This is a genomic window from Streptomyces azureus (assembly GCF_001270025.1).
Lineage (GTDB): Bacteria > Actinomycetota > Actinomycetes > Streptomycetales > Streptomycetaceae > Streptomyces > Streptomyces azureus.
The window spans coordinates 3,372-58,895 of sequence record NZ_DF968322.1; the positions used below are offsets into that span (position 1 = coordinate 3,372).

Below are 55,524 nucleotides of genomic sequence, written 5' to 3' on the forward strand. Positions count from 1 at the left end.
GAGAGCATCGGCGGTGCCGTCCGTGAAGGTTGTCCGGCCCGCGCACCGGCCACCGCGATCCATGGTGAGGTCGATGGTCATCGCCTCGGAACCGGTCTGCTCCATCCGCACGCGTACCGATGATGCGGTTCGGACGCTGGCCACGGCTTTCGAGGAGATCTCGTCCGGTCGCGTGCCCCGCTGCGGCTCCGTGCCCGCCTGCGACCTGATCTTCCTCCGCAAGGGAATCGAGGCAGGTCTGCAGCGCGTCCAGGCAACCCGCCCGCGGCTGAGCCGCGTCCTACAGGACCGGAAGGTGTGGCCCGAAAGGGACGCCCCACCCGCCGTGGCCGATGACACCGGCAGCACTGGGGTCTTATGCGTACCGCCGAGAAGATGGGTTCGATCAGTGGCAGAACAGAGCAGGCCGGTCACAGCGCCGAACGGACAGCCTGACGAGTCACCGGGCGAGGGCGCGATGATCGGGCCCTTCTGGATCGACCGGGACGAGTGCTGGCTCGGTGCCCCGGCCGGTACGGAGGGAACCGGCGTACGCCTGACCGACGAAGGGCTGACGCCCGTCGGCACACCGGCGGCCGGCGAGCTGAGCTGGACCGCGACCGAACAGGTGACCGTGCCCGACGCCCCTGCCCGCTCGGGCCTCCAGCGCGGCCTGCGCATCGCGTTCGACGTGACGACGAGCATGGCGGGGTTCGGCGGCCCGGACAGCGGGCACGGGATGACGGTGTGCGTCACCCACACTGACGGACACAGCGAGTACCCCGTTCTCTCGGCCGCCGCCCCTGCCTGCACCGAGCGGGAGGTCGAGCTCTCCCAGCAGCTTCTGGCCCGGTTCGTCACGGGCGGGCTGCGCCCGTCGGTGCTCACGGAGTGGTGGCGGTCCGCCGGTCCCCGCTCGACCCCGAAGCCGCAGGAGCGGGAGGCCGTCCTGGAGCGGCTGCTGACGCAGCCGGCGCGACGGTGAGTCCGCTGCTGCCCCGGCGCGCCGTACCGGAATGCGTGCTGCGTCCCGGGCGTGAACCCCGTACATCGCACGGCCACGCCGCGGACCGCTTCGTCGAGATCGGCTCACTCACGAAGGTGCTCACCGGAACGGCGCTGATGCGTATGGCTGCCGCCGGACTGCTCGACGTGGACGACCCGGTGGAGCGGTGGCTGCCGGCAGTGCCCGCGTCCGGCATCACCCTGCGGCACCTGATGGAACACACCTCCGGCCTGCCCCGCCTGCCCCCCGGTGTGAGGGGCCTCAGCCGCGACCCGTACGCCGCGTTCAGCCCGCAGGCGCTCAGCGAGACACTCACCCGGCTCGACCGGCTCGCGACGAGCCCCGCCGGTCAGCGGCAGGAGTACTCGAACTTCGGGTACGCCGTCCTGGGAGCGGCCCTCGTCGCCGCCGCGCGGCGGCCGTACCCGGAACTGCTGCGGCAGCAGGTCCTGGACCCGCTGGGTGTCGCCGACGAGGTGGCCGTCGCCCCGCCGGCCGACCGCGCTCTGCTGGCGAAGGGCCGGTTCGGCGGGCACCGAGCCACCTGGACCATGAGCGGGGCGATCCTGCCGGCCGGTGGCCTGTGGGCCACGCCCCGCGCCCTGGCTGCCGTGGTGAGCGGCCTGCTGGTGGAGCGGAAGCTCGGTGATCCCTCCCCCGCGTGGCAGGCTGCGGGCCGGCTGCTGTGGCACAACGGCGCCACGCGGGACGCTTCCGTTTTCACCGGAGCGTTCCCCGACACCGGGGACTGGGTGCTGGTACACCGCCTCGGCGGCTCACCGGACGACACCGACCGGCTCGGCGTCGAGCTCCTCGCAGAGGCACGGCCGGAGGAGCGGACAACGGAGCGGAGCACACCATAGGTGTACTGCCCTGAGAGATCGGGGACGCGGCCGGCGGGACATCGGTGGGGGCTCCGGAGAGCACACAGGTGCTCTCCGGAGCCCCTACCCCATCAGATCCAGCCGCGCTCGCGTGCGATCAGGGCCGCTTGTGCCCGATTGCCCGCGCCGAGAGCCGCCGGCAGATCCGCGATGCGCCGACGGTACGTCCGTACCGAAACGCCCGTGGTTCGTGCTCCGGCCTCATCCTTGCTCACCCGGCACATCAGGGTGAGGATCTGCCGCTCGTCGTCCGTGGGAGCCGAGACCGCGACCGTGTGGTCGACATCGGCCGGCTTCCGGGCCTCGTCCCAAACCCTGTCGAACAGGGCGCGCACTCTTGACCAGCTCGCCTTCCTGGACCACCAGCACGTCATGTGAGGCGTCCGTGGCGTCCTCGGCCACCACCGCGATGCGCCCGTCGTACACGAGCATGTGCTCGTCGAGCCGGTCTACCACCCCGGCTTCCGCTCCGTACCGCGCAAGGCTCCTGATCCGGGACAACGCCGGTCCCTGATTCAAGGACTCGCTCGCCACCACCGTGCGCACGCGCACCCCGCGCACCCCGCGCGCAGGGCGCGCAGGAGCGCCGAGTGCCCATGCTCGGCGGACGGCTGGACGGAAAGGATCTCCCTGCGGGCGAGCAGGGTCAGACGGTCGATCCGCTCGCGCACGGCCGTGGCGTCCCGCCGCCGCTCGATGCTGGCCGTCGACAAGGCACCGGGTCGCTGCGCCGCACGCAACTCCCCTACCAGCCGGTGGGACTGGGGGGCGCCCCGTAGTTCCCGGTGCAGCCGCTGGAGGCGCAGATCGGTGAGCCGGTCGATGGCGACCTCCGGCGGGATCGCGAAGACCTCGTTCCCCTCGGCGACCTCCAGCAGGCCCAACTGGCACAGTCGCTCCACCGCGCTGTCCACTGCCGGGCGGGACATGCCCCATCGAAGATGTGTGAGCCCGAGCCCACGGGGTGGTCAACCCGCGCAAGAGGTGTCGGTGCTACAGCGCGCCAGCCGAAGAATCTACGGCGGCATGCCGCGACGCCCACGCAGTGGGAGGAAGGAACGCCTCTGCGGGGCCGGATGGCCGGCGAGGGCCCGGAAGGGGCGGGATCGCGGCGCGTTCCCGCACGGTGGCTCTGCGTCATGCTCGGGTCCGTCGGCCTCGTGGGTGTCGCGGGACGTATGTCAGGATTGAGCCTTGGAACGGGTGCACCCAAGGGGGAGTTGGATGTACGGCAGCAGGGGGGGAAGGGCGTCCGCCGCGAGGCGGATGTCCGCAGTGGTGCTGGGAACGGCACTGCTGATCACGGGGTGTTCGTCCGACGGGGGGGATGGATCGAACGCGGGCGGCGACGGGAGTGCCGACGCGGGCGCAGGGATCACACAGCAGCCCAAGGAGACCGCCCCGTTCTGGGTCAATCCGGACGGCACCGCGGCACAGCAGGTCGTTGCCCTGGAGAAAGCCGGCAAGAAGCAGGACGCCGAGCAGATCCGCAAGATCGCCGAGCAGCCGGTCGCCGAGTGGATCGGCCCGGACGACCCGCAGGGGCAGACCCGGGGCTTCACCCAGGCCGCCGACAAGGCCGGCCGTACGGCACTGCTCGTCCTCTACAACATCCCGCACCGCGACTGCGGCCAGTACTCGCAGGGCGGCGCCGCCGACGGCAACGCCTACCGCGAGTGGCTCGACGGCGTGGCGGCGGGCATCGGTGACCGCTCCGCCACGGTCATCCTCGAACCGGACGCGTTGCTGCACCTGGTGGACGGCTGCACCCCGGAGCAGTTCCACGAGGAGCGCTACGACCTCCTCAAGGGTGCCGTCACCAAGCTGAAGTCCCTGAAGAACACGCAGGTGTACCTGGACGCGGGCAACGCCGGCTGGCAGAACCCCGACCAGATCTTCGAGCCGCTGAAGTGGGCCGGTATCGAGCAGGCCGACGGCTTCTCGGTCAACGTCTCCAACTTCTACTCCACCGAAGACTCCATCGCCTACGGCAAGCAGCTCTCCGCCAAGGTCGGGGGCAAGCACTTCGTCATCGACACCAGCCGCAACGGCAAGGGCCCCTACACCCAGGGCAACCCCGACGAACGCTGGTGCAACCCGCCGGGCCGCGCCCTGGGCGAGACGCCGACGACGAAGACGGCGGACCCGTTGGTCGACGCGTACCTGTGGGTGAAGCGGCCGGGTGAGTCGGACGGCGAGTGCAAGGGCGGGCCGAAGGCGGGCCAGTGGTGGGCGGACTACGCGCTGAAGCTGGCGAAGGCCAGTTCCTAGAAGCCCGGCCGGGCCTCCGGGAGCGGGCGGGACGCGGGTCGGCGTGTTTCTCGTCAGGCCCGGGCACGCGAAGGGGCGCCCTCCGTACCGGAGAGCGCCCCGATCAGCCGATCGCTACGGCACCTTGACCCACTGAGCCTTGCTCGGCGTGCCCCGGTCGTCCGTCACGAAGAGCATGTACCAGCCCGCCTGGACCAGGTTCCGGTTCTTCGGCACGGTCACCGTCAGCTTGTCGCCGGACGCCTTGAAGTCCAGCGCGATCGACCGCTGGTCGACGTCCGTGACGTGCGTGGCGGCGCTCGGGCGGATCAGCCGGACCTTCTGGATCTTCACCGCGTCCGACGAGGTGAACGTCCCCGTCCCGCCGCGCTCGATGGTCTGCGGCCCGCCGGACAGCGAGGGCTGGTCGCCGCTGCCGTAGAGGTACGGCGGCGTGTAGATCTCGATGCGCTGCTCGAACTTGCCCGGCTTGGTGTTGGCCTTGTCGCCGTACAGCGAGTCCGAGCCGAAGAACATCACGCGGCCGTCGGGCAGCAGGATCGACCCGGAGTGGTAGTTGCGGCCCACCAGCGGGTCGGCGACCCGCCTGAGCTCGTTCTTCTCCGTGTCGTAGAGCCGCGCCTCGAAGATGTTGGAGTCGCTGCGGCCCCGGTAGTCCTCCGAACCGCCGGAGATCAGCACGCTGTCGTCGGGCAGGATCGAGGCGTTCGGGTAGCGCGTGCCCTTGTCCAGGGAGGGGCCGTCCTCGAATCTCGGGTTCGCGTCCTTCAGGTCGACGATCCGGGTCTTCTCGCTGGACTCCTGGGACTCGCCGACGCCACCGCCGCCGATCACCATGTACTTCTCGTCCTGCGCCGGCGGCAGCAGCACCGTGCCGGACGTCTCCATCAGCTTGGGGTCGCTCAGCCCGGGGATCTTCGAGAACTTGTTGGTGTCCACGTCCCACACGCCCGGCTCACGGCCCACGTCGTCCGGCCCGTAGCCCGCGTTGGAACCCGAGTAGAAGACCTTGCCGTTCTGCATGAGGAACAGCGCCGGGTAGGTCGGGAACTGCCGGACCTTGTCGGTGTAGGTCCACTTCCTGGTCTTCGGGTCGAAGACCTCGTTCTTGCCCGGGACCAGCTGACCGATGTCGTCCAGGCCGGAGACGCTGAGGATCTTCCCGTCGCTCAGGGTGGTGAGCGTCGGGTACCAGCGGGCCTCCTTCATCGGGTCGACCTTGATGTACTTCTCGGCTACGGGATCGAACTCGAAGGCGTCCCGGATCCCCTGGAAGTCCTTCTTGTCGAGGGCGAGCTTCTGCGCGATCCCGTACGTGTTACGCGCGTCATCGCCCTTCAGGCCGTGCACGCGGTAGTTGTCCTGCGTGCCCGTCTCGTACTTCTGGCCCCGCTTCTGCGCCTCGACGTAGATGCGGCCGAGCCCGGGGTCGTTGCGCAGGAACCTGCCCGTCGCCTTGTCGAAGACCTTCTTCGCGCGCGGCACGAGCACCGGGTCCTTCGAGACGAAGGTCTTGCCGTTCTGCTTGCCCGTGAACTTGGTGCCCGCGGGCAGCGTGATCGGCTTGTCCGGGTTCTCGTTGTGGACGATCATCAGGCCGCCGGCCTTGGTGACGTCACCCTTGAGCTTCTCGTACCGTTTGGTGCCGCCGGCGATCAGCAGGTTGCCGTTGGCGAGCTGGGTGTGGCCGGTGCAGAACAGGTCGCTGGGCGTCGGGACCTTCTTGATGGTGCCCTTGACCGGGTCCCAGATCCGGGTGTCGAACTTCTTCGCGTCGAAGTTGTCCTGGTTGTTGCCCGACCCCGCGACGAGCAGCACCTTGCCGGTGCGCAGCAGCGCCGCGTGGATCGTGTTCTGCCGGTACTCCTCGGGAAACTCGATGATCTCCCACTTGCCGTTCGCGGCCTTGTACTCCGGCTTGTTGATTGTGTACTGGTGGTATTTCTCGGTCCCGAAGCGGTAGAGCCACGGCCCGTTCATCCCGGCCAGCGCGAGTACCACCGCCGTGCCGATCGCGAGTCGACGGGCCCGGCGGCGGCCTGCACGGTCGTTCATTCCTTACGTCCCCCAAGTCCACCAAGGGCGATCTGCATGGTCTGGTCGGTCCCCCCGACCTCCCCGTTTCCGCCAGGGGCGGCGGCCCAATTGGGCTTGTGCTGCGGGGCGTGGGCCGCGGGCTGCTGCGGGATGGGCAGCGGCTGCGTCCGGTTCGGCCCCGCAGGGTCCTGCGGCTGCTCCACGGCGGGGGCGGCGGGCTTCTTCGCGTCCTGCCGCAGCTGCCAGCGCCAGGCGAAGACCGGCGAGGCGGTGATCAGCAGCGCGAACGTCGCCCAGATGATCATCGCGGGGTGCGAGTGGCCGAAGACGAAGCCGGCCGTGATCGACGCGCCGAAAATGGCGACGAAGTACCAGTGGTAGCGGAACGTGCCGAACCAGCGGTCCGGGCTCGCCGAGTCGCCCTTGGGCGTGACCACGAACTTGCTCTTGCGCCGCAGCACGGAGTCGATCAGCGCCTTCGCGTACAGCGGCGCCGACAGCGCGGACATCACCATGCCGGCCACACCGCCGGAGCCCTCCGGCTCGTGCGGCGAGACGTTGTGCCGGCGGTTCCAGACGTACAGGCCGATCTGGAGCGCGGAGGCGTTGCCGTAGAGCATCAGCCAGACCGCCGGGTCGATGTTCACACCCGAGGCGCCCAGGCCCAGGAACAGGCAGCAGCTCAGCGCCGCCAGGATCCAGTTCAGGGCCGACATCGGGTAGAAGATGATCATCATCGTGTAGTTGAAGAGCTTGCTCGGCGGCAGCGAGTACCAGCCCTTCCAGTACTGCTTGAGGATCGTCTCGTACGTCCCTCGCGACCAGCGCATCTGCTGGGTGAAGAAGTCCGTCCAGGCGCTGGGGCCCTCACCGACCGCGAGCACGTCCGGCGTGTAGACCGAGCGCCACTTGTTGCCCGTCGCCGGGTTCTTGTGGCGGTGCATCTCGAAGCCGGTCGCCATGTCCTCGGTGATCGAGTCGTACAGCCCGCCGATCTGCTTCAGCGCCTTGATGCGCACGGCGTTGGACGTGCCGACGAACATGGGGGAGCCGTAGCGGTTGCCCGCGCGCTGGATCAGCGCGTGGAAGAGGAACTGCTGCGACTCGGCGGCCTTGGTGATCGGGTTGTCGTAGTTGCCGTACACCTGCGGGCCGATGACGAAGCCGACGTCCGGGTCGCGGAAGAAACCGAGCATCCGCTCCAGGTAGTTGGGCAGTGGCACGTGGTCGGTGTCGACCGAGGCGAAGAAGTCGTAGTCGTCGCCGTGCGCCTCCAGCCAGGCGTTGTAGTTGCCGTGCTTGGTCTTGGCGCGGTGCGGGCCCTTGGCCTGGTTCCACTTGGCGACTCCCTTGCGGGAGAAGTGGTGCACGCCGAGGCGCTCGCAGACCGCCTTCACCTCGGGGTCGTCGCCCTCGTCGAGCAGCCAGACGTGCATGAGGCCCCGGTGGCGGATCTTCACCGCGGCCTCCAGGGTCTTCGTCACCATCTCCAGCGGCTCCTTGCCGGGCACGAAGGAGGTGAGGAAGGCCACTCTGGTGCCGGTCTCGGGCACCACCGGGATCGGGTCGCGGGCGACCAGCGTGGCGTGCGCGTTCGACACCACGTTCATGCAGCGGAAGAACTCGATCAGGCCGATCGAGACCAGCATCACCACGTCGAGCGCGGGCAGCCAGTCGAAGGCCGGGTAGTCGCGCTCGGTCCAGTGCTCGGGCTGGAGCAGCCACACCAGCAGCACCACGGACAGCACCGGGGCCGCGGCCAGCATCAGCGCGACTCTTATGCGGTGCGGTTCCTGCGAGATCAGCGACCGGTACTGCACCTTGTAGGGCTTGGTCGGATCGGGCTGGGTGAGGGGACCGGCGAGCCGGCTGTAGTGCTCGTAGTCGTATCTCGGCAGCGTCTTCTTGATCCGCCGGAACGTCCCCGTGGTGCTCATCCGATGCGTCGGCACCCTGAGCTGGGTGGTCTGAGACGGGTCGTGGTCCTGCTGCCGGGCGCCCGTCGGCCTCGACGTCATGAGTCATCCCCCCACACGCGGACACCGCGTGTTTCGTAGCTTCCTACCGTCTGCTACAGGTCCCCCTCGACCTTCACAGACGTATCAGTGGTGGGTCGCTGCCGCCACGTCATCCACACCTTATAGACACGGCAACGCGACCTTCCGGTTGCATGATGCCCCCCACGGCATCGCTTCATGAGCGGGGCCCCTACCCCCGCCCGGCCCGCAACCGGTTCTTTTGCCCCCCAACTGCCGCGTATGCGCGGCATCTTGAAAAACCAGAAAACCAGGGTTCTACGGTGTTCATCATGATCGCAAGATGCGAAACGCGGTGTTTACCGGTCATACGCGTTCATTGTGGCGGGTGTGGGGACCCTGTGGAGCCGTTGTGGACAGGCGGGCGCGAATGTTCCCGAAGTGCTCTCTTATGGCCTCCTCCGCCCGCATCGAGTCGCCGGACCGGACCGCGTCGAGGATCTCCCGGTGCTGCCGGCAGGTCACCTTCGGGTCCTGCGGCACGCCCCCGAGGTCCGTGCGGACCCGGTGGAAAGCGTCCCAGAACGCCTCCAGGACCTCGCTCAGCAGCACGTTGTCCAGCCCCCGGTAGAGGGTGGCGTGGAAGGACCGGTCGGTCTCGGCGAGACCGGCTCCGCGCGCGGCCTGCTCTTCCATACGGTCGACGAGCCCGTCCAGTTCAACGAGGTCCGCTTCCGGTATCCGCCCCGCGAGCCGGGAGACCAGCCCGGTCTCCACCGCCTCCCGCAGTTCCAGCAGCTGGAGCAGGGAGTCCTCGCCCCGGTAGTGCCCGGCGACCGTGCGGAAGGCGAGGCCCTCGATCATCGGGGCCAGGGACATCGGGCCGACGTAGGTGCCGAAGCCGTGCCGGATCTCCACGATGCCCATCGCCTGGAGCGCCTTCAGTGCCTCCCGCACAGAGTTCCGGCTCGCGCCGAGGTACTCCATCAGCTCGGGCTCGGTCGGCAGCGGGGCCCCGGAGGCCAGCCGGCGGTCGATGATGAGCTTCTTGATCCGCTCTTGGAGGTCACGCGCTGCCATGGCGAGAGGGTATCCGGCCATTCGCGCGGGGGGCCGGGTTCCGGCCAGACCGCACCAGGGCTGTACGCAGGCATACGGAAGGCCCCCCGCTTCCGCGAGGGGCCTCCGGTCGGTGCGCCGCCAGGGACTCGAACCCCGGACCCGCTGATTAAGAGTCAGCTGCTCTAACCAACTGAGCTAGCGGCGCGCGCTGACGGCGTAACTCTACAGGACGTCCGGAGGTGCTCCCGACCACCCGCCCGGGCCGGGGCGGCCCCCGCAAGGGCACCGCGTACATCATTCGGACCGTCAGCATGCGCGTCCGGAAGACAGTTGAGAAACTGACGACGCGCGCCCCGGACGGTTACAGGCGCGGCCTTTTCCGCCGGAAGTGTGAGGGGAATCGCATGGAGTCTCCGGTATTCGAGGAATTCGCCCCCGCGAGCGACTGCGACTGCCCCGGATGCGTCCACTGGCGCCGCGTCCTGCCCCATTCCTGGGCGGGCCGCACCACCGCCCACCCGGCCGCACACCGTGCCCTCGCCCTGGCCGCCGTGGCCTCGGCGGCGCTCGGCGCGGGCCACGCCGTGCCGGCCGCGGCCGCCCCGCACGCACCCCACCGACCTGTCGTTTCCGCAGGTGAAGAGCCCGACACCCCTCAGGGCGGCAAGGCCCCGCTGCACGGCCCCGACGGCCGTCCCGCCAAGCCCTCGGCCACCCTCAAACCCACTGCCATCACCCGTACGGAGATCATCAACCGGGCCAAGACGTGGGTCGCCGCGAAGGTGCCGTACAGCATGGACGACTACTGGTCCGACGGCTACCGGCAGGACTGCTCGGGCTACGTCTCCATGGCCTGGAAACTGCCCGGAAACGAATGGACGGGCAGTCTCGCCCCATACGGTGAGCGGATTTCCAAGGAGGAACTCCAGCCGGGCGACATTCTCCTGTTCCATAATCCGGCCGACCCCGAGAGCGGCTCGCACGTGGTCATTTTCGGCGGCTGGACGGACCACACGCACACCTACTACACGGCCTACGAGCAGACCCGCCCGCACACCCGCCGGCAGTCCACCCCGTACGCCTACTGGAGCGACTCCGACCGGTACGTCCCCTACCGGTACAAGGGCGTCACGCCGGAGGACCCGGGGACCGAACCGGGAACCGTGCCGGGCAAGGAACCAGCCGCCGGGAAACCGGGCACACCGGCCGCCACGCCCTACCCGGGAGCGGCATATTTCGGCCCCGGCGCGCACAACAAGTACGTCACGCTGCTCGGCCGCATGCTCGTCGCGCGCGGGGCCGGCGGTTCCTACGCCTCGGCTCCGGGACCGCGCTGGACGGACGCGGACCGGCGGGCGACCCGGGCCTTCCAGCTGGCCCAGGGCTGGACGGGCGCCGACGCGGACGGTCTGCCCGGCCCGCGCACCTGGGAACTGCTGGTCACGGGGAAGGGCAAGGACGTGAAGGCCGGGGCGGCCGGGCCGCAGCCCTCCTCCCACGGGGTCCCGGGCTACCCGGGGCGGGCGATGTTCCGGCCCGGCGCCAGCAACACGTACGTCACCCAGCTGGGGAGGCAGCTGGTGCGGAAGGGATTCGGCGGGTTCTACAGGGTCGGGCCGGGGCCGCGCTGGGGCGAGGCGGACCGGCGCGCCGTCGAGGCCTTCCAGCGCACCCAGGGCTGGCGGGGCGGGGCGGCGGACGGCTACCCGGGGCCCGAGACCTGGCGGCGGATCTTCTCGTAGTAGCTCTCCTCGGAGGGGCCCCGGCCCCGGCACCGGGGATCACCCGTTTGTGAAGCATCTGGCGCGGAGGCTGGAGGCACCTATGAGTACGACCACTTTCCACACGTCCGAGCCCGACGGGCCGGCCGGCGGACCGGCCAGACCCGCCCGGCTCATCCAGAACGAGGCCACCACCGAGATCCCCGTCCACCTGCTGTTCCGCGACGACCCCGACCCGGCGACGGTACCGATGGAGCCGGCGGTCGTCGCCCGCAGGCAGGGCATGGGGGAGCAGCCGCGCCTCAGGCGCCCGGCGGCCGCGGCGCTGCGCCCGGTGCAGCAGGTGGACCCCGACCTCGTGGAGCGGCCCGCGCGGGTGCTGCCCGGGGCGGCGGGTGTGCTGGCCGGGGCCTGCGGGGCAGCCGGGTGTGCGGTCACCTCGTGGTGGGCCGGGCTGCTCCCGCCGCTCGCACTGGAGGCGCTGTGGCTGCCCGCGCACGCCGGGGCCGGGCTCGGTCCCGCGCAATGGGCGGCGTACGCGGGGGCCGGGGCGCTCGGGCTGTTCGGGTTCGGCGGACTGGCCCGGGGCCGGACCGGCCGGGCCTGGGTGCTGGATCTGTTCGGTCGCTACCGGGGGACCGTCCGGCGCTCCGGTCTGCTGTGGGTCAACCCGCTGCTGCTGCGCCGCCGGGTGGACGTACGGCTGCGGCACTGGCGCAGCGAGCCGGTGCCGGCCGCCGACGGAGGCGGGGTCGCGCTGCGGGTGGTCGTCCTGGTGGTGTGGCGGGTGCGGGACACCGCGCGGGCCACGCTGGGCGTCGAGGACCATGAGACGTATCTGCGCGAGTGCGTCGAGGCGGCGCTGGCCCGGGTGCCGGTGGAGATGCCCGGCGGCACCAAGGGCTCCGCGGGCGCGGCGGCCGAGGCGCTGACCCGGCTGGTGGCGGCCGACGCGGCGGCGGTCGGCCTGGAGGTGTTCTCGGTGCAGCCGGTCCGGGTGGAGTACGCCCCCGAGGTCGCCGCCGCGATGCACCGCCGCCGCATCGCCGCACTGGACGCCCAGCACCGGGCGAGCGTGCTCACCTCGGTCGTGGACTCGGTGGAGGACACGGTGACCCGGCTGACCACGCGAGGGCTGGTCGAACTCGACGACTACGAGAGGAAGGCGCTGGTGAAGGACCTGACGGTGGCGTTCTGCGCGGGGCGGGGAGAAACAGCTCCGTGATTGGTATGGACATGTTCAACTAGCGTCCCTACCCTCAGACTTGGTCTAGACCTACCTGCACAGCTCACTGAACATCCCCCACGTTCTCCAGGAGCGGCAGCATGCGCACAAGGACCAAGTTGTCCGCAGCCGCGGTGGGACTGGCCACGGCCGGAGCACTCGTACTCTCCTCCGGCGGCGCCAGCGGCCACGGCTACACCGACCTCCCCGTCAGCCGGCAGAAGCTCTGCCAGAACGGCACCGTGACCAACTGCGGCCCGATCCAATGGGAACCGCAGAGCGTCGAGGGGCCGAAGGGCTTCCCGGCCTCCGGCCCGGCCGACGGGCAGATATGCAACGCCGGTCTCGGCCAGTTCAGCCAGCTCAGCGCACCGCGGACGCCGTCCGGCGGGGCCTGGCCCACCACCAAGGTGACGGGTGGCCAGACCTACACGTTCCGCTGGCAGTTCACGGCCATGCACGCCACGACCGACTTCAAGTACTACATCACCAAGCCGGGCTGGAACCAGAACCACAACCTGGCCCGGTCCGACCTCAACCTCACACCGTTCTTCACGGTGCCGTACAACGGCCAGCGGCCCCCGTCCACGCTCTCCCACAGCGGCAGGCTGCCGTCCGGGCTGAGCGGCCACCACGTCATCCTGGCGGTGTGGACGATCGCCGACACGGGCAACGCGTTCTACGCGTGCTCGGACGTGACGTTCTGAACCTTCTGAGGTTCTCTTGAGTCACCGGCGCGGCCGGCGTGGGTAGGTTCCTCCCACGCCGGCCGATCGGGGCCGGCGCATCGACTCGGGGGATGCGCGATGGACGTGATGTTCTACGGCGCACCCGGCCTGATCATGGCCGGGGCGCTCTTCATGACATACCGCGTGCTGCGTCGCTGGCTGCAGATCCGCGGCGCCTGGAACAGCGGCCTGACGGCGGAGGCGCGCTGCCTGCGGGCGTTCACGACGACCCACGGCGGCGGTAACGACACATCCGTCAGCACCACGCTGCACCACGTCTACGAGTTCATCACGCACGACGGTCGCGTGATCCGGTTCGAGGAGGAGAACGGGCCGGGGACGATCATCGAGGGCGACTACGTCACCGTCTACTACACCGACGGCCCCCAGGTCGTGGCCACGGCCCAGGCGCCGAGCCGAGGCAGGCACGCGGCGGCCACCTTCGGCATCATGGCGTTCCTCGGCGTGATCGTCGTGTTCTGCGTCGGCTTCATGGTGACGTACACCAAGATGTCGGCGATGGCCTCGGACGTCGCCGGATTCTGACCGTCTGCCGCAGGCTGACCAGGGAGGATCCCGAACACGCCGAAGGGCCTCTCGCTCCCACGAGAGGCCCTTCACCGGTGCGCCGCCAGGGACTCGAACCCCGGACCCGCTGATTAAGAGTCAGCTGCTCTAACCAACTGAGCTAGCGGCGCATGACTCCCGCCGACCGCGTTCCGCATCGCGTCTCGCGGCGGGCGACGAAGAAAATAATACCTGCTCCCGAGGCGTGCTTCCGACCAGCCGGCACGCCCTAGATCGCCATGGACAGCAGCACCGGCGCCGCGTTGCGGTTGAGGGCGTCCGCGGCCTGGCGCAGGCGGTGGGCGTGCTCGACCGGGAGGGACAGGGCCAGGCAGCCGACGGAGGAGCCGGCCGTGACGGGGACGGCCGCGCAGACCGTGCCGACCGCGTACTCCTGGAGGTCGAGGACGGGCACGGTGGGCGGCTGGGACTCCAGCCGGGAGAGCAGCAGCCGGTCGCTGGTGATGGTGCGCGAGGTGAGGCGGGCCATCTTGTGCCGGGCGAGGTGGTCGCGGCGGCCGGCGTGGTCGAGCTGGGTGAGCAGGCTCTTGCCGATCGCGGTGGCGTGGGCCGAGGAGCGGAAGTCGACCCACTCGTTGACCTTGGGCGTGGCCGGGCTGTCGGCGTACTGGGTGACGCTGATCTCGCCGTCGACGTACCGGCTCATGTAGACGGCGGCGCCGACCGAGTCGCGCAGCCGGTCGAGGGTGTGCTGGAGCTTGTCGCGCAGGGCCTGCTCGCGGTGCTGGGCGGAGCCGAGGCGGGCCAGCGTCTCGCCCGTGATGTACGCGCCGTCGGCGATCTGCTCGACGTAGCCCTCGCGGCGCAGCATGCGCAGCAGCGCGGGTAGCCGCTCGGGCCCGATGCCGGTGTGCCGGGTGAGCTCGGCGTCGGTGATTCCGGTGGAACTGCGCGCCACGGTCTCCAGGACGCGCAGGGCTTCCTGGGCCGAGTGGTACGGGGTGGTCGGCGGCTCGTGCTTCAGCGCCACGGTGGTCTCCCCCTGCGCTTGCTGTTGGGCCGTGAATCCGGACAGCGAATCCCCTCCACGATAACCGGCAAGGGGCCTGCGGAGGGCGGGGGTTGACAAGATTCCCGGGGCCCCGGACCGGGGCATCGACCCTCTGGCATATGCCAAAAGCATGCCCCAGTCACGGGCCCGGTGTACTGCCTGGTCACGCGCTGTAGTCAGAGGACCGCGCTGAGGAACTCCCGCGTGCGGTCCTGCTCCGGCTCGCTGAAGATCTTCTCCGGCGGGCCGGACTCGATGACCCGGCCCGAGTCGAACATCAGTACCTGGTCGGAGATGTCCCGGGCGAAGTTCATCTCGTGGGTCACGCAGAGCATCGTGATGTCCGTGGAACGGGCGATGTCCCGGAGCACGTCGAGCACGCCCGCGACCAGCTCCGGGTCGAGCGCGGAGGTCACCTCGTCCAGGAGCAGCACCTGCGGCCGCATCGCCAGGGCCCGGGCGATCGCCACCCGCTGCTGCTGCCCGCCGGACAGCTGCGCCGGGTGCGCGTCGCACTTGTCGGACAGGCCCACCATCTCCAGCAGGCCCTTGGCCCGCTCCGCGGCCTCGTCCTTGGACATGCCGAGGACGGTGACCGGTGCCTCGGTGATGTTCCGCAGCACCGACATGTTCGGGAACAGGTTGAACTGCTGGAAGACCATCCCGATCTTCTTGCGGACCTCCCGGACCTCCTTGTCGGAGGCCGGGAACAGCTTCTGCCCGTCGACCGTGATCGTGCCCTCGTCGGGCTTGAGCAAGGTCATCAGCAGCCGCAGGATCGTGGTCTTGCCGGAACCGGACGGCCCGATCAGGGTGACGTGCTTGCCGGCGTCGACCGAGAAGTCCAGGTGGTCCAGGACGGTGTTGCTCCCGAACCGCTTGGTGACCTGCTCCAGCCGGATCAGCTCGCCCGTGCTCCTGGCGGGGTTCTTCTCGGGGTTGGGGAGGGTGTCAGTGGGCAAGGCGTCGCTCCAGGGCTCGCAGGAGAAGGGAGGCCAGATAGGAAATGACGATGAAGGCCACGCCGATGACCGTCAGCGGCTCGGTGAACTGGAAGTGCTCCTGCGAGAACAGGCGCGCGTGGCCGAGCATCTCCAGGACGGAGATCGCCATCAGCATGGGCGTGTCCTTGAGCATCGCGATGACGTAGTTGCCGAGCGCGGGGACGACCCGGCGCACCGCCTGCGGCAGGATCACCGCGGTCCACGTCCGGCGCAGCGGCAGGTTCAGCGCCGTCGCCGCCTCCCACTGGCCGACCGGCACGGCCTCGATACCGGCGCGGTAGACCTGCATCGTGTACGTCGAGTAGTGCAGCCCGATCGCGAAGACGCCCGTGGCGAGCGCCGAGAAGGTCAGGCCCCACTCGGGCAGCACGTAGTAGAGGAAGAACAACTGCACCAGCAGCGGGGTGTTGCGGACGAACTCCGTGACGACGCCGACCGGCCAGGTCACCCAGCGCGTCGGCAGCCGCATCAGCAGCGCCCACACCAGGCCCAGCGCGAACGAGACCAGCGAACCGAGAAGCAGAATCTGGAGGGTGACCAGCAGGCCCTTCCAGAAGTCCGGCATGAAGTCGGAGACCGCGCTCCAGTCCCAGGTCATCGGACCCCCTCGATCACGACCGGCTCAGGCGCCCGGGTCTTGCGGTCGGGCTTCTTCCCGACACCGGCCTTGAGCTTCTTCTCCAGCCCGCGCATGACCCGGGTGAGCAGGAAGGCGATCACGAAGTAGATGAACAGGATGTACGTGTAGATCTCCGCGCTCTCCTGAAGCGCGAGGCGCACCAGGTTCGCGCTGAACGTCAGATCCCCCATGCCCGTGATCGACACGAGCGCGGTGCCCTTGAGCAGTTCGATCAACAGGTTCGAGAACGGCGGGATCATTTCCGGCACCGCCTGCGGCAGCAGGATCAGTCGCAGTCGCTGCCAGGGCGTGAAGCTGAGGGCGATACCGCCCTCCTGCTGTGCCGGGTCGACCGCGCTCAGCGCGCCGCGCACGATCTCCGAGCCGTACGCCCCGTAGGTCAGGCCGAGCGCGAGCGTGCCCGCCCACATCGGCACCAACTGCCAGCCGAAAGCGACCGGCAGCACGAAGAACACCCAGAAGATCATGACCAGGGCGGAGGTGCCGCGGAACACCTCGGTGTAAAAGCCCGCGAGGAAGCGGACGACCCGCAGCCGGTGACTACGCGCGATGCCGACCATGAACGAGACGGCCGCGCCCAGCAGAGCACTGAAGAAGAGCAACTGGACGGTGGTCCACACGCCCTTGAGTACGAGTTCCCAGAGTCCCGAGGTCATCCGCCGCAGAGCTCCTTCGCGGTCAGATCCGTCATCTCCGCCTCGGTGAAACCGAAGGGCTTGAGGATGCGGAACAGTTCGCCGCTCTTCTTGAGCTTGCGCAGCTCGACGTTGAAGGCGTCCCGCAGGTTGGTCTCGGTCGGCCGGAACGCGAAGGCGCCTCCGTCGACGTGCGGCTTGCCGCCCACGATCGGCTTGAAGGGCTCGGTGGCCTCCGCCTTGGCGGACTTCTTCACCACCTCGCGTACGGTGAGCGCCGTACCGGCGAACACGTCCACGCGGCCCGCCTCGACGGCGTTCAGCCCCGCCACCTGGTCCGGGACGATGAGGATGTCGCTCTCCTTGTACCCCGCCTCGACGGCGTACTGGATCTCGGCGTATCCGGTCCCGGTGGCGAACTTCGCCTTCTTCTCGACGACGTCCTTGTAGCTGCGCAGCCCCTTCGGGTTGCCCTTGCGGACGATGAACGAGTCGAGCATCTGGTAGTCGGGGTCGGAGAAGATGACCTGCTCGCAGCGCTCGGGGTTGACGTACATCCCGGCGGCGACGACGTCGAACTGCTGGGAGTTCAGGCCCGGGATGAGCGAGCCGAACTCGGTCGGCACGGGCTGCACCCGGTCGACGCCGAGCCGCTTGAAGATCACCTTGGCCAGTTCCGGTGCCTCACCGGTCAGCTCGCCGTTCTTGTCGATGAAGCCGAACGGGATCTCACCGGCGATGCCGAGGCGGACGACGCCGGCGGCCCGGAGCCGGTCGAGCAGGTCACCGCCCTTGGTGCTCGACGCCGTGGCCACTCGGCTGCATCCGGCGGCACCCAGTGCGCCGAGCGCCGCGACCCCCGCGAGCAGCGACCGGCGTGTGGGCCTGGATACGGCCTGGGATATGGGTTCCGGACTTCTCAGTGGGCTTCTCTGTGGTGGAGCCATGGGCGCGCGGCTACCCGACCGCATTCGAGTTATGCCGATCTTTTCAAGCCCCGCACGTCTCCCGGTGCGCCCTTGACCGCGGGGGCGGCGGGCACTCCCATGGAGGCATGGCTGATCGATATATCGAAGTCTCGCTGGTCAAGCGCGACGTGACCTGCAGGGCCAAGCTGCTGGACGACCGCGCGCCGATCACCTGCGCGGCCGTCTGGGACGCCCTTCCGCTGGCCGGGGACGTCTACCACGCGAAGTACGCACGCAACGAGATCTACGCCCTTTTCCCGCCATTCGCCGAAACCGAGCCACCTCTGGAAAACCCGACAGTCACCCCAATTCCAGGCGATCTGTGCTATTTCGCTTTCGCGGGTACGGAGTTGGGGACCAAGTCCTACGGCTACGACCGCGAGGTCCGCGCGGGGACCACGCTCGTCGATCTGGCCCTGTTCTACGAGCGCAACAACCTGCTGCTGAACGCCGATGTGGGCTGGGTCCCCGGCATCGTCTGGGGCCAGATCGTCGAGGGCCTGGACTCCATGGCCGAGGCGTGCAACGACCTGTGGAGGTCGGGGGCGGCGGGGGAGACGCTCAGCTTCCGGCGGGCCTGAGCCGGCCGGCGGACGCCACCCCGGCCTCGTACAGCGTGTGGGCCGCCCGCAGCACCAGATCGTCCCGGTGCCGGGCGGCCACGACCTGGAGGCCGATCGGCAGGCCGTCCCCGTCGGCGCCGACCGGCACGCTCGCCGCGGGCTGCTGCGTCATGTTGAACGGGTACGTGAAGGGCGTCCAGCCCGTCCAGCGTCGGTGGCCGGATCCTTTCGGTACCTCGACGCCCGCCTCGAACGCCGTGATCGGCAGGGTCGGCGTGACGAGCAGGTCGTACGTGTCGTGGAAGCGGCCCATCCGGCGCCCCAGGTCCATCCGGACGTCCACCGCGGCCAGATAGTCCAGCGCCGAGTAGCGGGTGCCCTGTGTGCAGATCTCGCGCAGGCCCGGGTCCAGCAGTTCCCGCTGCCTCGGTCCCAGATGCTGTGTCACCCGGGCAGCCCCGCTGAACCACAGGGTGTGGAAGGCCTCCGCCGGTTCGGTGAGGTCCGGGTCGGTCTCCGTGACGTACGCGCCGAGCTCCGCCAGCCGCTCCACGGCGTGCCGCACCGCCGACGCGACCTCCGGACGCACCGCCACCTGCCCGCCCAGCGACGGCGAGTAGGCCACGCGCAGCCCGCGCACCCCGCCCGTCAGGCCGTCCGTGTAGGCGCCGGGCGGCGGGGCGAGCGCCGACCAGTCACGCGAGTCCGGATGGCCGATGACATCCATCAGCAGCGCCGCGTCCGCCGCGTCCCGGGTCATCGGCCCGACGTGCGCCAGCGTGCCGAACGCGCTCGCCGGGTAGAGCGGCACCCGCCCGTACGTCGGCTTCAGCGCGAAGATCCCGCAGAAAGACGCCGGGATACGGACACTGCCGCCGCCGTCCGTGCCCAGCGACAGCGGTCCCGCGCCGAGCGCCACGGCCGCCGCGCTGCCTCCGCTCGACCCGCCGGCCGTGCGCGACGGGTTGTACGGGTTGCGCGTCACCCCGCTCAGCGGCGAGTCCGTCACGCCCTTCCAGCCGTACTCGGGCGTGGTCGTCTTGCCGATGAAGACCGCCCCGTGCTCCCGCAGCCGGGCCACGGACGGGGCGTCCTCGTCCCAGCGCCCCGCCGGATCCACGGCCTTCGAACCGCGCAGGGTCGGCGCGCCGCGCAGCAGCAGGATGTCCTTGACCGTGACCGGCACCCCGTCCAGCAGCCCCTGTGGCTCACCGCGCCGCCAGCGCTCCTCCGACTCCCGGGCCCGGGCCAGCGCGTCCTCGGCGGTCAGCCGGACGAAGGCGTTCACCTCCGGCTGGATCGCCTCGGCCCGCTCCAGCGCCGCGCGGGTCGCCTCCACAGGGCTCCACTCGCCCTTGCGGTAGCCGTCGAGGAGTCGTACGGCGGTCAGCTCGGTGAGCTCGGTCATGCACCCTCCAGGGAACGTCAGTGTCCGGGTACATACCCGCGCTGCTTGTCGACCACGTTCTCCAGCGGCTTTCCCGCCGCCCAGAGCTCGTACAGTTCCACGAACTGGGCCCCGAGCTCGTCCCGCCAGCCGACGATGTCGCCGCTCATGTGCGGGGACACGATCAGGCCCGGGACCTGCCACAACGGGCTGTCGGGGGGCAGCGGCTCGGACTCGAAGACGTCCAGGGCGGCGCCCGCGATCCAGTGTTTGGCCAGGGCCTCGGCGAGCGCGTCCTCGACGACCAGCTGGCCGCGGCCGATGTTGACGAACCGGGCGGACGGCTGCATCACGCCGAAGCGGCGGGCGTCGAACATGCCGTGCGTCTGATCGGTGAGCGGCGCCGCCGCGATCACCCAGTCGGCGCGCGCCAGCAGCCGGTCCAGATCCTCCGGGCCGTGCACGCCGGTGCGCGGGGCCCGGCCCACGAGCGCCGTCGTGATGTCCAGCGCCCCCAGCGTGCGGGCGATCGCCCGGCCGATCGGCCCGGTGCCGACCACGACGGCCCGGCTCCCGGCGACCTTGTGCGACTCGCGGTGCCGCCAGGTCCGCTCCCGTTGCAGCTCCAGCGTGCGCGGCAGGTCCTTGGCCATCGCCAGCACGAGCGCGGCGACGTACTCGGCGATCGGCTGGTCGAAGATGCCGCGCGCGTTCGTCACCACCGTGTCGGAGGCGGCGAGTTCCGGGCACATCAGATGGTCCACACCGGCGCTCGCCGTATGCACCCAGCGTGGCCGTGGGCCCTCGCCTGGCCAGGCGTCCCGCACGGCGCGCGAGGTGAAGTCCCACACCAGCAGTACATCCGCACGCGGGAGGCGTGCGGCGAGACCCTCTGCGTCGGTGTGTTCGATACTGGCGCGGCCGGTGAGGCTCCCGAGGCGGGGGAGGGGTTCGGCGTCCAGGACGAGCAGGGTGGGGGTGGGCATGAGCAGCCGTTTCTCCAGCCGTGCGGCGGGGGTGGCCTGCCTTCGGGAGGCGGCCGGTGACGACGAGTTAACACGTTGTTGACCAGGGAATGATCCGGGCGGATTGACCACGCTCGCACCCGAACCTACCGTCGTCAACACGGGCGTTCCCACGATCCGTTGCACACTCGTTGCCCAGTGTGAGGCCGGTGCCCTGCCATGGACGTCTCATTTCTCGGCGGGCCCAGCCCGCAGCGCGGGGTCGGCGTCGTCGCCCCCTTCGACTTCGCTCTCGACCGCGAGCTGTGGCGGTGGGTGCCGGACGAGGTCTCCCTGCACATGACACGAACACCGTTCGTGCCGGTCGAGGTCAGCCTCGATCTGGCCCGCATGGTCAGCGAACACGAGACGCTGAGCGCGGCGGTCGGCACGCTCAACGCGATCGCCCCCGAGGTCATCGCCTACGCCTGTACGTCGGGCAGCTTCGTCGGCGGCGTCATGGGCGAGCGCGCGATGTGCGAGGCGATGAGCCGGGCGGGCGCCGTACCGGCGATCACCACCTCGGGCGGGCTGCTGGAGGCCCTGGTGGAGCTGGACGTACGGCGTGTGGCGCTGGTGACGCCGTACACGGTGTCGGTGACGCAGTCGCTGGAGGCCTATGTGGCCCAGGCGGGCGTCACGATCTCCGGCTGTGCCTTCATGGGCCTGACCCGGCACATCTGGAAGGTCCCCTACCGGGAGGTCGTGGACATGGCGCGGCAGGCCGTACGCGACGACGCCGACGCCCTGTTCATCAGCTGCACCAACCTGCCCACCTACGACGTCATCCCCCAACTGGAGGCCGAGCTGCGCATCCCGGTGATCTCGGCCAACCAAGTGACGATGTGGGCGGCGCTGCGCCGATTGGGTACCCGTGCGGTGGGGCCGTATCAAGCGCTGATCAATCCGGAGGCGCGGGCCGGTCTCGGATCGCCGGGGGCGAACCACGGTCCCGTCGTGCCGGAAGAAGAGCAGCAGCAGGAAGGCTGGACATGACAGCACTGGGATTTCTCTACCCGGGCCACTCGGCCGAGGACGACTATCCGCGCATCGAGCAGTTGCTGGGCAGCGACATCCGGGTGGACCTGGTGCACACCGACATCGGTGAGGACGCGCACCGGGTGGACGCGCTGCTGGAGATGGGCTCCGCCGGCCGGCTGGCGGCCGGCGTGCAGGAGCTGCGGCACGCCGGCGCGGACGCCGTGGTGTGGGCCTGCACCAGCGGCAGCTTCGTCTACGGCTGGGACGGCGCGCAGGAGCAGGTGCGCACCCTGGCGCAGACGGCCGGGATGCCGGCCTCCTCGACGTCCTTCGCGTTCGTGCACGCGGTACGGGAGCTGGGGGCGCGGCGGGTCGCGATCGGCGCGACCTACCCGGACGACGTGGCCCAGCTGTTCGCCGAGTTCCTGCGGGCGGACGGCGTCGAGGTCGTCTCGGTGAAGAGCTCCGGCATCATCACGGCCGCCGAGGTCGGCACGTGGGGCGAGGCGGAACTCCTGGCCATGGCCCGGCACTCCGACCACCCCGACGCCGATGCCCTCCTCCTCCCCGACACGGCCCTGCACACCGCGGCCCACATCCCGGCCCTGGAGAAGGACCTCGGCAAGCCGGTCCTCACCGCCAACCAGGTCACGGTCTGGGAGGCCCTCCGCCTGGCGGACCGCCGCGTGAACGCGCCGGAACTGGGGGCGCTGTTCACGAGGGAGCCGATCGTCCAGGCGTGAGGGAGCGCGCCGTCCCCGCCGCCCGCACGGCTTCACGTTCTCCGTTCAGGCGGCGGGGGCGGGGGCGGGGGACAGGGTGGTGGCGGAGCGGAAGGCGGTTGCCGGCGGCGACGGGACAGGGCGTAGGGGAACACAAAGCCCACGGCTCCTCCCGCGGCAGCGCCGACCAGCATGGTCAGCGGAAGGTCCCAGCCGATACCGGAGTCGAGCAGCTCCTGCGGCCCTGCGACCACGCACCCGAACAGACCCGCAGCGAACGCGCCGCGCCAACGGTCGCGCAGACCCGGCCCGTTCCCGCTCGAACGCTCCTCCGGGCTTCCTCTCATGACGGCGCCCGTCCGGTCCTCGCGCGGCGCCACCGAAGCACGCGCAGCACCACATAGGAGACAAGGGCGACCGAGAAGATCACGCTGACGGCCGCTCGAGCCACCAGCCAGGCGATTCCACCCGGGTCCCAGACGGCCTCGACCAGATTCATGCCGACGGCCACGGCGAACGCCGCTTTGAGCCGGGTGGCCGCGGACGCCACCCGATACGCCGGGGGCGCGCCCTGCCCTTTGAACGCGGTCAGCTTCGTCGCGGGATTGCTCGCCATGGATTCCACCTCGTGTGAGCGAACTCGACCGCCTGCTCCCTCTGCCGTGCCCTTGAGCGTGCCTTCCATGTGGGCCGGAATCAGTCCTACCCCTTATTCGGTATGGATCGGGACATAGATGCTCCAACAACCCACTCAAAGCTGAGGAATGCTCAACTCCGCCACATCACAGGACACTTGGGTTGTCCGAAAGCGCGTTCCCCTTCGGCTGTCCATCCCGTGCACACTGGCCACGTCCGCAGCCAGTCGTGCCGTGAAGGACTCCCCGATGGCCGAACCGGGTCCGTTCAGATCCCCTGTAAGCGCTGTCCAGCTGTCCGGGCGCCTGGTGTGCTGGAGCCTGGCAGCGGCGATGATCACTGCCGGCGTCGACGCCGTCCTCGCTCCGCAGGCCGGCTGGTGGGCCGCGGCGTGGTCGCTGCCGTGGTGGCTCTTCGGTGCGGCCGTCCTCGCGTGGGGCGTGCTCCGGTCCCGCGAGAAGACCGGCCGCCGGCCCCCGCACGGCAGTGTGCGGAGCGACTGGGAGCGGGCCGCCTGAGGGTGCCGGCGCAGCCGCCCGGCCCTCATCGGGAATAACCGGAGACAGTCCCCTGTTAGAGCCGGAACGACAGCACACGGCCCACAGCAGGAGGCACCCCACCGTGGCGGCAGACGAGATACGCGGCGCAGCGCAGGGCAGCGCCCCCGTCCCCCTCTCCGTACTGGACCTGGTCACCGTAGGGGCCGGCCGCACCGCCTCCGACGCGCTGCGCACCAGCGTCGATCTGGCCCGCCTCGCGGAGGCCCGCGGCTTCCACCGCTACTGGGTCGCCGAGCACCACTCCATGCCCGGTGTGGCCTCGTCGTCCCCGGCCGTGATCCTGGCCCACCTCGCCGCCCACACCGACCGCATCCGCCTCGGCTCGGGCGGTGTGATGCTGCCCAACCACGCCCCGCTCGTCATCGCCGAGCAGTTCGGGACGCTGGAGGCCATGGCCCCCGGCCGCATCGACCTCGGGCTCGGCCGCGCGCCGGGGACGGACGGTGCCACGGCCGCCGCCCTGCGCCGCACCGACCGGCCGGGCGAGGGCGCCGACGACTTCCCCCAGCAGCTCGCCGAGCTGACCCGGTTCCTCGACGACGACTTCCCCGACGGGCATCCCTACCGCCGTATCCACGCCGTACCCGGGCCGGTCCAGGCCACGTCCCCCGGCGGCGTCCAGTCCCCGCACCGCCCGCCGGTCTGGCTGCTCGGCTCGTCCGGCTTCAGTGCCCGGCTGGCCGGCGTCCTCGGACTGCCCTTCGCCTTCGCGCACCACTTCTCGGCGCAGAACACCGTCCCGGCCCTGGACTTGTACCGGGAGTCCTTCCAGCCGTCCGCCGTGCTCGACGAGCCGTACGCCCTCATCGGCGTCTCCGCGCTCGCCGCCGACGAGGAGCGGGAGGCCCGCCGCCAGGTCCTGGCCGCCGCCCTCAGTATGGTCCGGCTGCGCACCGGGCGTCCCGGGCTCGTGCCCAGCCCCGAGGAGGCGGAGGCCTACGAGTTCAGCCCGATGGAGCGCGACTTCGTCGACTCCTGGAACGCCAACGTCATCCACGGCACCCCGGACGAGGTCCGCTCCGGCCTGGACGACCTCGCCAAGCGCACAGGTGTCGACGAGCTGATGATCACGGCCAACGCGCACGGTGGCGACGTACGCCTCCGCAGCTACGAACTCATCGCCGACTCCTACGGGTTGCCCACGCCCGCCTGAACACCCGGCGTGCCCAGCAGCTCCGAGATGCGATCCGGCGGCACCGGACGGGAGTAGAGCCAGCCCTGTCCGGTGTCGCAGCCGATGCGCCGCAGCCGGGTCGCCTGGGCCGAGGTCTCCACGCATTCGGCCGTGACGGTCAGCCCGAGCCGGTGGGCGAGCTGGATCATCGCCTCGACCACCACCTCGTCGGCCGGGTTCGGGCGGGTGGAGGTGTCCCGGTCGTCGTACTGGAAGCCGCGGACGAACGTGCCGTCCAGCTTCAGTACGGACACCGGCAGGCGGCTGAGGTAGGCCAGGTTCGAGTAGCCGGTGCCGAAGTCGTCGATGGCGATGCGTACGCCCATGTCGCTGAGGGCCTTCAGGGCCTGGAGCGGCCGGCCGGCCGAGCCCATCACCGCCGACTCGGTGAGCTCCAGCTGGAGCAGGTGCGGCGCGAGGCCCGTCTCGGCCAGGGTCTCCGCCACGTCGGCCACCAGGTCGGAGTCCCAGACCTGACGCACCGCCACGTTCACGCTCACGAAGATCGGCGGCTCGTCGGGGTGGTCGAGCTGCCAGCGACGGGCCTGTCCGCAGGCCGTGCGCAGCACCCAGCGGCCCAGCGGAACGATCGAACCGTCCTCCTCGGCAAGTCCGATGAACCGATTCGGCGTCAGTACGCCGAACTGAGGATGATTCCAGCGGATGAGCGCCTCGACCCCGTGCAGCCGGTCGTCCTCCATGCCGACCAGCGGCTGGTACTCCAGCCGGAACTCGCCCCGGTCGATGGCCGGCCGCAGCGTGGAGGCGAGGGCCTGGCGGGTCATGCGGTGGGCGTTGCGCTCCGGGTCGAACAGCGTCCAGCGGGACTTGCCGTCGGCCTTCGCCCAGTAGAGCGTGGTGTCCGCCGCCTGCATCAGGGCGGTGGGGGTCGTCCCGGCCGCGTGCCGCTCCACGACGCCGATCGACGCCGAGACCGACAGCCGCTGCCCGGAGATGTCGAACGGGTCCTGGATCGCCTCCAGCACCGACTCGGCCAGCTCGGCCAGTTGCTCGGTGCCGGTGGAGTCCTCGACGAGCAGCGCGAACTCGTCACCGCCGAGCCGGGCCACCAGCGGAATGCTGGTCCGGGAGTGGCCGGCCTCCTCCGCGCAGCGCATCAGGCGCTCGGCGACGGCGGCCAGCAGCCGGTCGCCCACGCGGTGGCCGAGGGTGTCGTTGATGGCCTTGAAGCCGTCCAGGTCCAGGTAGCACAGGCCGATCCGGCCGGTGCCGCTCTCCTCGTACGACTCCGCCTCCAGCGCGGCCGACAGCCGTTCGAAGAACAGCGTGCGGTTGGGCAGCCGGGTCACCGGGTCGTGCATCTGCAAGTGCCGCAGCCGGCCCTGGAGTTCACGGCGGGAGCTGATGTCGGCGACGGACAGCAGGACGGCCCGGTCCTCGGCGGGCAGCGGGGCTACCGTCACCTGCACCCACAGCGAGTGCCCGTCGGGGTGCTTGAGGCGGCGCGTGCAGCGCAGCCGGGACTGCCGGCCGCGCAGCACCTCGCGGTAGGCGTGCCACGTGCGGGCGTCGGAGGTGAGGTCGACCAGGTCGGCGGCGACGGCCCCGGCCAGCTCGTCCGAGGCGCTGCCGAGCAGCGCGGCGAGCGAGTCGTTGGCGCTGACGACCATCCCCTCGCGGTCGACGACGGCCATGGCGAGTGGGGCGGCCGTGAAGACGGAGCTGTAGGGCGCACGCGCCGGGGGCTCGGTACGGGGAGGCGTGTCGATCTCACTCTCTGTGGCGACCGGCCGGTCGAGGTCTGCCGCGGGCGCCGGCCCTTCGGAGGTTCCGCTCACCGCTCGCTCCCGCATGTATTCGATCTCTGTCCGTGCAGGAAAGGTCAGGAAAGTGTGCCGATCATAGAGGCTGGCCCCAGGGCCTTCCAGCTGATGTCCAGTGTTCCCGACCCACCCGCGCTTCTGCCAGATCGTTTCTGCTCACGCCTGGACGGCTTCTTCAGGCCCCCGACCAGTTGTGACGTTCCGTGAGTGTTTCCGGGGTGTCGGGTTCCGCACCTTTTCGGCTTCTTCACCCGACTGGCGCAGACAAACAGGACGCAGTACGAAAAATCATCACAGGCTGGGTGCGGTGTCCCGCGAACCGTACCCGGAGGTACCCGTGCCGCGTCAGTTCCCGCGCGCCCGACTGCGCAGCACCGCGGCCGTGTTCACCACCATGTCGGCGCTCGCCGCGACCTCCCTCGGCACCGGCCCGTCGGCCGCCGAGCCCGACTCGGCCGCGCCCTGCGCACTGGCCCGCACCGACGCCCACCACTCGGAGGGCCTGGACACCTGGAACGCCGCCTATCCCCGCCCGGCCCGGGCCCTGGACGCGGTCATGGTCTTCCTGTCCTTCCCGGACGCCCACCCGCTGACCACGCCGCAGGAGCTGACCGCCGACCACTTCCCGGCCACCACCCGTTTCTTCGAACGCGCCTCCTACGGGCGTTTCACCCTGCGCCCGCACTCGCTGAGGCACTGGATCCAGATGCCGCAGCCGTCCACGGCGTACGCCATACAGCGTGACTGGAGCGCCGAGCACCGGGCCGCGTACCTGCGGGACGCGCTGTCCGTGGCCGACCCGCGGGTCGACTTCTCCCGCTACGACATCGTGTACTTCGTCGCCGACCCGGACGCGCCCGGTGTGGACTCCGACGCGACCAAGGTGGTCAACCTGACGAGTCCGATGCGAGCCGACGGCGCCGACCTGCGCCGGATCGTCACGGTGTTCGAGCAGCATCCGCCGGACCGGCTCGTTCTCGCCCATGAGACCGGGCACGTGTTCGACCTGCCCGACCTCTATCACCGGCCCGTGGACGGCAAGGGTGACTGGGACACGCACGTCGGCGACTGGGACCTGATGGGCAGCCAGTTCGGACTGGCCCCCGACCTCTTCGGCTGGCACAAGTGGAAGCTGGGCTGGCTGGAGCGGCGGCAGGTGCGGTGCGTGCAGGACGCCGGGCCCGCCCGGCTGACCCTGGAGCCGCTGGCGGCCGGGCCCGGGGTGCCGGTGGCGGGTGCGGCGGGGGCGCCGGCCTTCGGTCTCGGGCGGGGCACCAAGCTCGCGGTGGTGCGTACGGGCCGCGACAGCGTGCTCGCGTTCGAGGCGCGCGGGCCGGTGGGCAACGACGTGGCCGCCTGCCGACAGGGTGTGCTCGTGTACCGGGTGCGGGGCGAGGCGCACTCAGGGGGCGGGCCGATCGAGGTGATCGACGCCCATCCGGGCACCGAGGCCTGCTGGGAGGACTCGGTCTACCCGCCCCTCGCGGATGCGCCGGTCGGCCCCGGGGAGAGCTTCACGGTGCCGGGGGAGGGCGTCCGGGTGGAGGTGGAGGGGCGCACGGCATCCGGGTCCTGGACGGTGAAGATCACGGCGGGCCGTTGAAGGCGCTCCGTCATGAGCACGCAGAAGGCCCCTCGCTCTCGCGAGGGGCCTCTCACCGTCTGTGCGCCGCCAGGGACTCGAACCCCGGACCCGCTGATTAAGAGTCAGCTGCTCTAACCAACTGAGCTAGCGGCGCCTGCTGACCGGATCAGTTTAGCGGACCTCTCGGGGTGCTCCGGACCGGGCTGGCGTGCCTCCGGAAGCGTGATCGGGTGGGGACTCTGTGTGAGCGCTCACCCCGAGCCCATGAGATCTCCACTGTCTCCGAGCCTTCTTCGCGCAAAGGTATGACGGGTGACAGGGCACGTTCATACGCCCGCACCGTCACGGGCACGCGAAGAGGCCCCCCGCTTGTGCGGAGGGCCTTTCACCGTCTGTGCGCCGCCAGGGACTCGAACCCCGGACCCGCTGATTAAGAGTCAGCTGCTCTAACCAACTGAGCTAGCGGCGCCTACTGACGTCGTAGACGTTAGCACCCTGATCGGAGGGAGGAAAAATCGATATCCGCACAGCCTCCCGAGCCACCCGCACAGCCGCCCACAGCAACACCTCCGGCCCGGGCAGCCAGGGCTGCCGACAGTCCGGCGCGACCAGCCACCGGGACCCTGCTCGGCCGGATACCCCGAACCCGGCGAGCGCCCCGGGGGCAGAGGACCCAGCGGCGGAAGCCGCCCCGGCGCCGTAGGCGACCCCGGAGGGGACAGCCGGCCCGGAGGTGGAAGCCACCCCCGTAGGGGACACGGTCGCGGCCGGGACGGTGACGGCGTCGCCCGTGCCGTGGCACAGCAGTGGGGGAACCGGCCTCGTACGACCGCCCGCGCCCCACTCCTCCCACTCCAGCAGCGCGGGCAGCCGTTGGGCCGTGCCGGGCGCGGCGAACAACAGCATCCGGCCGCGGAACTCCGCGACCGGCCCCGAGCCGGGCCCGTCGTCCCACAGCCGGTCGAGCATCCGCCGCCCGAACATCGCGGGCGCGCTGACGACGTCGAAGACCGACCCGCAGGGCAGTACGGCCGGTGCGCCCGGCCGCTCCTCCCAGAGGGCGAGCGTGCTCCGCGGATACGTTCCTGCCGAGGCGAGCCAGGCGGCCCCGTCCGGGGTGACATAGGAGGCGTTCCATGCGCTGCTCATGGCGTCAATGTCTACCGGCCGTGAACGCGCCGTTCCCGAGGGTTGCGGGAAATCGGGACAGGAGGGGGTGGGAGGGAGTATCTTGCCCGCCTGGCATATGCCACAGAGATCGGCGAAGCGGCGGAACCCCCGGGCCTCACACCGGGTCGACGGGCCCCCGGCCCTCGCCGCCGCCCCGCAGCAGGTCCCGTCCGAACTCGACCATCTTCTTGGCGTAGTCCTCGGTCCACTCGGCCCGCTCGGCGATGTCCGCGGTCGTCAGCCGGTCGAACCGCCGCGGATCGGCCAGCTGCGCCGCCGCGATCGCCTGGAACTCCACCGCCCGGTCCGCCGCGGCCCGGAACGCCAGCGTCAGCTCCGTCGCGCGGGACAGCAGCGCGCGGGGATCGTCGATCGACTCGAGGTCGAAGAAGTGCTCAGGGTCCGAGGCCGCCTCCGCGGGCTCGAAGAGCAGGGGCGCGGGGCGTAGCCGCGGTTCGTTCCGACCCGGCGTGGGCTCCGCCATGTCTACTCCTTCTCGTACGTCGCGCTGACCCTCCCCCGTTTGCGGGGGCACCCCCAGGTGGAGTGGGCCACCGTCCATTGTCTCGCGGGCGCGCAAGTGGGCATCGCGGCAGTGGGTACGGCTGCGACACCCCCCGGCGTTCGTCACGGCCGCCGGGACACGCGATGTTCGGCCAGACGCGCCAGCACCGCGTGATTGGCCTCCCACCCGCGGGGCTGTGTTCACCGGCCGCCTCCGGCGGTGTGTCGGCCTTCGGCCGGCGGAGGGCGGTCGGGGGCGGCGTGGCCGCTTGTGTGGGTCATGGCCGCCACACCACCCGGTGCTCCGCCAGATGCGCCAGCACCGCGTGATTCGCCTCCCACCCGTCGGGAAACTTCACCACCGTCCCCAGCTGCACCGGCTCCGTCGACGGATAGTCGTCCAGCAGGTCGCTGACGCCCGCCCGGCAGACCACGATGCACGCGTGCCGGTGGCGGGAGGCCAGGACGCACAGGCGGCCCGTCTCCAGGTGGAAGGCCGTGGCGTCGGGGCGGCCGGAGAGGGGGTGCAGCACCACCGTGACGTCGTATTCGCGGCCCTGGAGCCGGTTGGCCGTGTCCACGACCACGTCGGTGACGCCGAGGTCGGCCAGGGCGGCACGGACCGCGGCCGCCTGGTCCCGGTGTGCCGTGCCGACGGCGATCCGGTCGGCGGTCAGGGGAGAGGGGTCGGGTGAGCGTTCCGACGTCGCCGCGCCGCCCCGGTCCAGCAGCCGCCGCACGACCGTCGCCACCGCCCGCACCGCCTCCGGGTCCGTGCGCGGCGTGTGCCGCGCGGGCAGCTCCAGCAGGCCCCAGCCCGACTCGGCCGCCTCGTCGATCACCCGGTCGGGGCCCGAGCCGTCCGGCGGCACGGCGAAGGACAGCCGCCGGTCGCCGTGGCCGGTGCCGCTGCGGAACGGGGTGTACGGGTAGAAGGCGTCCGAGACCAGGGGGGCCGCGGAGGCCGGGAGCCGCCAGGAGACCGGCAGACGGTGCTGGGGCAGGTCCGGGTTGTGGGCGAGCAGGGTCGTCACCGCCGAGGCCGACGGGTCGTACGCGAGGCCTGCCCACTGCTCGCTGCCCACGATCGCGAACGGGTCGAGCTGCCCCGGGTCGCCCACGAACAGCGCCCGCTCGAACAGCCCGGCCACCGCGAGCAGCGCGTCCGAGCGCATCTGGTACGCCTCGTCGACGATCGCGTACCGCCACGGCTCGTCGGCCTTCACATGCGCCCACTTCGCCGCCGTCGAGATCACCACGGCCAGCCCGGCGAGGTCGGCCGCCTTGGCCGACTTGCGGACGTTCTCCAGGCCGTCGAGCGCCTTGTCGTACGGGTCGGCGTCGCTGCTGTGCAACCGCCCCACCGGCAGCTCGGGGTTCTTCTCGGCGAGCCGCAGGACCAGGTCGTCCACCTGGGCGTTGGTCTGCGCCACCACCATCAGCGGATGGCCGGCCTCGGCCAGCTCCAGGGCCGCGCGGACGACGAGCGTGGACTTGCCCGCGCCGGGCGGGGAGTCGACGACGACACCGCGCGCGGTGCTGTGCAGCGTGTCGTGGAGGATCGCGTCGGTGGCCTGGGTCGCGGCGGCGGAGGGATCGAAGAGCGTCGTCACAGCACGTCCTCCGCGGTCACCGGGTCGGCGGCCTCCAGGGTCGCCTCACCGGGCGGCCCTCCGTGCGTCCAGGGCGTCTCCTCCGGGTCGGGCAGTTTCGCGCCGCCCCGCTGCTCGTGCTCGAAGAGCGTGAAGCAGACCCGGTCGCCCTTCTCCGGCACGGAGCCAGGCTCGGGCTCCTTGCCGCGGCCCATCTTGTCGAGGACCCGCAGCACGACGTACGCGCCGTCCTCCTCGGCCCCGGCGAACTCCGCCGACTGCGGCTTCCCGCCCAGCGACCGGTACACCTTCGTCCGCTCCCCGAGATGCGGCCGGTCGTCCGTGCGGACCGTGACCAGGGGGCGCGGGCTGGGCCGCTTGCCCTCGCTGTACGCCATCACGACGTCCGTGACCTCACCCGCGAACGCCTCGCCGGACAGCCGCCGTCCCGCCATGACCAGCGGGTCGTCGAGGGCCTCCTGCGCCTCCAGCCGGGCTTGTTCGCGCTCGCGCGTGGCGAGTTTGTTCGCCGCGGTGACCGCGTCGTCGCGGCGCGGCTGCGGGGGCTCGCCGGCCAGGACCCGGTCGCGGTGGCCGGTGAAGGACCAGCGGTCGCGGGTCCAGCGCTCCTCGACATGCGCCCCTTCGGGCAGTTCCCGCAGCAGGTCGAGGCCCTGCCAGACCTTTTGCCAGGTGGGCAGTGTGCGGCTGAGCACCAGGTCCCGGATCTCCTGCTCGGCGGCGGTCAGCGCACCGAGCCGGTCGTCGGCCTCCAGGCCGTCCTCGGCGGCGGCCAGGGCCGTGCGGGCACGGTCGTAGCGCTCGATGGCCGGGGCGAGCAGCTTGTTGTCGAACGCCGGGTCGGTGGCGGGACCGGCCGGGGGACACGTCAGCTGGCCCTGCGCGTCCCGCTCCAGCTCGGCCCGCAGCGCGGCCTCGGCACCGGTCAGGCCCTCCGGCGGGTCGATCCAGGCGAGCAGCGCCCCCAGGTGCTGGTCCTCCAGGGTGGACTGCCCGGTCGCCCAGTGCCGGCCCAGTACGTCGGTCATGGCCAGCAGCAGCGAGGAGCCGGGCACCCGGGCCCGCTCCCCGAAGTGCGTCAGCCACCGCCCGAGCAGCGGCACCCGGGGCGGCGCCGGATACGGGGCCTCCGGATCCTGCTCGGCCGTCCGCCGGAAGCGCATGGACCGTCCGAGCAGCCGCACCAGCTCGATGCCCCCGCGGCTCGGCACGATCAGCTGCGGCGCGTCCGCGCACAGGTCGACCTCGACCTTGACCCGCTTGCCGGTCTCCGGGTCGGTCTCGGTGCGCTCGGCGGCCTCCACGGCCTCGGCGTACGCGTCGACGTACGGCAGCACCACGTCGGCCAGTTCGGCCAGGAACGCGAACCTGAGGTCGCGGTCGCGGGGCTGCGGGACCACCAGCAGGCGCGGCGCGTCCCGGTCCGTGCCGACCAGCGCGCCGAGCGGGGCACCGGCCTCACCGGCGGTGGTGAGCGGCACGAACACCAGCGGACGGTCGGACAGGTGCCGGTGCCGGACGGTCGCGGCGGGCTGGGCGCGGCCCGTGCTGACCGCTTCGAGCCGGGCCAGGGTGGAGATCAGCGACACGCCGCCTCCAGTGCCTCGGCGCGCAGGGCCGCGGCCCGCCTGAGGGCCGCCACCGCCGGATCGTCGGGGTCGCCCGCCTCGCCGCGGGCCGCCGCGAGGACGCCCTCTACGGTCGTCAGCCCGCCCAGCTCCGCCCGCACCGGCCGCCCGAGCGAGGTCACCGCACCCGTCTCGCGGGACCGGGCCCGGCAGTGGAAGGCCAGCTCGCACGCGGACAGGCACTCCGGCGCGTACGTCGCCGGGACCGACTCGACGGCGGCCGTCAGCTCGTCGGTGGGCAGCTCCGGGGAGAAGCACGTGCCCTCGGGGAGCGTCTCGGCGATGTCCTCGATGCGGGTCAGCCGGGTCAGCTGACGGGCCGTCACCGCACGCTGCTTGCGGATGTCGACGGCGGACGCGGCCGGCAGGTTGGAGAAGTCCCTGGGGCAGACGAGCAGGATCCGGTGCCGCACGCGCGGGGACGGCGCCCTGTCCTGAGCGCTCCGCCTCCGGGGCGCTTCAGCCGGTATCGAGGGGGCGACCGTGTTCGACCCTTCGGGCCTCCGCGCGCTCGCCCCCTCGACACCGGCGCGCCCCTCCGGCTCCGCGCCGAGCCGCGCGGCGACCTCCTCCAGCGCCAGCACGTACACCGCCGCCTGCCGGGCCGCCGCCCCGACCTTCGCCGGGTCCGCCGAACCGTCCAGCAGCGGGAACGACTTGATCTCGACCACGGTCCAGCTGCCGTCGGGATGCACCACGACCGCGTCCGGTTCGAGGAACGCCGGGGAGCCCGCGACGTCGAGGGCGAGCATCGGGTGGTCGAGCAGCGTCCACGCGCCCGGGTGGGCGGTGGCCTCCCGCAGTTCCAGCGCCGTACGGGCCGTACGCCCCTGGGGGCCGGTCGCGGTGAGGTCGGGCACGCGCGCTTCGGCGGGCGGCTCGGCGGTCCGGTCCAGCTTCTCGTGCACCAGCCGCAACAGCTCCGCACCGCCGTCGGCCTTGACCCGCGCCTCGAACGCGTTGCCCCGCGTGAGCGCGAACTGGGACTGGCCGAAGGCCGACGGCGAGCCCAGCGCGCTCGCCAGCGCCGCCTTGTTCACCCCGGCGCCGTCGAGGATCGCGCGCCGCGCGCAACCGGGGTTGGCGGCCAGTGCCGCCAACGCGCGCGCGTCCAAGGCCTTCGCCGGTACGTCGGGACCGCGCAGCTCAGCGAGCCGGTGCCGGAGCGCCGTCCCCCGCGTCCTTGGGGGAGGCACTCGGCTCGGCTCCCGCTCCGAACCGCGACTCGCGCTGCCGTGGAATTCGCTCACCCGCGGAAGTCTGGCATCCGGCACTGACAATCGGGGAACCCGCGGCGGGAGATGCCGCCGTGACCGGCGCGGCAGGCGGCACGAACCGTGCCCTGACCCGGTCCACCGTGCGCATCACGACCGGCGCCAGCAGCAGCCCGGCGCCCATGACGGCCGCGCCCGCGAGCGCGTCGAGGAAGTAGTGGTTGGCGGTGCCCATGACCACGATCGTCGTGATCAGCGGGTAGGCGACTCCCGCGATCTTCGCCGTGCGCGTACCGCCGTAGCGCCACAGCATCACTCCGCACCACAGGGCCCAGCCCACGTGCAGACTCGGCATCGCCGCGTACTGGTTGGTCATTCCGCCCATGCCGCGCGGTGCGCTCGCCGCGCCACCCCACCAGCCGTAGGAACTGTACTGGGCCATCGTGTCCACGAAGCCGTGGCTCGCTTCGAGGAGCCGGGGCGGGCAGGTCGGCATCAGTGTGAAGCCGATCAGGCCTATGAGGGTGGACGTCATCAGCCACGTGCGCGCGGCGCGGTACCGCACCGCGTGGGAGCGGAAGAGCCACACGAGGATCGCCGGCGTGACCAGGTAGTGCAGCGACGCGTACCAGAAGTCCGCCGGTATGCCTATCCAGGCCTCGCGGGTGAAGAGGCGGTTGAGCGGGTGCTCCAAGTTGAGATACAGAGCCTTCTCGGCGCGCAGGAGCGCCAGGCCGTTGTCGACCGCACCGGAGACGTCGCCCCGGGCGAGGAGCCGGCCCGCCGAGTAGCACGCGTACACCAGCACAATCAGCGGCAGTTCCGTCCACCAGCGCAGCCGGAGCGCAGGGGCCGCCTCGGTGCCCGGTGTCTCGGTGTGCGGCATCCGATCGCCCTCCCCCTTCGTCGTCACGCGGCGCCCGGCCGGTAGGTCGTGCCACTTTACGGCGTACGGGCGCCCCCTGGGGGCGCCCTCCGGACCTCAAAGACGCTGAGATCGCCCCCCGGGTTGCCCGCGACCAGCGTGCGCGATGATGGAGGAGTTCCGCTCGCTTTTTTCTTCCGGAAAGGTCCCCCATGGCTCCGCGCATCCTGCTGGCCCGCCACGGACAGACCGAGTGGTCGCTGTCCGGCAAGCACACGGGCAGGACGGACGTGCCGCTCCTGGAGGAGGGCCGGCGCGGAGCCAAGCTGCTCGGCGAGCGCCTGCACCGGGCGCCGTACGACGGCCTGCCCGGCGTCGAGGTGCGCACCAGCCCGCTGGCACGCGCGCGTGAGACCTGCGAACTGGCCGGCTTCGGCGAGCGCGCGCGTGCGTGGGACTCGCTGCTGGAGTGGGACTACGGGGCGTACGAGGGCATGACCCCGGCGGACATCCAGGCCGTCCGGCCCGGCTGGCTCATCTGGCGCGACGGCGTCCCCGAGGGCGAGACCCTCGCGGAGATGACGGCCCGGGCGGACGAGGTGGTCTCCTGGGCGCGCGCCGAGGACCGGGACGTCCTGGTCTTCGCCCATGGGCACATCCTGCGGTCCATCGGGGCGCGGTGGCTCGGCCTGCCGATCGACTTCGCCGCGCGGATACGGCTGAATCCGACGTCGCTGTCGGTGCTGGGGTGGGCTTACGGGGAGCCGGCGATCGATAGCTGGAACGATCTCGGGCATCTTGTGTAGCAGAGGGCGGTCACACCATCCGCGGCAACGAAGCGTGCCTCTCCAAAAACGCCGACACCCCCGAGGCCCGCCGGTGCGGTGACAACACCCGTGTCGTAGCCGCCAGCATCGTCTGGATCCGGGACGACTGGACCTCCTCCAGCAGATCCAGCACCCGCATCCCCGCCACGGCGGCCTCGTCCGGCCGGCCGCCCCGCGCGAGGTCGTCCGCCAGCTCCGCCGTGTACAGCGCGATGTTCCGCGTGAAGTGCGGGTCCTGGAGCTCCGCCGCCCGCCGCGCGTGCCGCGCCGCCCGGGGCCAGTCGCCGAGCGTGGACCAGCACTGCGCCTCCAGACCCTCCAGTTCGGCCTCTCCGTAGAAGCTCATCCACTCGGGGTCGTCGTCCGAGGGGCCCCGGTCGAAGAGGGCCTGCGCCCGGGCCAGTGCCTGCTCACAGCCGACGCGGTCGGCGAGGCCCGCCCAGCCGCCCGCCTCGCGCAGCGCGAGCAGCGACATCAGCCGGGCCGAGCCCACCGGCCGGGCGACGCGCTGTGCGGCCTGGGCGGCCCGGACCGCCTCGCGCGGCCGGCCCGCGTCGCGCGCGAGGAAGGCCGTGTTGCAGAAGGCGTGCGCCTCCAGGCCCGGATCGTTGGTCATCCGGGCGGTCGCCAGGGCTTCCGCGTAGTGGGAGCGGGCGTCGTCGAAGCGTCCCGAGTCGTGGGCCAGCCAGCCCACGGAGATGGCCAGTTCACCGGCGCCCGAGTAGAGCCGGTCCGCCGTCGTCTGCCGGGTCGTACCGGCGTCCAGCAAGGCGTAGGCGGCACGCAGCGGGGCCGCCGCACGCCGGTAGAGGCCGTCGGCCCCGTGCCGGTCGTCGAGCAGCCGGATGCGGCGGACGGCTTCTTCCAGGGCACCCGCGTCACTCGCCCCGGCGCGGCGCACGGGGCGCTGTACCGCCGCGGCGTCGAGGGCGAGGCCGACGGGCCCCAGCGAGGCGGCGGCCACTGTGACGCCCCCGCCGGTCATGAATGCGCGACGTAGCACGTCGCTCTCCTCGTAGGTGTCGTGCGGGTGGTACGGGTCGTACGGGTTCTGCGTTTCATACGGCTCGCACGCCTCGCTGCTCTCACTCGTGGCGTTCGCCGGGTCCGCGGTGCACGTCAGGGGCGCGTCCTCGGTGTCCCGCGCCCGGCGTCCGCGTACCGACGAGCGGGGCGCGAACCCCAGGTCGGTGAGCGTGCGGCCAGGGAACATGTGCAGGAACACCCGTTCGTACGCGTAGTTGGGACAGCGGATCTCGCCCGCCTCGACCCGGCCGATGTACCGCGCGTCACAGCTGACCTGCTCGCCGATCTCCAGGGCGGCCCGCCGGATCGCCGCGGCGAACTCGGCCGGCGAACGCTGTCCCCGCAGGCGCCGGAAGGCGAGGTTGGGCCGCGGTGGCCGCTTGGGTTGGGACGAGGTCACCATTGACGACGCCATGGCCGGGTCCTCTCGTGCGAACCGTCGAACCATGCCGGGTTCGGGGTGAGCTGTACGCGTTGTCCCGTATGTTCTGCCCCGTGTCCGGCGGGCAAGAACGTACCTGCTGTGTCGGAGTCCTCACGCTGAGTTTGACTACAAACCGGATATCTCATCCGTGATCTGCCATGAAGTGCCATCCTTTGTGGCTGACTTCCGCCGTAGCCGTTGACGGTCTGCCGCGTTGAACCCTGCGGACCGGGAGGCCCCCGACTCCCGACCGCTCGTCCAAGCAGGGGTTCTGTGGTGGAGGCCGGGATGGAGACCAGCCGGATCAACGATCCTCGTACACCGCCGAGTACACCGCCGGCCGGCTGCGATGTCGTGACGGTGCCGGCGCGGCAGGGGCTGGAGGCGGTCGACATCCTGCGGCGCGGGACCGGTGAGGCGGTCGGGCCGGTACTGCACGACGACGGCGGTGGCACGCTGGGCTTCCTGGTGCCGTCGGGGACGGCCGCGGCGTGGGACGTGCCGGGGAGCACGTGCACGGAGACCGGCGGGTGCGGCCTGACCCTGGCCCCCGAATCTCCCGTGGAGGGCTCGGAGTGGCTGCTGCCGCCCGGGGAGGCGGACCTCGCGACGGACCCCGCGGTGCTGCGCAAGGCCCTCGGGGAGGCGGCCCGGACGATCAAGGCGGCGGACAGTTGCCGGTGAGGCGCCGGCGCCGGAGAGGTGCTCGCGTCTGGAAGGGCCCCCACGCCTGGCGAGGCGCCTACGCCCGGCGGGAGCGTACGCCCCGCTTAGACAACCCGACCCCGATAATGACCCCATGGGAAAGTCGAGGAGCGGTCGGCGCAGGCAGGCCGGTGCGGAAGCCGTCGTCGAGAACGTCGACGGCGGGCTCGCCGAGCTGATCCCCGACCGCGACCGGGCGCGGGCCTGGACCCTGGTGATCGACGGGGCCCCGCAGTCGCACGTCGACCTGGACGACCCGGCGTACCTGTCCTTCGAGTACCAGCGCCGGCTCGGGCATGTCATCGACCTCGTCGCCCCGCCGGGCCGGCCCGTGCACGCCGTGCACCTCGGCGGCGGCGCGCTCACCCTCGCCCGGTACGTCGCCGCCACCCGGCCCCGCTCCACGCAGCAGGTCGTCGAACGGGACGCCGGCCTCGTGCGACTGGTGCGCCGCGAGATGCCGTTGGACCCGAACGCGCGCATCAGGGTGCGGTCCGTCGACGCCCGTGAGGGGCTCGCCAAGGTGCCGGACGGCTGGGCCGACCTGGTCATCACCGACGTGTTCAGCGGGGCCCGGACACCGGCCCATCTGACCTCGACCGAGTTCCTCGACGACGTACGCAGGGCGCTGAAGCCCGGCGGTGTCTACGCCGCCAACCTCGCCGACGGGCCGCCGCTCGCGCACCTGCGCGGCCAGATCGCCACCGCCGCCGCCCGTTTCGGGCAGCTCGCGCTGGTCGCCGACCCGACGGTGCTGCGCGGCAGACGTTTCGGGAACGCCGTCCTGGTCGCGTCCGACCAGCCACTGCCGGTCGCCGAACTGACCCGCCGTGCGGCCTCCGACCCGCATCCCGGCCGGGTCGAGCACGGACGGGCGCTGACCGACTTCACCGGCGGGGCCGTACCTGTGACGGATCTCGCGGCGGTGGCGTCGCCCGCGCCGCCCGCGTCGGTGTTCAGGTGAGCCCGTACGGCACTCGGCGGCTCTGACTCGTCCGTTCGGGGCGCGTGGCCTCGGCTCGGTCGCGGTCGCCGGCCGGCTGGGCGCCGGGACCGAGGTGCGGATCTGGATCCATCCGGCCGGGCGGGCGCCGGTGAGCAGAGGACACCGCGGGCCGGTGCGGCGCCGGCCGGGCCGGCTGGTCGCTGCATACAACCGCTCCCACTCTCTCTGACGGCTTTCGTCCCCTTCGACCGGCCCCCGCCCCTCCCGGGAGCGTTCACGCTCACGGGTCGGTCACGTTTCGACAAACGAGGCCGACGCCCCTTGACGCATGACCAGACATACGGCTGTTATTGCGCCACCGTGTTCGGTCAAGTTGATTTCTGGTCGATTAAGACCGGATTTCACGCCACACCCTCGTGGCCGAACCCTGCACTCAGGAGCCGTTCATGCACGACCTCTCCCCCTCCGGACTCTCCTTCCCCGCTCCCAGCCGCCGCACCCTGCTGCGCGGCATAGGCGGCGCGACCCTGCTCGGCGCGGGAATACCCCTGCTGAGCGCCTGCGGGGGGAGCGGCACGGCCGCTGACCCGAAGACGGTCAGTCTCGGCTCCAACTCCTCGGACGCGGTGCCGAAGAAGGCGTTCGCCGAGATCTACGCCGCCTTCACGAAGAAGTCCGGCATCAAGGTCGACGTGAACACCAAGGACCACAACACGTTCCAGGAGCAGATCAACTCCTACCTCCAGGGCACGCCTGACGACGTGTTCACCTGGTTCGCCGGGTACCGCATGCAGTTCTTCGCGTCGAAGAAGCTCGCCACCCCGATCGACGACGTGTGGCAGAAGATCGGCGGGAACTTCCCCGAGGCGATGAAGAAGCTCAGCAAGGGCGAGGACGGCAAGTACTACTTCGTGCCGCTGTACACGTACCCGTGGGCGGTCTTCTACCGCAAGAGCGTCTTCGCCCAGCACGGCTACGAGGTCCCCACCACGTGGGACGCCCTCGTCGCCCTGTGCAAGCGGATGCAGAAGGACGGGCTGGTCCCGATCGCCTTCGGCGACAAGGACGCCTGGCCCGCGATGGGCACGTTCGACCAGATCAACTTCCGCACCAACGGCTACGACTTCCACGTCGAGCTGATGGCGGGCAAGGCCTCCTGGACCGACGCCAAGGTGCGCAAGGTCTTCGACCACTGGACGGAGATCCTGCCCTACCACCAGGAGGGCGCGGTGGGCCGCACCTGGCAGGACGCGGCACAGACCCTGGTGGCGAAGAAGGCCGGCATGTACCTGCTGGGCACCTTCGTCGGCCAGCAGTTCACCAACAAGGCCGACCTGGACGACCTCGACTTCTTCGCCTTCCCGGAGATCGACCCGCAGTTCGGCCAGGACACCGTCGAGGCGCCGACCGACGGCTTCATGCTCTCCAAGGCCCCGAAGAACAAGGCGGGTGCCGCCCAGCTGCTGGAGTACCTGGGCACCCCGGAAGCCGAGCAGATCTACCTCAAGTCCGACCCGAACGTGGTGGCCGCCTCCACCAAGGCCGACACCTCCTCGTACACGCCGTTGCAGAAGAAGGCCTACGAGATGATCTCCGGCGCGAAGAGCCTGACGCAGTTCATGGACCGCGACTCCCGCCCGGACTTCACCTCCACGGTGATGCAGCCCGCGCTGCAGAACTTCGTCCGCAACCCCAAGAACGTCGACAGCATCCTCTCGTCGATCGAGCGCCAGAAGAAGACGATCTTCGCCTCCTCGTGACCGGAAACGGAGAATCGACGACTCGGATCTGACATGACTGCCACCCCCGCCAAGGTCCCGGAGACGGCCGACGAGCCGACTCCGGGGCCCGCCCCCACGTCCAAGCCCGCCAAGGTGCCCCACGGGCACAAGCGCCTGCTGACCCGCCGCGACCGGCTCACGCTCGGCCTGATGGCGGGCGTGCCGACCATCCTGCACGTCGCCCTGGTGTGGCTGACGGCGCTGGCCTCCATCGCGCTGGCCTTCACCACCTGGGACGGCATCGGCTTCGACTCCATCCAGTGGGTGGGCCTCCAGAACTTCCGCGAACTGTTCACCAGCAACCCGCAGTTCTGGCCCGCCGTCGAGCACAACGTCGTCTGGTTCGTCGTGCTCATCGTGCTGCCCACGCCCTTCGGCCTGTTCCTGGCCGTGCAGCTGGACAAGAACATCCGTTTCAGCCGCCTCTACCAGACCGCGTTCTTCCTGCCGGTCGTGGTGTCGATGGCGGTGATCGGCTTCGTCTGGCAGCTGGTCTACAACCCCGACACCGGCCTGATCAACAGCCTCATCGGAGCCAACAAGCCCGGCCACTACATCGACTGGATCGGCGACCCGGACCTCAACCTCTGGGCCATCCTGGTCGCCGCCTCCTGGCGGCACGCCGGCTACATGATGATCCTCTACCTGGCCGGTCTGAAGAGCGTCGACCCCGCGCTGCGCGAGGCCTCCGCGCTGGACGGGGCCAACGAATGGCAGACGTTCAAGAACGTCGTCTTCCCCACCCTGCGCCCCACCAACACCGTCGTCCTGGTCGTCACGATCATCGAGGCCCTGCGCGCCTTCGACCTGGTCTTCGTCTTCAACAAGGGCGCCCAGGGCACCGAACTGCTCTCCATCCTGGTGACCAACAACATCATCGGCGAGTCCAGCCGGATCGGATACGGCTCCGCCATCGCCGTCGTCCTCCTGGTGATCTCGCTCGCGGTGATCATTCCGTACCTGATCGCCACCTTCCGGAAGGAGCGGCGCGCATGAGCACCGTCGCCGGCGCTCACAAGCAGCGCACCCCCGTCCGCCCCGCCCGGGTCCTGCTGCACACCTTCCTCGTCGTCACGGCGCTGGCCTGGCTGGCGCCCCTGCTGTGGGCCCTGCTCGCGGCGATGCGGCCGTACGCGGAGACCAGCGAGAAGGGCTATGTCTCCTGGCCCAGCAAGCTGACCTTCGACAACTTCACCAACGCCTTCACGCAGTCGGACATGCTGCACTACTTCGGCACCACGCTGATCGTGGCCGTGCCGGCCGTGCTGCTGACGCTGCTGCTGTCGTCGATGGTCGCCTTCTACGTCAGCCGCTTCGACTTCCGCGTCAACCTGGCTCTGCTGCTGGTCTTCACCGCCGGCAACCTGCTGCCCCAACAGGTCATCATCACCCCCCTGTACCGGCTGTACCTGCTGATCGACCTGCCCGGCATCACCATGAGCGGCAAGCTCTACGACTCCGCGCTCGGCCTGGTCCTCATCCACGTGGCGTTCCAGTCCGGCTTCTGCGCGTTCGTGCTGAGCAACTACATGCGCTCGCTGCCGCACGAACTGACCGAGGCCGCCCTCGTCGACGGCGCCTCCGTCTGGCGCCTGTACTGGCAGATCGTGCTGCCGCTGTGCAAGCCCGCGATGGCCGCGCTCGCCACCCTGCTGTCCATCTGGATCTACAACGACTTCTTCTGGGCCATCGTCCTGATCTCCACCGGAGAGAACATGCCGATCACCTCGGCGCTGAACAACCTCTCCGGCCAGTACTTCACCGACCCCAACCTGGTCGCCGCCGGCGCCCTGCTCACCGCGATCCCGACCCTGATCGTCTACTTCGTCCTCCAGCGGCAGTTCGTCAGCGGCCTCACCCTGGGCGCCAACAAGGGCTGACCCTTCCCGAAAGAGATCACCTTGCAGCACCCCTTCACGCCGCTGGCCTCTGTGCCCGTCGACCTCCGCCATGCCCGAGTCCACGAGGAGGGCTGGCAGTCCTGGAGCCCCAGCGGCGCCTACGCCCTCGGCACGGCCCCCTACCGCCCGGCCAGCGCCAACTGGGCCACGGTCTGCTACCGCCCCGGCGTCACCGTCCCCGACGGCGTCTTCCAGGGCGAGGGCCTGCTCGCGCTCGACCCCGGCGACGGCTCACCGGTCCGGCTGTGGGCGGCGGCCGAGCCGACGCGCGAGGTGCCGTCGATCCGGCTCGCCGTACGGGACGGGGTCGCGGAGGTCGCTGCCGACGGCCTGGTGAAGGAGTGGACGGGCGACGACATCCAGTCGGTGCTGGGCGACTGGGCCGCCGGTCTCGGCATCGCGGCCCCGCGCCCGGCCCCCACCGTCTGGTGCTCCTGGTACGAGTACTTCACGGAGGTCACCGAGGACGACATCCACGAGAACCTCCGCGCGATGGACACCCTCGACCTGCCCGTCGACGTCGTCCAGATCGACGACGGCTACCAGCGGGCCCTCGGCGACTGGCTCACCCTCTCCGGCCGCTTCCGCTCCCGCGCCGGAATCGCCGACAAGATCCGCTCCCGCGGCCGCCGCGCCGGCATCTGGACGGCACCGTTCCTCGTGGACCCGGCGAGCGAACTGGCCGCCGAACACCCCGACTGGCTGGTCCGGGACACCGCCGGCGGCTTCGCCCACGCCGGCCGCAACTGGGGCCACGACCTGCGCGTCCTGGACACCACCCACCCGGGCGCGGCGGCCTGCCTGACCGAGGTCTTCACGACCCTGCGCGCCGAGGGCTACGACTACTTCAAGGTGGACTTCCTGTACGCGGGCGCCCTGGACGGTGTACGCCACGCGGACGTCGACCCGCTCACGGCGTACCGCTCGGGCATCGAGCTGATCCGCGAGGCGATCGGCCCGGAGTCGTACCTGCTGGGCTGCGGCGCGCCCATCCTGCCCTCCATCGGCCTGTTCGACGCCATGCGGGTCAGCCCCGACACGGCCCCGCACCGCCGCCCCGAGGCGAACGACTACTCCCAGCCGGGCCAGGACCCGGCCGAGTTCACGGGCGCGGCCCGCCAGTGGCAGCACGGCCGCCTCTGGATCAACGACCCGGACTGTCTTATGGCCCGCCCGGCCGTCGAGACCCGGGAACAGTGGGCGGCACACGTGGAGTCCACGGGCGGCCTGATGGCCTCAAGCGACCGCCTGCTGTCGCTGGACGAGTGGGGCGTGACGACGACCCGTCGGCTGCTGACTCCACGCATCTCCTGAAAAGCCGGGGCGCGGCACTCCCCTAATCGTGCCGCGCCCCGTCCCCCCGCCTCCGCAGTGGCTAAACCGCCTCCACCTCCGGCAGCGTCCCGGTGCGGGCCGCCTTCGCGTACCAGTGGGCGCTGGACTTCGGCGTGCGTTCGAGCGTCGCGTAGTCCACGTACACCGCGCCGAAGCGCTTGCCGTAGCCGTAGGACCACTCGAAGTTGTCGAGCAGGGACCACAGGAAGTAGCCGCGGACGTCCGCGCCGTCGGCGATCGCGCGGCGGACCGCCGACAGGTGGCCGTGCAGGTAGGCGACGCGCTCGGGGTCGTGCACCCGGCCGTCCGAGTCGATCTTGTCGTCGTAGGCCGCGCCGTTCTCGGTGATGTACAGCGGCAGGCCCGGCGCCTCCCGGGTGTAGCGCATGATCAGCTCGTGCAGGCCGGTCGGGTCGATCGTCCAGCCCATCTCGGTGCGGTCGCCGGGCGTCTGGTGGAAGGCGACGTCGTCCGCGGCCGGCCAGGGGGAGTGGTCGCTGGAGCCGTGGCCGTCGGCGCGCGGGCCCCTCGCCGACGGGTCGGCCGCCGAGACCAGCGCGGGCGTGTAGTAGTTGAGGCCCAGCGCGTCCAGCGGCTGGTTGATCAGTGCCAGGTCGTCGTCGAGGACGTGGTCCCAGTCCGTGAGCTGCGCCGTCGCCACGTACAGCGACTCCGGGTACGCGCCGTGCAGGATCGGGCCGTGGAAGACGCCGTTGGCCAGGTCGTCGATCTTCCGGGCCGCCGCCAGGTCCGCCGGGCTCTGCGAAAGCGGCCTGACTACCGAGGAGTTGAGGCTGATCGCCACCTGGTTACGGGCCGGCATCACCGACCGCAGCGCGGACGTGCCCAGCCCGTGCGCCAGATTCAGATGGTGAGCGGCACGCAGGGATGCCGCCGGATCCGTACGGCCCGGGGCGTGCACCCCGGAGGCATAGCCGAGGAACGCGCTGCACCACGGCTCGTTGAGCGTCATCCACTGCTCGACCCGGTCGCCCAGTGCCTCGCCGACGATCTGCGCGTACTCCGCGAAACGGTACGCCGTGTCACGCTCCGGCCAGCCGCCCGCGTCCTCCAGCTCCTGCGGCAGATCCCAGTGGTAGAGCGTGACGGCCGGCTTGATGCCCTTGGACAGCAGCTCGTCGACCAGCCGGCGGTAGAAGTCCAGGCCCTTCTGGACGGCCGGACCCCGGCCGGTGGGCTGCACCCGCGACCACGAGACGGAGAACCGGTAGGCGCCCAGGCCCAGCTCCGCCATCAGCGCCACGTCCTCGCGGTAGCGGTGGTAGTGGTCGACAGCGATGTCACCGTGGTCGCCGCCGGCCGTCTTGCCCGGCGTATGGCTGAAGGTGTCCCAGATCGACGGTGTACGGCCGTCCTCCCGCACCGCACCCTCGATCTGGTACGCGGAGGTCGCCGCGCCCCAGAGGAAGGCGGGAGGGAAGGTCACCGCAGTGGCCGGGTTCTCGGAGTCAGGCATGGAAGCGCTCCCATTGGATGTTGGAGAGGCGAGGGGGGAGAGGGAGGAGGGGGGAGGAACAGGGGCCGGGGCGGCGCTGACCCGGCCCTCTGAAGAACGCTGGAAGGGCGCTGGAGGAACGGACGAGGGCGTCAGCCCTTGACGGCGCCCTGCATGATGCCGCCCACGATCTGCTTGCCGAAGATCGCGAAGACCAGCAGCAGCGGCAGCGTGCCGAGCAGCGCGCCCGCCATGATCAGGGACTGGTCGGGCGTGTAGCCGCGGCCCAGGCCCGCGATCGCGACCTGCACGGTCGGGTTGCCCATCTGCGTCAGCACCAGGAACGGCCACATGAAGTCGTTCCAGGTCTGCACGAACGTCAGCATCCCGAGCACGGCCATCGCCGGCCGGGCCGCCGGGAACACCACGTGCCACACCACCCGCCAGCTGCTCGCCCCGTCGACCCGGGCGGCCTCGATGATCTCGTCCGGCAGCGCCTGGATCAGGTACTGCCGCATGAAGAACACACCGAACGCGCTCACCAGCGAGGGGAAGATCACCGCCTGCAACTGGTCCGTCCAGTCGAGCTTGGCGACCATCATGTACAGCGGGATCACACTGAGCTGCGGCGGCACCATCATCGTGCCGATCACGATCAGCATCAGCGCGCCGCGGCCCTTGAACCGCAGCTTGGCGAAGGCGAAACCGGCGATCGTCGACAGGAAGACGATGGTCAGTGCCGAAGTACCCGCCACGATCGTGGTGTTGAAGAACGCCTCACCCAGGTTGGCGTCCTTCCAGGCGATCTCCAGCTTGTCGAACAGACCCGAGCCGAACCAGAACGGCGGCGGCGTCTGCGCGAGCCGCTGGTTGTCACGCGAGGCGGCGATCGCCGTCCACACCAGCGGGAACAGCGAGACGATCGTGAACACGATGAGGATCGCGTATGCGATCGGACCGCCGTGCAACTGCCCGCCGGCCCGTGCGGCCTTCGGCAGGCGCGGGCGTTTGGACTCCTTCACGGGCGCGCCGGGCGGCGGCGCGTCGGGGGGCGTCACAGTCGTCGTCACGGCCGGACCTCCTTAGCTACTGGCGCGCAGCCGGCGCGAGATGACGTAGTTGACGATGCCGATGACGATCAGGATGAGGAACATCGTCCAGGCGATGGCCGAGGCACGGCCCAGGTGGTGGGCGACCCAGCCCTGCTCGTACAGATACAGACCGAGCGTCTGGAACTGGTGCTCCGCGCCGCCGGAGGTGCCCTGGTTGGCGTCGAACAGCAGCGGCTCGCCGAAGACCTGGCTCGCGCCGATCGTCGACACGACACACGTGAACAGGATCGTCGGTCGCAGCGCCGGCAGCGTCACATGGATGAACTGCTGCCAGCGGTTGGCCCCGTCCAGGGCCGCGGACTCGTACAGGTCCTGCGGGATCGCCTGCATCGCGGCCAGGTAGATCAGCGTGTTGTAGCCGGTCCAGCGCCAGATGATGATCGTCGAGACGGCGATCTGCGAGAACCACTTGTCGTTCTGCCAGTCGACCGGGTTGATGCCGACCATGTCGAGCGCCCAGTTGATCATGCCGTAGTCACGGCCGAAGAGCAGCACGAACACCAGCGAGGCCGCGGCGATCGACGTCGCGTACGGGGCGAGCATCGCGACCCGGAAGAAGGTCGAGGCCCGCAGCTTGTAGTTGAGGATGTGGGCGATGCCCATCGCCATCAGCAGCTGCGGGACGGTGGAGATGATGCCGATGGTCAGGGTGTTCTTCGCCGCGTTCCAGAAGAACTCGTCGTCGAAGATGCGGGTGTAGTTGCGCAGTCCGACCCAGTCCATGTCGGTCGGCGCGGTCAGCTCCACCTGGTGCAGCGAGGCCCAGCCCGTGTAGATGAGCGGGAACAGGCCGAACGCGATGAACAGCAGGAAGAACGGAGACACGAAGGCGTACGGGCTCCAGCGGATGTCCCGCTGCCAGCGGCGGGACAGCCGGTCCCGGCGCCGCCGTTCCTTCTCCAGGGACACGGGGTCCGCGGGCGGGCGGCCCGGGGCCGCGCCCCCCTCGGCGGGGGGCGCGGCGGTGTCGTGGCGGGTGGCCATACGGGTCACTGGTCCAGCTTGTTGTCGATGGTCTTGATGGCGGAGTCCCAGGCCTCCTCGGCCGACTTGCCCTTCGTCACCAGGATCACGCCGTTGTCCGTCAGGCCCTGCATGATGATCTGGTCCTTCGGGCCGATCACCTGGACCGGGGCGGTCTTGGCGGCCTCCGCGAAGATCGAGCCGATCTGCTGGTCACCGGTCATCTCGTTCTTGGCGCCCGTCACTTCGGGCATGGTGTAGGCGGACGGGGCGCTCGGGAAGCTGCCCTGCACCTTGAACAGCTTCGCCTGCTGCTCCGGCGCGGTCAGCCAGGTCACGAACTTCTGGGCTTCCTTCACGTTCTTGCCGCTCTTCGGCACGGTGAGGAAGGTGCCGCCCCAGTTGCCGCCCTTGGGCGCGGTGGCCACGGCCCACTTGCCGGCCGCGTCCGGCTTCGAGTAGCCCTTGATCGTGCCGAGCATCCACGGCGGGCAGGCGATGGCGGCGAACTTGTTGTTGGCGATCGAGGAGTTCCAGCCCGGCTGGAACTGCGTCTGCGACTGGACGAGGCCCTTCTCGGCGGCCTCCGCGGTCAGGTCGAAGGCGGCTTTGACGGCCGGGTTGGTCTTGTAGATGACCTTCCCGGAGGCGTCGTAGAACTTCTCCTTCTCGCTGCCCAGGATCGCCTGGATCAGACCGCCGGGGGAGTCCATGAAGAAGGTGCCCTTGGGGGCCTTCGACTTGTAGCGCTCGCCGGCCTTGACGAGCTTGGCCCAGTCGCCGGCCCACAGCTTGCCGACCTCGGCCGGCTCGGTGGGCAGCCCGGCCTGCTTGAAGAGGTCCGTGCGGTAACAGATCGCCATCGGGCCGACGTCGGTGCCGAGACCGATGGTCCTGCCGTCCTTGGTGGTGGCCTGCTGCCACTTCCAGGGCAGCCACTTGTTCTTGTCCACGCCCGGAGCCTTGGACATGTCCTCGAGCTTGTCGGCCTGGGTGGCCGTGACCTCGGCGATGTTGGCGACTTCGACGGCCTGGACGTCCAGCAGACCGCTGTTGGTGGTGAGGTGGTTCAGCAGGGCCGGGTAGTAGTTCTCGTTCCGCTGGACGGCGTTCTCGGCGATCTTGATCTTCGGGTTGAGCTTCTCGTACTCGGCATAGAGGCCGGCCTCCTTGAAGCCCATGGTGCCGAAGAGCCCCACCGAGATCGTGGTCTTGCCGCCACTGTCGCCGCTGCCGCCGCCCGACGAGGAGCTGTCGTCGCCGCCGTCGTCGGCACAGCCGGCCAGCAGCCCGGCGCCCAGCGACGCGGCGGCCGCGAGGACCATCGCCTTGCGGGCGGTTCGGATGCGTGCTCGCATGTCGTCCTCCTGTTGCCCTGACGTGCCGACCCCCCGGCCAACTGCATTGTTGGGCCCGTTTTCACTCGCTGCGGCTCGGGCGGGGAACGTGCGGGTTGTGTATGTGTCAGGTACCGTGGGAGCGCTCCCATCAGTGATGTGTTGAAGGTTCTCCGGTCGCGGCGGGGGTGTCAAGGGACCGGACAGCGAGAGATGCGTTCAGTTATCGGGACGTTAACTGGACCCGGGCGGCAGTCCCTTGCGGCCCCCGGCGACGGTATCCAGCCAGTCGGACCGGCTCGCCGGGCGAAGCGGAAGCCCGGGGGCGGTGGGCCTCGGTAGCGGTCACTACAGCTGACAAGCCTGTTAAATTCCAGGCCAGCCGCAGAGTGCGGGTGTGGACGGGAAGGCGGAGCCCATGGCAAGCCACGGAGCGCGGGGCCGAAGCGGTGGCCGGCCCACCCTCGAAGAGGTGGCGGCGCGCGCCGGTGTCGGCCGCGGCACGGTGTCCCGGGTGATCAACGGCTCGCCCCGGGTCAGCGACGCGACCCGCGCGGCCGTCGAGGCGGCCGTCGCGGAGCTCGGCTACGTCCCGAACACCGCGGCCCGGGCCCTGGCCGCCAACCGCACGGACGCGATCGCCCTGGTCGTGCCCGAGCCGGAGACCCGGTTCTTCGCGGAGCCGTACTTCTCGGACATGCTGAAGGGCGTCGGGGCGGAGCTGTCCGACACGGAGATGCAGCTGCTGCTGATCTTCGCGGGCAGCGACAAGGAACGCCGCCGCCTCGCCCAGTACCTGGCCGCCCACCGGGTGGACGGCGTCCTGCTGGTCTCGGTCCACGCGGACGATCCGCTGCCCGACCTGCTGGCCCAGCTGGACATCCCGGCGGTGATCAGCGGCCCGCGATCGGCGGCGGAGACCCTGCCGTCGGTCGACTCCGACAACTACGGCGGCGCCCGCCAGGCCGTCGAGCACCTGCTGTCCCGCGGCCGCCGCCGGGTCGCCCACATCACCGGCCGCCTCGATGTCTACGGCGCCCAGCGCCGTATCGACGGCTACCGCGACGCCCTGAGCGACGCGGGCCACGAGGTGGACGAGGCGCTGATCGAGGCGGGCGACTTCTCGGAGGAGGGCGGCAGCCGTGCCATGGCGGCACTGCTGGAGCGCCGTCCCGACCTGGACGCGGTCTTCGCCGCCTCCGACGTCACCGCGGCCGGTGCCCGCCAGGCGCTGCGCGAGGCGGGGCGCCGCATCCCCGACGACGTGGCGCTCGTCGGCTACGACGACTCCGCCATCGCCCGCCATCTGGACCCGCCCCTCACCAGCGTCCGCCAGCCCATAGATGAGATGGGCCGCCGGATGATCGACCTCCTCCTCACGGAGGTCGCCGACCGCCGCCCGCTGGCGTCCCGGGGGCTGGACCGACGGCAGGTCGTCCTCGCCACGGAGCTGGTGCCCCGGTCGTCGTCGTGACGCCGCACCCCCTGCTGGACATCGCCGAGGTCACCCGGACCGAGCCGTACCTGCGCACGGTGGGCGAGGTCTTCCGGGCCTTCCGCGACCAGGACTCGGGCTGTGTGTCGTACGGGGTCCGGCTCGCCGACGGGGAACGCTGGTTCGTGAAGGAGGCGACGACCGACGCCGCCCAGCACGCGATGAACCGCGCCCGGGCCTTCCACCGGGCGGTACGGCATCCGGTGATCGTCCCCCAGCCGCACCGGTTCGCGACGGGCGACGGGCGCACGGCGGTGGTGATGCCCTGGCGCCACGGGGAGCTTTTGTACTCGCCCGCGCGGCTACGGCACGCAGGCCCCCTGGCCCGCTTCCAAGCCCTCCCCGTGCCCCAGGTCCTGCGCGCCGTCGACCATCTCCTGGACGCCCACCTGGCGGTGGAGGCCGCGGGCTTCGTCGCCGTCGACCTCTACGACGGCGCGTTCCTCTACGACTTCGACGCCGGCGAACTCCACCTGATCGACCTCGACGAGTACCGCCCGGGCCCGTTCGTGCTCCAGGCGGACCGCCTGCCCGGCTCGCGGCGCTTCATGGCCCCGGAGGAATGCCGACGCGGTTCGACGATCGACACCCGCACCACCGTGCACGCCCTGGGCCGCGCCATCCGCCTCCTGATGTACACGGCCGGCGAGGAGCCGACCTGGCGAGGAACGGCGGCCCAGCTGCCGCTCGTGGAACGGGCCACGCGCACGGACCCGGCCGAACGCTTCACGTCCGTGGCGGAGTTGACCGCGGCGTGGCGGCGCTCGGCACGCGGCGCCCCGGACAACGCCGCATGACATCCACCGCGTCCGGCACGAACACCCACCGCCGAAACGCCTCCTGAAGCTCCTGCTCCCCGACCCACCCGTGCCAGGCGATCTCGGCCGGGTCAGGCCGGAGCGGCTCGGTGACGACGGCCTCATGCACACCGAGCCAGTACGGACTGATCGCCCCTCGGCACAGGAACTTGAAGACGAACCGCACCGCCACCCGGACCCCAAGCTCCTCGGCCAGCTCCCGGGCCGCGGCCTCCTCGTACGCCTCCCCGACTCCGGCGGCCCCGCCCACCAGCCAGTCGTAGTGGCCCGGGAACCGGGACACGTGCTCCGGCCTCCGGTACACCAGCACACGTCCCTGCGCATCACGGCAGACCGTGGTCGCGACCCGGTGCAGCCAGCCGTGCCGGATCGCCTCGTCCCGGTCGACCACGCCGGTCACCCGGTCCTGCTCGTCGACCCGCTCCACCAGCTCACCCATGGCGTCACGATCGCACGGAGGGACGGTCACGCTCTCGCCACCGCCAATCCACCGTCCATACCGCCGACCGTAACTGCGGTCGCTGTCCAGCCTCGGACCGGCGCGCAAAAAGCTTCAGCCGGTGGCTTCGACATGAAGCCACCGGCTGATTACTCAGGGTGAGTGACGGGACTCGAACCCGCGGCATCCTGGACCACAACCAGGTGCTCTACCAGCTGAGCTACACCCACCATGACCGGCTTGGAGGTCAGTGATTTCCCCGACCGGCCGAGAAAAAGTGTACAGGGTCCGAAGGGGTGCTCGCGCCCGGCTTTCGCGGCGCCCCTCCGCGGGCCCCAGGCACGGCTACTGGGCAGGCAGAACGTGCTTCGCTGCGATCTTCTTCGCGGTGTCCGAGTCGGGCCCGGGCTGTGGGACGAAGACGGCCTCGCGGTAGTAGCGCAGTTCCGCGATGGATTCGCGGATGTCGGCGAGCGCCCGGTGGTTGCCGTTCTTCTGCGGGCTGTTGAAGTACGCCCGCGGGTACCAGCGGCGGGCCAGCTCCTTGATCGACGACACGTCGACGATCCGGTAGTGCAGGTAGTCCTCCAGCGTCGGCATGTCGCGCAGCAGGAAGCCGCGGTCCGTGCCGACGGAGTTGCCGCACAGCGGGGCCTTGCCCGGCTCCTTGACGAACTCCCTGACGTACGTCAGGACCTGCTCCTCGGCGTCCTTCAGCGTCGTGCCGTCGGGCAGCTCCGTGAGCAGCCCGGACGCGGTGTGCATCTGACGCACCACATCCGGCATCGTCTCCAGCGCCCGGTCCGGCGGCCGGATGACGATGTCCACGCCCTCGCCGAGCACGTTCAGCTCGGAGTCGGTGACGAGGGCGGCCACCTCGATGAGCGCGTCGTCCGACAGCGAGAGGCCGGTCATCTCGCAGTCGATCCACACCATGCGATCGTTCATGTGTCTAACCTTACGGTGAGCCGCCCCGGGCTGAGCCGACTGTGCGGTGACCTTGTGGCCAAAGGCGCACCTGCCCGGCGCACCGCCTCGTAGCCGAGGGGTGCACCTGCCCCGAACGGCGCCGGGCCCGCGCGGAGAATTTCCTCCACGCGGGCCCGGTCACCGGCTCACATCACGTCGCGCTGCGCTGCCCCGGCAGACTCGCCCGGCTCGGCACGTACGCCTCCCGGCCGTTGTCCGACGCGGTCGACGCCGACGCGGACATGGCCGGGGACGATCCGACCGCGCTCGCCGCCGCCGTACGGCGGGACTGGGGCGGGACGGGGTGCTCCGGGTGCAGCGAGGCGGGCGGCTGGCCCTGCTGGCCGGGATGCCCCCCGTGGCCCGGCATGCCGGACCCCGGTCCGCCCTGGGCGGCCTCGGTGTCCTGCGGCCGCTCGCCCTGTGGGCGACGGGCGCGGTACGCCGCCCGGTACGCGGCCGGCGACGAGCCCAGCTGGCGGCGGAAGTGCCCGCGCAGGGCGACCGGCGACCGGAAGCCGCAGCGCCCGGCCACCTCGTCCACCGAGTAGTCCGACGTCTCCAGCAGGCGCTGCGCCTGGAGCACCCGCTGCGTGATCAGCCACTGCAACGGGGCACTCCCGGTCAGGGAGCGGAAGCGGCGGTCGAACGTACGACGGCTCATGTACGCGCGTGCCGCCAGCGTCTCCACGTCGAACTGTTCGTGGAGGTGCTCCAGCGCCCAGGCGACGACCTCGGCGAGCGGGTCGGCGCCGATCTCCTCTGGTAAAGACCTGTCGAGGTAGCGCTCCTGACCGCCGCTTCGGCGCGGGGGCACGACGAGGCGCCGGGCCAGGGCCCCTGCCGCCTCGTTGCCGTGGTCCGTGCGCACGATGTGCAGGCACAGGTCGATGCCCGCGGCCGTGCCGGCCGACGTCAGCACGTCGCCGTCGTCGACGAACAGCTCCCGCGGATCGACGTGCACCGACGGATAGCGTTTCGCCAGGGTCGGCGCGTACATCCAGTGTGTCGTCGCGGGCCGGCCGTCCAGCAGGCCCGCCGCCGCGAGGACGAAGGCGCCGGTGCACAGCCCGACGATGCGGGCGCCCTCCTCGTGTGCCCGGCGCAGCGCGTCGAGCGCGTCGTCCGGTGGCGGGGAAGTGATCGAACGCCAGGCCGGTACGACGACCGTGCCTGCGCGCGAGATCGCTTCCAGGCCATGCGGTGTGCTGAGTTCGAGGCCCCCTGTGGTCCGCAGTGGGCCGTCCTCGCCGCCGCACACCAGCAGTCGGTAGCGCGGTACGCCGGCGTCCTGGCGGTCGATCCCGAACACCGACAACGGTATGGAACTCTCGAAGATGGGGCCGCCGCTGAACAGCAGCACCGCGACGATCTCCTTGCGACGTCGCCCGGAAAGCTTCCGGGTCGCGGCTTCCGGCGCGGCAGTGGAGTCGTGGCTCATACTGCTAAGCCCCCCTCGGTGGTCGCGGCTCCTCGGTTGTGTCGCTCCTGCACGTTTCCCCTCGGTCCTGCACGAGTCCCCCGCCGTAGACAGTCAAGATCGAATCTACTGTGTCCCGTTGCGCCGCAGTGGCCGGATCGGCACTCGGCACATTGTCGACTTGGCAACTTGGCGTGAAGCATTCGATCACGAAGCGTTGCACTCGTGGGGCGTGCAGGGAAGTGCGCCTTGTCGCAGTGGCCAATCCGCGTAGGGTGCGCAGCACCCGCGAGGCCCTTTCCGTGCAGGTGGAACGGGGGTTGGGGGGTGGTCGGGGAGGGGGAGGCGCGGGTGTGAGAAGTTGGCTGAAAAGCAGCGTGCGCGTGCACGGAAACCGGTCAGCCGACCGGTGTATCCCCGCCAGTGTGTCGTCCGCCACGGTGCGACCCCGTTCCGGTGCGGTGGTGCCGGCCCCGGTGGGGCGCCCGGTCCTCGGCCGCCAGCCGGGCCGCGCCCCGCTCCGACTGGCGCAGCAGGACCCGGCAGGCGCCCGTGACGGCCGCGAGCCCGAGGGCCGTGCCGACGGCGCCGGCCAGGGAGGCGCCGTAGCCGAGCAGCACGACCGGGACGAGCAGGCAGCTGAACGCCGCCCAGCGGACCACGTCCGTCGCGGAATCCCGCGGCGGCGGGGTCGCGCGGTCCGCCTCGGAGGCGGGGCGAGGTCCGGGCATGCGTGCTCCCTGTGGCGTGACTCACGGAGTTCAACGCGTGGCCGGTGAGCAGGTCACTGTGTGACCGGACCACCCTCCACGCGTAAGTGAATCCCGTGCAAACCGCCTGTACAGCGCAGCAACCATTGCGTTACGGGCGTCGCCTCGTGCATGCTCCCTGGAACCCGCACGCACGGCGGGCGGGATCTGGGCTAAGGAGGCGTGCCGCCGTACCCTTGGGGGTATGGGGTTGGGAAGACCATTCCCGGACACAGCTCCGCCGCACATGTTGTCCCACCCATAAAGGATCACAACGCCGAGACAGCCATGGCCGGTCACGAATTCTTCGAACCCGCGGACCGCAAGCGGCCCGTCGCCGATCCCACGGCGGCCGAGCCCCTGGCGGCGGAAGAGCCACGCCACTCCTGCGATCCCGCCTTCAAGCACGGGGTCGTCGTCGGCTTCGACGGCTCCACGTCCAGTGAGCGCGCCCTGGCGTACGCGATCGGCATGGCCCGTCGCTCCGGGTCGGGCCTGATCATCGTCCACGTCGCCAACCGGCTGCCGACCACCGTGTGGGCCGGCTGCGAGCCGCCCGTGTTCGTGGACGTGCCGGACCACCGGACCGAGGTGCTCGGTCTTGAGCTGGCCTGCGCGGACTACCTCGCCGAAGTGCCCTGGATCCTGGTCGAGCGCGGCGGCGACATCTGCCACGAACTCGAAGAGGTCGGCCGGGAGTACGAGGCCGACGCGAT

Annotated in this window: 52 protein-coding genes and 5 tRNA genes (1 of these 57 cut by a window edge); 23 read left to right on the plus strand and 34 right to left on the minus strand. The window is 70.8% G+C overall.

Annotated elements, in window-relative coordinates:
• Positions 1-388 precede the first annotated feature (388 nt).
• Both AOQ53_RS23195 and AOQ53_RS23200 read left to right on the plus strand, forming a co-directional pair.
• Complete coding sequence (locus AOQ53_RS23195; protein WP_148640368.1) at positions 389-964, plus strand: hypothetical protein; 576 nt, start codon at positions 389-391, stop codon at positions 962-964.
• Positions 961-1,848 (plus strand): serine hydrolase domain-containing protein, encoded by an 888-nt coding sequence (locus AOQ53_RS23200; protein WP_236711761.1) that lies wholly within the window; start codon positions 961-963, stop codon positions 1,846-1,848. The genes AOQ53_RS23195 and AOQ53_RS23200 overlap by 4 nt, the downstream gene beginning before the upstream one ends.
• 92 nt (positions 1,849-1,940) lie before the next feature.
• On the opposite strand, the gene AOQ53_RS23205 is transcribed toward AOQ53_RS23200, so the two are convergent.
• A complete protein-coding gene (locus AOQ53_RS23205) occupies positions 1,941-2,243 on the minus strand; it encodes a helix-turn-helix domain-containing protein (RefSeq protein ID WP_148640369.1) in 303 nt (100 codons plus the stop codon).
• Positions 2,244-2,384: 141 nt separating this feature from the next.
• Positions 2,385-2,798: a hypothetical protein gene (locus tag AOQ53_RS23210; protein ID WP_148640370.1), complete on the minus strand. Its 414-nt coding sequence runs from the start codon at positions 2,796-2,798 to the stop codon at positions 2,385-2,387.
• A 295-nt stretch (positions 2,799-3,093) separates the two neighbouring features.
• On the opposite strand from AOQ53_RS23210, the gene AOQ53_RS23215 reads away from it, so the two are divergent.
• A complete protein-coding gene (locus AOQ53_RS23215) occupies positions 3,094-4,140 on the plus strand; it encodes a glycoside hydrolase family 6 protein (RefSeq protein ID WP_059420101.1) in 1,047 nt (348 codons plus the stop codon).
• Between the two features lie 114 nt (positions 4,141-4,254).
• On the opposite strand, the gene glxA is transcribed toward AOQ53_RS23215, so the two are convergent.
• From glxA to AOQ53_RS23235, 4 genes are all read right to left on the minus strand, one after another.
• The gene (gene glxA, locus AOQ53_RS23220; RefSeq protein ID WP_059420102.1) at positions 4,255-6,195 is read right to left on the minus strand and encodes a radical copper oxidase GlxA; all 1,941 of its coding nucleotides are present in this window, start codon (positions 6,193-6,195) and stop codon (positions 4,255-4,257) included.
• Positions 6,192-8,195: a glycosyltransferase family 2 protein gene (locus AOQ53_RS23225; RefSeq protein ID WP_059420103.1), complete on the minus strand. Its 2,004-nt coding sequence runs from the start codon at positions 8,193-8,195 to the stop codon at positions 6,192-6,194. Before AOQ53_RS23225 ends, glxA begins: the two co-directional genes overlap by 4 nt.
• 324 nt (positions 8,196-8,519) lie before the next feature.
• Positions 8,520-9,233: a FadR/GntR family transcriptional regulator gene (locus AOQ53_RS23230; RefSeq protein ID WP_059420185.1), complete on the minus strand. Its 714-nt coding sequence runs from the start codon at positions 9,231-9,233 to the stop codon at positions 8,520-8,522.
• A gap of 113 nt (positions 9,234-9,346) precedes the next feature.
• A tRNA-Lys gene (locus tag AOQ53_RS23235) sits at positions 9,347-9,420 on the minus strand.
• A 199-nt stretch (positions 9,421-9,619) separates the two neighbouring features.
• On the opposite strand from AOQ53_RS23235, the gene AOQ53_RS23240 reads away from it, so the two are divergent.
• From AOQ53_RS23240 to AOQ53_RS23255, 4 genes are all read left to right on the plus strand, one after another.
• Positions 9,620-10,957 (plus strand): peptidoglycan-binding protein, encoded by a 1,338-nt coding sequence (locus AOQ53_RS23240; protein ID WP_059420187.1) that lies wholly within the window; start codon positions 9,620-9,622, stop codon positions 10,955-10,957.
• Between the two features lie 82 nt (positions 10,958-11,039).
• Positions 11,040-12,161, plus strand: a complete 1,122-nt coding sequence (locus AOQ53_RS23245) for an SPFH domain-containing protein (protein ID WP_059420104.1) — start codon at positions 11,040-11,042, stop codon at positions 12,159-12,161.
• A 101-nt stretch (positions 12,162-12,262) separates the two neighbouring features.
• Positions 12,263-12,868 (plus strand): lytic polysaccharide monooxygenase auxiliary activity family 9 protein, encoded by a 606-nt coding sequence (locus AOQ53_RS23250; RefSeq protein WP_059420106.1) that lies wholly within the window; start codon positions 12,263-12,265, stop codon positions 12,866-12,868.
• A 99-nt stretch (positions 12,869-12,967) separates the two neighbouring features.
• A complete protein-coding gene (locus AOQ53_RS23255; protein ID WP_059420108.1) occupies positions 12,968-13,435 on the plus strand; it encodes a hypothetical protein in 468 nt (155 codons plus the stop codon).
• Between the two features lie 78 nt (positions 13,436-13,513).
• Here AOQ53_RS23255 and AOQ53_RS23260 read toward each other — a convergent pair.
• The 6 genes from AOQ53_RS23260 to ehuB all read right to left on the minus strand — a co-directional run bounded on the left by AOQ53_RS23260 (position 13,514) and on the right by ehuB (position 17,694).
• Positions 13,514-13,587 (minus strand) — tRNA-Lys (locus tag AOQ53_RS23260).
• 98 nt (positions 13,588-13,685) lie between these two features.
• Positions 13,686-14,447 carry an IclR family transcriptional regulator gene (locus AOQ53_RS23265; RefSeq protein WP_059420110.1) on the minus strand — a complete coding sequence of 254 codons (762 nt, stop codon included), beginning with the start codon at positions 14,445-14,447 and terminating at the stop codon, positions 13,686-13,688.
• A gap of 197 nt (positions 14,448-14,644) precedes the next feature.
• Positions 14,645-15,430: an ectoine/hydroxyectoine ABC transporter ATP-binding protein EhuA gene (ehuA, locus tag AOQ53_RS23270; RefSeq protein ID WP_059420112.1), complete on the minus strand. Its 786-nt coding sequence runs from the start codon at positions 15,428-15,430 to the stop codon at positions 14,645-14,647.
• The gene (gene ehuD, locus AOQ53_RS23275) at positions 15,420-16,070 is read right to left on the minus strand and encodes an ectoine/hydroxyectoine ABC transporter permease subunit EhuD (protein WP_059420114.1); all 651 of its coding nucleotides are present in this window, start codon (positions 16,068-16,070) and stop codon (positions 15,420-15,422) included. Before ehuD ends, ehuA begins: the two co-directional genes overlap by 11 nt.
• Positions 16,067-16,768 (minus strand): ectoine/hydroxyectoine ABC transporter permease subunit EhuC, encoded by a 702-nt coding sequence (ehuC, locus tag AOQ53_RS23280; RefSeq protein WP_059420116.1) that lies wholly within the window; start codon positions 16,766-16,768, stop codon positions 16,067-16,069. Before ehuC ends, ehuD begins: the two co-directional genes overlap by 4 nt.
• Positions 16,765-17,694: an ectoine/hydroxyectoine ABC transporter substrate-binding protein EhuB gene (gene ehuB, locus AOQ53_RS23285; protein WP_099054671.1), complete on the minus strand. Its 930-nt coding sequence runs from the start codon at positions 17,692-17,694 to the stop codon at positions 16,765-16,767. The genes ehuC and ehuB overlap by 4 nt, the downstream gene beginning before the upstream one ends.
• Positions 17,695-17,801: 107 nt before the next feature.
• On the opposite strand from ehuB, the gene AOQ53_RS23290 reads away from it, so the two are divergent.
• Positions 17,802-18,296, plus strand: coding sequence for a DUF3830 family protein (locus AOQ53_RS23290; RefSeq protein WP_059420120.1), 495 nt, complete (start codon positions 17,802-17,804; stop codon positions 18,294-18,296).
• Here AOQ53_RS23290 and AOQ53_RS23295 read toward each other — a convergent pair.
• Positions 18,277-19,686, minus strand: coding sequence for an amidase (locus AOQ53_RS23295; protein WP_059420122.1), 1,410 nt, complete (start codon positions 19,684-19,686; stop codon positions 18,277-18,279). The genes AOQ53_RS23290 and AOQ53_RS23295 overlap by 20 nt on opposite strands.
• Before the next feature lie 17 nt (positions 19,687-19,703).
• Positions 19,704-20,651: a D-2-hydroxyacid dehydrogenase gene (locus AOQ53_RS23300; RefSeq protein ID WP_059420123.1), complete on the minus strand. Its 948-nt coding sequence runs from the start codon at positions 20,649-20,651 to the stop codon at positions 19,704-19,706.
• A 198-nt stretch (positions 20,652-20,849) separates the two neighbouring features.
• On the opposite strand from AOQ53_RS23300, the gene AOQ53_RS23305 reads away from it, so the two are divergent.
• The gene (locus AOQ53_RS23305) at positions 20,850-21,665 is read left to right on the plus strand and encodes a maleate cis-trans isomerase family protein (protein ID WP_059420124.1); all 816 of its coding nucleotides are present in this window, start codon (positions 20,850-20,852) and stop codon (positions 21,663-21,665) included.
• On the plus strand, positions 21,662-22,393 hold the full coding sequence (locus AOQ53_RS23310) for a maleate cis-trans isomerase family protein (RefSeq protein ID WP_059420125.1): 732 nt from the start codon (positions 21,662-21,664) through the stop codon (positions 22,391-22,393). Before AOQ53_RS23305 ends, AOQ53_RS23310 begins: the two co-directional genes overlap by 4 nt.
• A gap of 322 nt (positions 22,394-22,715) precedes the next feature.
• On the opposite strand, the gene AOQ53_RS23315 is transcribed toward AOQ53_RS23310, so the two are convergent.
• The gene (locus AOQ53_RS23315; protein WP_059420127.1) at positions 22,716-22,988 is read right to left on the minus strand and encodes a hypothetical protein; all 273 of its coding nucleotides are present in this window, start codon (positions 22,986-22,988) and stop codon (positions 22,716-22,718) included.
• 352 nt (positions 22,989-23,340) lie between these two features.
• On the opposite strand from AOQ53_RS23315, the gene AOQ53_RS23320 reads away from it, so the two are divergent.
• A complete protein-coding gene (locus AOQ53_RS23320; RefSeq protein ID WP_236711762.1) occupies positions 23,341-23,526 on the plus strand; it encodes a hypothetical protein in 186 nt (61 codons plus the stop codon).
• A 103-nt stretch (positions 23,527-23,629) separates the two neighbouring features.
• Entirely contained in the window at positions 23,630-24,721 is a 1,092-nt protein-coding gene (locus AOQ53_RS23325; protein WP_059420129.1) for an LLM class flavin-dependent oxidoreductase, read from the plus strand.
• Here the strand turns inward: AOQ53_RS23325 and AOQ53_RS23330 are convergent.
• Entirely contained in the window at positions 24,697-26,556 is a 1,860-nt protein-coding gene (locus AOQ53_RS23330; RefSeq protein ID WP_059420130.1) for a putative bifunctional diguanylate cyclase/phosphodiesterase, read from the minus strand. The genes AOQ53_RS23325 and AOQ53_RS23330 overlap by 25 nt on opposite strands.
• 277 nt (positions 26,557-26,833) lie before the next feature.
• On the opposite strand from AOQ53_RS23330, the gene AOQ53_RS23335 reads away from it, so the two are divergent.
• A complete protein-coding gene (locus AOQ53_RS23335; protein WP_236711763.1) occupies positions 26,834-28,129 on the plus strand; it encodes a M6 family metalloprotease domain-containing protein in 1,296 nt (431 codons plus the stop codon).
• Positions 28,130-28,191: 62 nt separating this feature from the next.
• Here AOQ53_RS23335 and AOQ53_RS23340 read toward each other — a convergent pair.
• The 8 genes from AOQ53_RS23340 to AOQ53_RS23375 form a co-directional block, all read right to left on the minus strand.
• Positions 28,192-28,265: transfer RNA gene (locus AOQ53_RS23340), tRNA-Lys, on the minus strand.
• Positions 28,266-28,506: 241 nt separating this feature from the next.
• Positions 28,507-28,580, minus strand: a tRNA-Lys gene (locus AOQ53_RS23345).
• Positions 28,571-29,260, minus strand: coding sequence for a bifunctional DNA primase/polymerase (locus AOQ53_RS23350; RefSeq protein WP_059420131.1), 690 nt, complete (start codon positions 29,258-29,260; stop codon positions 28,571-28,573). Before AOQ53_RS23350 ends, AOQ53_RS23345 begins: the two co-directional genes overlap by 10 nt.
• 136 nt (positions 29,261-29,396) lie before the next feature.
• A complete protein-coding gene (locus AOQ53_RS23355; protein ID WP_059420133.1) occupies positions 29,397-29,765 on the minus strand; it encodes a hypothetical protein in 369 nt (122 codons plus the stop codon).
• 298 nt (positions 29,766-30,063) lie between these two features.
• A complete protein-coding gene (locus tag AOQ53_RS23360; protein ID WP_059420135.1) occupies positions 30,064-31,398 on the minus strand; it encodes an AAA domain-containing protein in 1,335 nt (444 codons plus the stop codon).
• Positions 31,395-32,987: a hypothetical protein gene (locus tag AOQ53_RS23365; protein ID WP_059420137.1), complete on the minus strand. Its 1,593-nt coding sequence runs from the start codon at positions 32,985-32,987 to the stop codon at positions 31,395-31,397. Before AOQ53_RS23365 ends, AOQ53_RS23360 begins: the two co-directional genes overlap by 4 nt.
• Complete coding sequence (locus tag AOQ53_RS23370) at positions 32,978-34,222, minus strand: hypothetical protein (protein WP_059420138.1); 1,245 nt, start codon at positions 34,220-34,222, stop codon at positions 32,978-32,980. Before AOQ53_RS23370 ends, AOQ53_RS23365 begins: the two co-directional genes overlap by 10 nt.
• Positions 34,173-35,126 carry a phosphatase PAP2 family protein gene (locus AOQ53_RS23375; RefSeq protein WP_059420139.1) on the minus strand — a complete coding sequence of 318 codons (954 nt, stop codon included), beginning with the start codon at positions 35,124-35,126 and terminating at the stop codon, positions 34,173-34,175. Before AOQ53_RS23375 ends, AOQ53_RS23370 begins: the two co-directional genes overlap by 50 nt.
• A gap of 191 nt (positions 35,127-35,317) precedes the next feature.
• On the opposite strand from AOQ53_RS23375, the gene AOQ53_RS23380 reads away from it, so the two are divergent.
• On the plus strand, positions 35,318-35,911 hold the full coding sequence (locus tag AOQ53_RS23380) for a histidine phosphatase family protein (protein WP_059420141.1): 594 nt from the start codon (positions 35,318-35,320) through the stop codon (positions 35,909-35,911).
• A gap of 10 nt (positions 35,912-35,921) precedes the next feature.
• On the opposite strand, the gene AOQ53_RS23385 is transcribed toward AOQ53_RS23380, so the two are convergent.
• Entirely contained in the window at positions 35,922-37,373 is a 1,452-nt protein-coding gene (locus AOQ53_RS23385) for a hypothetical protein (RefSeq protein WP_059420142.1), read from the minus strand.
• A 297-nt stretch (positions 37,374-37,670) separates the two neighbouring features.
• On the opposite strand from AOQ53_RS23385, the gene AOQ53_RS23390 reads away from it, so the two are divergent.
• The 6 genes from AOQ53_RS23390 to AOQ53_RS23415 all read left to right on the plus strand — a co-directional run bounded on the left by AOQ53_RS23390 (position 37,671) and on the right by AOQ53_RS23415 (position 44,029).
• The gene (locus AOQ53_RS23390; protein WP_059420143.1) at positions 37,671-38,066 is read left to right on the plus strand and encodes a hypothetical protein; all 396 of its coding nucleotides are present in this window, start codon (positions 37,671-37,673) and stop codon (positions 38,064-38,066) included.
• 115 nt (positions 38,067-38,181) lie between these two features.
• The gene (locus tag AOQ53_RS23395) at positions 38,182-39,051 is read left to right on the plus strand and encodes a spermidine synthase (protein WP_059420145.1); all 870 of its coding nucleotides are present in this window, start codon (positions 38,182-38,184) and stop codon (positions 39,049-39,051) included.
• Between the two features lie 428 nt (positions 39,052-39,479).
• The gene (locus AOQ53_RS23400; RefSeq protein WP_059420147.1) at positions 39,480-40,793 is read left to right on the plus strand and encodes an ABC transporter substrate-binding protein; all 1,314 of its coding nucleotides are present in this window, start codon (positions 39,480-39,482) and stop codon (positions 40,791-40,793) included.
• A gap of 33 nt (positions 40,794-40,826) precedes the next feature.
• Positions 40,827-41,810 (plus strand): carbohydrate ABC transporter permease, encoded by a 984-nt coding sequence (locus tag AOQ53_RS23405; protein ID WP_059420149.1) that lies wholly within the window; start codon positions 40,827-40,829, stop codon positions 41,808-41,810.
• Positions 41,807-42,694, plus strand: coding sequence for a carbohydrate ABC transporter permease (locus tag AOQ53_RS23410; RefSeq protein ID WP_059420150.1), 888 nt, complete (start codon positions 41,807-41,809; stop codon positions 42,692-42,694). Before AOQ53_RS23405 ends, AOQ53_RS23410 begins: the two co-directional genes overlap by 4 nt.
• Before the next feature lie 21 nt (positions 42,695-42,715).
• A complete protein-coding gene (locus tag AOQ53_RS23415) occupies positions 42,716-44,029 on the plus strand; it encodes a glycoside hydrolase family 36 protein (RefSeq protein ID WP_059420152.1) in 1,314 nt (437 codons plus the stop codon).
• Between the two features lie 61 nt (positions 44,030-44,090).
• Here AOQ53_RS23415 and AOQ53_RS23420 read toward each other — a convergent pair whose 3' ends face one another.
• From AOQ53_RS23420 to AOQ53_RS23435, 4 genes are all read right to left on the minus strand, one after another.
• The gene (locus AOQ53_RS23420; protein WP_059420153.1) at positions 44,091-45,527 is read right to left on the minus strand and encodes a GH1 family beta-glucosidase; all 1,437 of its coding nucleotides are present in this window, start codon (positions 45,525-45,527) and stop codon (positions 44,091-44,093) included.
• 131 nt (positions 45,528-45,658) lie between these two features.
• Positions 45,659-46,576, minus strand: coding sequence for a carbohydrate ABC transporter permease (locus tag AOQ53_RS23425; RefSeq protein WP_059420154.1), 918 nt, complete (start codon positions 46,574-46,576; stop codon positions 45,659-45,661).
• Positions 46,577-46,588: 12 nt separating this feature from the next.
• Positions 46,589-47,602 (minus strand): carbohydrate ABC transporter permease, encoded by a 1,014-nt coding sequence (locus AOQ53_RS23430; RefSeq protein WP_059420155.1) that lies wholly within the window; start codon positions 47,600-47,602, stop codon positions 46,589-46,591.
• 5 nt (positions 47,603-47,607) lie between these two features.
• On the minus strand, positions 47,608-48,939 hold the full coding sequence (locus AOQ53_RS23435) for an extracellular solute-binding protein (protein ID WP_059420156.1): 1,332 nt from the start codon (positions 48,937-48,939) through the stop codon (positions 47,608-47,610).
• A 397-nt stretch (positions 48,940-49,336) separates the two neighbouring features.
• On the opposite strand from AOQ53_RS23435, the gene AOQ53_RS23440 reads away from it, so the two are divergent.
• Together AOQ53_RS23440 and AOQ53_RS23445 are read left to right on the plus strand one after the other, a co-directional pair.
• Entirely contained in the window at positions 49,337-50,392 is a 1,056-nt protein-coding gene (locus AOQ53_RS23440) for a LacI family DNA-binding transcriptional regulator (RefSeq protein ID WP_059420158.1), read from the plus strand.
• A complete protein-coding gene (locus tag AOQ53_RS23445; RefSeq protein WP_059420160.1) occupies positions 50,389-51,210 on the plus strand; it encodes a serine/threonine-protein kinase in 822 nt (273 codons plus the stop codon). Before AOQ53_RS23440 ends, AOQ53_RS23445 begins: the two co-directional genes overlap by 4 nt.
• On the opposite strand, the gene AOQ53_RS23450 is transcribed toward AOQ53_RS23445, so the two are convergent.
• The 5 genes from AOQ53_RS23450 to AOQ53_RS23470 all read right to left on the minus strand — a co-directional run bounded on the left by AOQ53_RS23450 (position 51,140) and on the right by AOQ53_RS23470 (position 54,790).
• The gene (locus AOQ53_RS23450) at positions 51,140-51,670 is read right to left on the minus strand and encodes an NUDIX domain-containing protein (protein WP_059420161.1); all 531 of its coding nucleotides are present in this window, start codon (positions 51,668-51,670) and stop codon (positions 51,140-51,142) included. The two genes, AOQ53_RS23445 and AOQ53_RS23450, sit on opposite strands and share 71 nt — an antisense overlap.
• 157 nt (positions 51,671-51,827) lie before the next feature.
• Positions 51,828-51,900: transfer RNA gene (locus AOQ53_RS23455), tRNA-His, on the minus strand.
• 115 nt (positions 51,901-52,015) lie between these two features.
• Complete coding sequence (orn, locus tag AOQ53_RS23460; RefSeq protein ID WP_059420162.1) at positions 52,016-52,618, minus strand: oligoribonuclease; 603 nt, start codon at positions 52,616-52,618, stop codon at positions 52,016-52,018.
• A gap of 172 nt (positions 52,619-52,790) precedes the next feature.
• Entirely contained in the window at positions 52,791-54,080 is a 1,290-nt protein-coding gene (locus tag AOQ53_RS23465; protein ID WP_059420163.1) for a helix-turn-helix domain-containing protein, read from the minus strand.
• A 377-nt stretch (positions 54,081-54,457) separates the two neighbouring features.
• Positions 54,458-54,790, minus strand: a complete 333-nt coding sequence (locus tag AOQ53_RS23470) for a hypothetical protein (protein WP_059420165.1) — start codon at positions 54,788-54,790, stop codon at positions 54,458-54,460.
• A gap of 306 nt (positions 54,791-55,096) precedes the next feature.
• Here AOQ53_RS23470 and AOQ53_RS23475 point away from each other — a divergent pair, with 306 nt between their 5' ends.
• Positions 55,097-55,524: the 5' portion of a universal stress protein gene (locus AOQ53_RS23475; RefSeq protein WP_059420166.1), read on the plus strand. 100 nt of this gene lie beyond the right edge of the window; only the first 428 of its 528 coding nucleotides appear in the window; the start codon lies at positions 55,097-55,099; its stop codon lies beyond the right edge, outside the window.

What these genes read in the sequence shown, in the direction of transcription:
- AOQ53_RS23205 (WP_148640369.1), bottom strand. Translation starts at nt 2,243, where the DNA reads ATGACGTGCTGGTGGTCCAGGAAGGCGAGCTGGTCAAGAGTGCGCGCC.
- AOQ53_RS23210 (WP_148640370.1), bottom strand. Translation starts at nt 2,798, where the DNA reads ATGTCCCGCCCGGCAGTGGACAGCGCGGTGGAGCGACTGTGCCAGTTG.
- AOQ53_RS23215 (WP_059420101.1), top strand. Translation starts at nt 3,094, where the DNA reads ATGTACGGCAGCAGGGGGGGAAGGGCGTCCGCCGCGAGGCGGATGTCC.
- glxA (WP_059420102.1), bottom strand. Translation starts at nt 6,195, where the DNA reads ATGAACGACCGTGCAGGCCGCCGCCGGGCCCGTCGACTCGCGATCGGC.
- AOQ53_RS23225 (WP_059420103.1), bottom strand. Translation starts at nt 8,195, where the DNA reads ATGACGTCGAGGCCGACGGGCGCCCGGCAGCAGGACCACGACCCGTCT.
- AOQ53_RS23230 (WP_059420185.1), bottom strand. Translation starts at nt 9,233, where the DNA reads ATGGCAGCGCGTGACCTCCAAGAGCGGATCAAGAAGCTCATCATCGAC.
- AOQ53_RS23240 (WP_059420187.1), top strand. Translation starts at nt 9,620, where the DNA reads ATGGAGTCTCCGGTATTCGAGGAATTCGCCCCCGCGAGCGACTGCGAC.
- AOQ53_RS23245 (WP_059420104.1), top strand. Translation starts at nt 11,040, where the DNA reads ATGAGTACGACCACTTTCCACACGTCCGAGCCCGACGGGCCGGCCGGC.
- AOQ53_RS23250 (WP_059420106.1), top strand. Translation starts at nt 12,263, where the DNA reads ATGCGCACAAGGACCAAGTTGTCCGCAGCCGCGGTGGGACTGGCCACG.
- AOQ53_RS23255 (WP_059420108.1), top strand. Translation starts at nt 12,968, where the DNA reads ATGGACGTGATGTTCTACGGCGCACCCGGCCTGATCATGGCCGGGGCG.
- ehuD (WP_059420114.1), bottom strand. Translation starts at nt 16,070, where the DNA reads ATGACCTGGGACTGGAGCGCGGTCTCCGACTTCATGCCGGACTTCTGG.
- ehuC (WP_059420116.1), bottom strand. Translation starts at nt 16,768, where the DNA reads ATGACCTCGGGACTCTGGGAACTCGTACTCAAGGGCGTGTGGACCACC.
- ehuB (WP_099054671.1), bottom strand. Translation starts at nt 17,694, where the DNA reads ATGGCTCCACCACAGAGAAGCCCACTGAGAAGTCCGGAACCCATATCC.
- AOQ53_RS23290 (WP_059420120.1), top strand. Translation starts at nt 17,802, where the DNA reads ATGGCTGATCGATATATCGAAGTCTCGCTGGTCAAGCGCGACGTGACC.
- AOQ53_RS23295 (WP_059420122.1), bottom strand. Translation starts at nt 19,686, where the DNA reads ATGACCGAGCTCACCGAGCTGACCGCCGTACGACTCCTCGACGGCTAC.
- AOQ53_RS23300 (WP_059420123.1), bottom strand. Translation starts at nt 20,651, where the DNA reads ATGCCCACCCCCACCCTGCTCGTCCTGGACGCCGAACCCCTCCCCCGC.
- AOQ53_RS23305 (WP_059420124.1), top strand. Translation starts at nt 20,850, where the DNA reads ATGGACGTCTCATTTCTCGGCGGGCCCAGCCCGCAGCGCGGGGTCGGC.
- AOQ53_RS23310 (WP_059420125.1), top strand. Translation starts at nt 21,662, where the DNA reads ATGACAGCACTGGGATTTCTCTACCCGGGCCACTCGGCCGAGGACGAC.
- AOQ53_RS23315 (WP_059420127.1), bottom strand. Translation starts at nt 22,988, where the DNA reads ATGGCGAGCAATCCCGCGACGAAGCTGACCGCGTTCAAAGGGCAGGGC.
- AOQ53_RS23320 (WP_236711762.1), top strand. Translation starts at nt 23,341, where the DNA reads ATGATCACTGCCGGCGTCGACGCCGTCCTCGCTCCGCAGGCCGGCTGG.
- AOQ53_RS23330 (WP_059420130.1), bottom strand. Translation starts at nt 26,556, where the DNA reads ATGCGGGAGCGAGCGGTGAGCGGAACCTCCGAAGGGCCGGCGCCCGCG.
- AOQ53_RS23350 (WP_059420131.1), bottom strand. Translation starts at nt 29,260, where the DNA reads ATGAGCAGCGCATGGAACGCCTCCTATGTCACCCCGGACGGGGCCGCC.
- AOQ53_RS23355 (WP_059420133.1), bottom strand. Translation starts at nt 29,765, where the DNA reads ATGGCGGAGCCCACGCCGGGTCGGAACGAACCGCGGCTACGCCCCGCG.
- AOQ53_RS23375 (WP_059420139.1), bottom strand. Translation starts at nt 35,126, where the DNA reads ATGCCGCACACCGAGACACCGGGCACCGAGGCGGCCCCTGCGCTCCGG.
- AOQ53_RS23380 (WP_059420141.1), top strand. Translation starts at nt 35,318, where the DNA reads ATGGCTCCGCGCATCCTGCTGGCCCGCCACGGACAGACCGAGTGGTCG.
- AOQ53_RS23385 (WP_059420142.1), bottom strand. Translation starts at nt 37,373, where the DNA reads ATGGCGTCGTCAATGGTGACCTCGTCCCAACCCAAGCGGCCACCGCGG.
- AOQ53_RS23390 (WP_059420143.1), top strand. Translation starts at nt 37,671, where the DNA reads ATGGAGACCAGCCGGATCAACGATCCTCGTACACCGCCGAGTACACCG.
- AOQ53_RS23395 (WP_059420145.1), top strand. Translation starts at nt 38,182, where the DNA reads ATGGGAAAGTCGAGGAGCGGTCGGCGCAGGCAGGCCGGTGCGGAAGCC.
- AOQ53_RS23400 (WP_059420147.1), top strand. Translation starts at nt 39,480, where the DNA reads ATGCACGACCTCTCCCCCTCCGGACTCTCCTTCCCCGCTCCCAGCCGC.
- AOQ53_RS23405 (WP_059420149.1), top strand. Translation starts at nt 40,827, where the DNA reads ATGACTGCCACCCCCGCCAAGGTCCCGGAGACGGCCGACGAGCCGACT.
- AOQ53_RS23410 (WP_059420150.1), top strand. Translation starts at nt 41,807, where the DNA reads ATGAGCACCGTCGCCGGCGCTCACAAGCAGCGCACCCCCGTCCGCCCC.
- AOQ53_RS23420 (WP_059420153.1), bottom strand. Translation starts at nt 45,527, where the DNA reads ATGCCTGACTCCGAGAACCCGGCCACTGCGGTGACCTTCCCTCCCGCC.
- AOQ53_RS23430 (WP_059420155.1), bottom strand. Translation starts at nt 47,602, where the DNA reads ATGGCCACCCGCCACGACACCGCCGCGCCCCCCGCCGAGGGGGGCGCG.
- AOQ53_RS23435 (WP_059420156.1), bottom strand. Translation starts at nt 48,939, where the DNA reads ATGCGAGCACGCATCCGAACCGCCCGCAAGGCGATGGTCCTCGCGGCC.
- AOQ53_RS23440 (WP_059420158.1), top strand. Translation starts at nt 49,337, where the DNA reads ATGGCAAGCCACGGAGCGCGGGGCCGAAGCGGTGGCCGGCCCACCCTC.
- AOQ53_RS23450 (WP_059420161.1), bottom strand. Translation starts at nt 51,670, where the DNA reads ATGGGTGAGCTGGTGGAGCGGGTCGACGAGCAGGACCGGGTGACCGGC.
- orn (WP_059420162.1), bottom strand. Translation starts at nt 52,618, where the DNA reads ATGAACGATCGCATGGTGTGGATCGACTGCGAGATGACCGGCCTCTCG.
- AOQ53_RS23465 (WP_059420163.1), bottom strand. Translation starts at nt 54,080, where the DNA reads ATGAGCCACGACTCCACTGCCGCGCCGGAAGCCGCGACCCGGAAGCTT.
- AOQ53_RS23470 (WP_059420165.1), bottom strand. Translation starts at nt 54,790, where the DNA reads ATGCCCGGACCTCGCCCCGCCTCCGAGGCGGACCGCGCGACCCCGCCG.